At 33.1% G+C, this 57,671-nt stretch carries 53 protein-coding genes and 1 tRNA gene (2 of these 54 cut by a window edge); 21 read left to right on the top strand and 33 right to left on the bottom strand.

The window, feature by feature from the left end; all coding sequences use genetic code 11:
- The 8 genes from ACFSSE_RS03305 to dapA form a co-directional block, all read left to right on the top strand.
- A protein-coding gene (locus ACFSSE_RS03305) for a DUF3891 family protein (RefSeq protein ID WP_379040475.1) crosses the window boundary here: on the top strand, positions 1 to 52 show its 3' end. Its footprint begins 725 nt before the window's first position; the window shows 52 of its 777 coding nt (coding positions 726-777); the start codon falls outside the window, past its left edge; its stop codon occupies positions 50 to 52.
- A gap of 117 nt (positions 53 to 169) precedes the next feature.
- On the top strand, positions 170 to 976 hold the full coding sequence (locus tag ACFSSE_RS03300; RefSeq protein ID WP_379040476.1) for a LiaF transmembrane domain-containing protein: 807 nt from the start codon (positions 170 to 172) through the stop codon (positions 974 to 976).
- Between the two features lie 10 nt (positions 977 to 986).
- On the top strand, positions 987 to 1,331 hold the full coding sequence (locus ACFSSE_RS03295; RefSeq protein WP_379040478.1) for a DUF4288 domain-containing protein: 345 nt from the start codon (positions 987 to 989) through the stop codon (positions 1,329 to 1,331).
- 4 nt (positions 1,332 to 1,335) lie between these two features.
- Positions 1,336 to 2,370 (top strand): sensor histidine kinase, encoded by a 1,035-nt coding sequence (locus ACFSSE_RS03290; protein WP_379040479.1) that lies wholly within the window; start codon positions 1,336 to 1,338, stop codon positions 2,368 to 2,370.
- Complete coding sequence (locus ACFSSE_RS03285) at positions 2,367 to 3,110, top strand: LytR/AlgR family response regulator transcription factor (protein ID WP_379040480.1); 744 nt, start codon at positions 2,367 to 2,369, stop codon at positions 3,108 to 3,110. Before ACFSSE_RS03290 ends, ACFSSE_RS03285 begins: the two co-directional genes overlap by 4 nt.
- 26 nt (positions 3,111 to 3,136) lie before the next feature.
- Positions 3,137 to 5,149 (top strand): NAD-dependent DNA ligase LigA, encoded by a 2,013-nt coding sequence (ligA, locus tag ACFSSE_RS03280; protein ID WP_379040481.1) that lies wholly within the window; start codon positions 3,137 to 3,139, stop codon positions 5,147 to 5,149.
- Positions 5,146 to 5,682: a DUF6913 domain-containing protein gene (locus tag ACFSSE_RS03275; RefSeq protein ID WP_379040482.1), complete on the top strand. Its 537-nt coding sequence runs from the start codon at positions 5,146 to 5,148 to the stop codon at positions 5,680 to 5,682. Before ligA ends, ACFSSE_RS03275 begins: the two co-directional genes overlap by 4 nt.
- The gene (gene dapA, locus ACFSSE_RS03270) at positions 5,679 to 6,563 is read left to right on the top strand and encodes a 4-hydroxy-tetrahydrodipicolinate synthase (RefSeq protein WP_379040483.1); all 885 of its coding nucleotides are present in this window, start codon (positions 5,679 to 5,681) and stop codon (positions 6,561 to 6,563) included. The genes ACFSSE_RS03275 and dapA overlap by 4 nt, the downstream gene beginning before the upstream one ends.
- 206 nt (positions 6,564 to 6,769) lie before the next feature.
- Here the strand turns inward: dapA and ACFSSE_RS03265 are convergent, their stop codons facing one another.
- Entirely contained in the window at positions 6,770 to 9,799 is a 3,030-nt protein-coding gene (locus ACFSSE_RS03265; protein ID WP_379040484.1) for a glycosyltransferase family 117 protein, read from the bottom strand.
- Positions 9,800 to 10,010: 211 nt separating this feature from the next.
- On the opposite strand from ACFSSE_RS03265, the gene ACFSSE_RS03260 reads away from it, so the two are divergent.
- The 3 genes from ACFSSE_RS03260 (at position 10,011) to ACFSSE_RS03250 (ending at position 11,692) form a co-directional block, all read left to right on the top strand.
- Positions 10,011 to 10,081 (top strand) — tRNA-Gln (locus ACFSSE_RS03260).
- A 67-nt stretch (positions 10,082 to 10,148) separates the two neighbouring features.
- A complete protein-coding gene (locus ACFSSE_RS03255) occupies positions 10,149 to 11,093 on the top strand; it encodes a ribose-phosphate pyrophosphokinase (protein ID WP_379040485.1) in 945 nt (314 codons plus the stop codon).
- 11 nt (positions 11,094 to 11,104) lie between these two features.
- A complete protein-coding gene (locus tag ACFSSE_RS03250) occupies positions 11,105 to 11,692 on the top strand; it encodes a 50S ribosomal protein L25/general stress protein Ctc (RefSeq protein ID WP_379040486.1) in 588 nt (195 codons plus the stop codon).
- 171 nt (positions 11,693 to 11,863) lie between these two features.
- Here the strand turns inward: ACFSSE_RS03250 and recA are convergent, their stop codons facing one another.
- Both recA and nth read right to left on the bottom strand, forming a co-directional pair.
- Positions 11,864 to 12,880, bottom strand: coding sequence for a recombinase RecA (gene recA / locus ACFSSE_RS03245; protein WP_379040487.1), 1,017 nt, complete (start codon positions 12,878 to 12,880; stop codon positions 11,864 to 11,866).
- 175 nt (positions 12,881 to 13,055) lie between these two features.
- Complete coding sequence (nth, locus tag ACFSSE_RS03240; protein ID WP_379040488.1) at positions 13,056 to 13,808, bottom strand: endonuclease III; 753 nt, start codon at positions 13,806 to 13,808, stop codon at positions 13,056 to 13,058.
- Positions 13,809 to 14,069: 261 nt separating this feature from the next.
- Between nth and ACFSSE_RS03235 the strand changes: the two genes are divergently transcribed.
- Complete coding sequence (locus tag ACFSSE_RS03235; protein ID WP_379040489.1) at positions 14,070 to 15,131, top strand: isoaspartyl peptidase/L-asparaginase family protein; 1,062 nt, start codon at positions 14,070 to 14,072, stop codon at positions 15,129 to 15,131.
- Between the two features lie 242 nt (positions 15,132 to 15,373).
- On the opposite strand, the gene ACFSSE_RS03230 is transcribed toward ACFSSE_RS03235, so the two are convergent.
- Entirely contained in the window at positions 15,374 to 16,300 is a 927-nt protein-coding gene (locus tag ACFSSE_RS03230; RefSeq protein ID WP_379040491.1) for a cobalamin-binding protein, read from the bottom strand.
- Between the two features lie 39 nt (positions 16,301 to 16,339).
- Here ACFSSE_RS03230 and ACFSSE_RS03225 point away from each other — a divergent pair, with 39 nt between their 5' ends.
- Complete coding sequence (locus ACFSSE_RS03225) at positions 16,340 to 17,989, top strand: ABC transporter substrate-binding protein (RefSeq protein WP_379040492.1); 1,650 nt, start codon at positions 16,340 to 16,342, stop codon at positions 17,987 to 17,989.
- 42 nt (positions 17,990 to 18,031) lie between these two features.
- On the opposite strand, the gene ACFSSE_RS03220 is transcribed toward ACFSSE_RS03225, so the two are convergent.
- From ACFSSE_RS03220 to ACFSSE_RS03180, 9 genes are all read right to left on the bottom strand, one after another.
- Positions 18,032 to 18,940 (bottom strand): bestrophin family protein, encoded by a 909-nt coding sequence (locus tag ACFSSE_RS03220; RefSeq protein ID WP_379040493.1) that lies wholly within the window; start codon positions 18,938 to 18,940, stop codon positions 18,032 to 18,034.
- Between the two features lie 14 nt (positions 18,941 to 18,954).
- Positions 18,955 to 19,776, bottom strand: a complete 822-nt coding sequence (locus tag ACFSSE_RS03215) for a hypothetical protein (RefSeq protein WP_379040494.1) — start codon at positions 19,774 to 19,776, stop codon at positions 18,955 to 18,957.
- Positions 19,777 to 19,891: 115 nt separating this feature from the next.
- Positions 19,892 to 21,175 (bottom strand): sensor histidine kinase, encoded by a 1,284-nt coding sequence (locus ACFSSE_RS03210; protein WP_379040495.1) that lies wholly within the window; start codon positions 21,173 to 21,175, stop codon positions 19,892 to 19,894.
- Positions 21,176 to 21,236: 61 nt separating this feature from the next.
- On the bottom strand, positions 21,237 to 21,926 hold the full coding sequence (locus ACFSSE_RS03205) for a response regulator transcription factor (protein WP_379040497.1): 690 nt from the start codon (positions 21,924 to 21,926) through the stop codon (positions 21,237 to 21,239).
- 306 nt (positions 21,927 to 22,232) lie between these two features.
- On the bottom strand, positions 22,233 to 25,028 hold the full coding sequence (locus ACFSSE_RS03200; protein ID WP_379040499.1) for a DNA gyrase/topoisomerase IV subunit A: 2,796 nt from the start codon (positions 25,026 to 25,028) through the stop codon (positions 22,233 to 22,235).
- 322 nt (positions 25,029 to 25,350) lie between these two features.
- Positions 25,351 to 25,497 (bottom strand): hypothetical protein, encoded by a 147-nt coding sequence (locus ACFSSE_RS03195; RefSeq protein ID WP_379041000.1) that lies wholly within the window; start codon positions 25,495 to 25,497, stop codon positions 25,351 to 25,353.
- Between the two features lie 287 nt (positions 25,498 to 25,784).
- Positions 25,785 to 26,165, bottom strand: coding sequence for a GxxExxY protein (locus tag ACFSSE_RS03190; RefSeq protein ID WP_379040500.1), 381 nt, complete (start codon positions 26,163 to 26,165; stop codon positions 25,785 to 25,787).
- A gap of 147 nt (positions 26,166 to 26,312) precedes the next feature.
- On the bottom strand, positions 26,313 to 26,804 hold the full coding sequence (locus ACFSSE_RS03185; RefSeq protein WP_379040502.1) for a cytidine deaminase: 492 nt from the start codon (positions 26,802 to 26,804) through the stop codon (positions 26,313 to 26,315).
- Between the two features lie 47 nt (positions 26,805 to 26,851).
- Positions 26,852 to 28,756 carry a DNA topoisomerase IV subunit B gene (locus ACFSSE_RS03180; protein ID WP_379040504.1) on the bottom strand — a complete coding sequence of 635 codons (1,905 nt, stop codon included), beginning with the start codon at positions 28,754 to 28,756 and terminating at the stop codon, positions 26,852 to 26,854.
- Positions 28,757 to 28,967: 211 nt separating this feature from the next.
- Between ACFSSE_RS03180 and ACFSSE_RS03175 the strand changes: the two genes are divergently transcribed.
- Together ACFSSE_RS03175 and ACFSSE_RS03170 are read left to right on the top strand one after the other, a co-directional pair.
- Positions 28,968 to 29,132, top strand: coding sequence for a hypothetical protein (locus ACFSSE_RS03175; protein ID WP_379040505.1), 165 nt, complete (start codon positions 28,968 to 28,970; stop codon positions 29,130 to 29,132).
- A complete protein-coding gene (locus ACFSSE_RS03170; protein WP_379040507.1) occupies positions 29,119 to 29,502 on the top strand; it encodes a PIN domain-containing protein in 384 nt (127 codons plus the stop codon). The genes ACFSSE_RS03175 and ACFSSE_RS03170 overlap by 14 nt, the downstream gene beginning before the upstream one ends.
- 99 nt (positions 29,503 to 29,601) lie before the next feature.
- Here the strand turns inward: ACFSSE_RS03170 and ACFSSE_RS03165 are convergent, their stop codons facing one another.
- The 16 genes from ACFSSE_RS03165 to ACFSSE_RS03090 form a co-directional block, all read right to left on the bottom strand.
- Positions 29,602 to 31,395 (bottom strand): LamG-like jellyroll fold domain-containing protein, encoded by a 1,794-nt coding sequence (locus ACFSSE_RS03165; protein ID WP_379040508.1) that lies wholly within the window; start codon positions 31,393 to 31,395, stop codon positions 29,602 to 29,604.
- A gap of 254 nt (positions 31,396 to 31,649) precedes the next feature.
- Complete coding sequence (locus ACFSSE_RS03160; protein ID WP_379040509.1) at positions 31,650 to 32,744, bottom strand: Fic family protein; 1,095 nt, start codon at positions 32,742 to 32,744, stop codon at positions 31,650 to 31,652.
- 252 nt (positions 32,745 to 32,996) lie between these two features.
- The gene (locus ACFSSE_RS03155; protein WP_379040510.1) at positions 32,997 to 34,064 is read right to left on the bottom strand and encodes a M20 family metallo-hydrolase; all 1,068 of its coding nucleotides are present in this window, start codon (positions 34,062 to 34,064) and stop codon (positions 32,997 to 32,999) included.
- A 19-nt stretch (positions 34,065 to 34,083) separates the two neighbouring features.
- Complete coding sequence (gene proC, locus ACFSSE_RS03150; protein WP_379040511.1) at positions 34,084 to 34,896, bottom strand: pyrroline-5-carboxylate reductase; 813 nt, start codon at positions 34,894 to 34,896, stop codon at positions 34,084 to 34,086.
- Between the two features lie 473 nt (positions 34,897 to 35,369).
- On the bottom strand, positions 35,370 to 36,233 hold the full coding sequence (argB, locus tag ACFSSE_RS03145; protein WP_379040994.1) for an acetylglutamate kinase: 864 nt from the start codon (positions 36,231 to 36,233) through the stop codon (positions 35,370 to 35,372).
- A gap of 127 nt (positions 36,234 to 36,360) precedes the next feature.
- Positions 36,361 to 37,317, bottom strand: coding sequence for an acetylornithine carbamoyltransferase (locus tag ACFSSE_RS03140; protein ID WP_379040512.1), 957 nt, complete (start codon positions 37,315 to 37,317; stop codon positions 36,361 to 36,363).
- Positions 37,318 to 37,341: 24 nt separating this feature from the next.
- Entirely contained in the window at positions 37,342 to 37,683 is a 342-nt protein-coding gene (locus ACFSSE_RS03135) for a DUF5615 family PIN-like protein (RefSeq protein ID WP_379040513.1), read from the bottom strand.
- The gene (locus ACFSSE_RS03130; protein ID WP_379040514.1) at positions 37,684 to 37,905 is read right to left on the bottom strand and encodes a DUF433 domain-containing protein; all 222 of its coding nucleotides are present in this window, start codon (positions 37,903 to 37,905) and stop codon (positions 37,684 to 37,686) included.
- Positions 37,906 to 37,954: 49 nt separating this feature from the next.
- A complete protein-coding gene (locus tag ACFSSE_RS03125) occupies positions 37,955 to 39,091 on the bottom strand; it encodes an aspartate aminotransferase family protein (RefSeq protein ID WP_379040515.1) in 1,137 nt (378 codons plus the stop codon).
- Between the two features lie 120 nt (positions 39,092 to 39,211).
- On the bottom strand, positions 39,212 to 40,318 hold the full coding sequence (argC, locus tag ACFSSE_RS03120; RefSeq protein WP_379040516.1) for an N-acetyl-gamma-glutamyl-phosphate reductase: 1,107 nt from the start codon (positions 40,316 to 40,318) through the stop codon (positions 39,212 to 39,214).
- Positions 40,319 to 40,357: 39 nt separating this feature from the next.
- On the bottom strand, positions 40,358 to 41,554 hold the full coding sequence (argG, locus tag ACFSSE_RS03115; RefSeq protein ID WP_379040517.1) for an argininosuccinate synthase: 1,197 nt from the start codon (positions 41,552 to 41,554) through the stop codon (positions 40,358 to 40,360).
- A gap of 68 nt (positions 41,555 to 41,622) precedes the next feature.
- Positions 41,623 to 42,282 carry a GNAT family N-acetyltransferase gene (locus ACFSSE_RS03110; protein WP_379040519.1) on the bottom strand — a complete coding sequence of 220 codons (660 nt, stop codon included), beginning with the start codon at positions 42,280 to 42,282 and terminating at the stop codon, positions 41,623 to 41,625.
- Between the two features lie 112 nt (positions 42,283 to 42,394).
- Positions 42,395 to 42,529: a hypothetical protein gene (locus ACFSSE_RS03105; RefSeq protein ID WP_379040520.1), complete on the bottom strand. Its 135-nt coding sequence runs from the start codon at positions 42,527 to 42,529 to the stop codon at positions 42,395 to 42,397.
- Between the two features lie 202 nt (positions 42,530 to 42,731).
- Positions 42,732 to 43,460, bottom strand: coding sequence for an acyl-CoA desaturase (locus ACFSSE_RS03100; RefSeq protein ID WP_379040521.1), 729 nt, complete (start codon positions 43,458 to 43,460; stop codon positions 42,732 to 42,734).
- Positions 43,461 to 43,647: 187 nt separating this feature from the next.
- Positions 43,648 to 46,098, bottom strand: coding sequence for a DUF5686 and carboxypeptidase regulatory-like domain-containing protein (locus ACFSSE_RS03095; protein WP_379040522.1), 2,451 nt, complete (start codon positions 46,096 to 46,098; stop codon positions 43,648 to 43,650).
- Between the two features lie 55 nt (positions 46,099 to 46,153).
- Positions 46,154 to 48,301 (bottom strand): DUF5686 family protein, encoded by a 2,148-nt coding sequence (locus tag ACFSSE_RS03090; protein ID WP_379040523.1) that lies wholly within the window; start codon positions 48,299 to 48,301, stop codon positions 46,154 to 46,156.
- A 96-nt stretch (positions 48,302 to 48,397) separates the two neighbouring features.
- Here ACFSSE_RS03090 and kbl point away from each other — a divergent pair, with 96 nt between their 5' ends.
- The 4 genes from kbl to ACFSSE_RS03070 all read left to right on the top strand — a co-directional run bounded on the left by kbl (position 48,398) and on the right by ACFSSE_RS03070 (position 51,951).
- Positions 48,398 to 49,585, top strand: coding sequence for a glycine C-acetyltransferase (gene kbl / locus ACFSSE_RS03085; RefSeq protein ID WP_379040524.1), 1,188 nt, complete (start codon positions 48,398 to 48,400; stop codon positions 49,583 to 49,585).
- A gap of 217 nt (positions 49,586 to 49,802) precedes the next feature.
- Positions 49,803 to 50,951, top strand: coding sequence for a phenylalanine--tRNA ligase subunit alpha (gene pheS / locus ACFSSE_RS03080; RefSeq protein WP_379040525.1), 1,149 nt, complete (start codon positions 49,803 to 49,805; stop codon positions 50,949 to 50,951).
- Between the two features lie 6 nt (positions 50,952 to 50,957).
- On the top strand, positions 50,958 to 51,374 hold the full coding sequence (locus ACFSSE_RS03075; RefSeq protein ID WP_379040527.1) for a hypothetical protein: 417 nt from the start codon (positions 50,958 to 50,960) through the stop codon (positions 51,372 to 51,374).
- A 1-nt stretch (position 51,375) separates the two neighbouring features.
- Positions 51,376 to 51,951 carry a TetR/AcrR family transcriptional regulator gene (locus ACFSSE_RS03070; RefSeq protein WP_379040529.1) on the top strand — a complete coding sequence of 192 codons (576 nt, stop codon included), beginning with the start codon at positions 51,376 to 51,378 and terminating at the stop codon, positions 51,949 to 51,951.
- A gap of 64 nt (positions 51,952 to 52,015) precedes the next feature.
- On the opposite strand, the gene ACFSSE_RS03065 is transcribed toward ACFSSE_RS03070, so the two are convergent.
- The 3 genes from ACFSSE_RS03065 to ACFSSE_RS03055 are packed head-to-tail and all read right to left on the bottom strand — an operon-like array spanning position 52,016 to position 53,035.
- The gene (locus tag ACFSSE_RS03065) at positions 52,016 to 52,372 is read right to left on the bottom strand and encodes a DoxX family protein (RefSeq protein WP_379040530.1); all 357 of its coding nucleotides are present in this window, start codon (positions 52,370 to 52,372) and stop codon (positions 52,016 to 52,018) included.
- 26 nt (positions 52,373 to 52,398) lie between these two features.
- Positions 52,399 to 52,731 (bottom strand): HepT-like ribonuclease domain-containing protein, encoded by a 333-nt coding sequence (locus ACFSSE_RS03060; RefSeq protein ID WP_379040531.1) that lies wholly within the window; start codon positions 52,729 to 52,731, stop codon positions 52,399 to 52,401.
- Positions 52,700 to 53,035, bottom strand: coding sequence for a nucleotidyltransferase family protein (locus tag ACFSSE_RS03055; protein WP_379040532.1), 336 nt, complete (start codon positions 53,033 to 53,035; stop codon positions 52,700 to 52,702). The genes ACFSSE_RS03060 and ACFSSE_RS03055 overlap by 32 nt, the downstream gene beginning before the upstream one ends.
- A gap of 285 nt (positions 53,036 to 53,320) precedes the next feature.
- Between ACFSSE_RS03055 and lpdA the strand changes: the two genes are divergently transcribed.
- The gene (gene lpdA, locus ACFSSE_RS03050; protein ID WP_379040533.1) at positions 53,321 to 54,724 is read left to right on the top strand and encodes a dihydrolipoyl dehydrogenase; all 1,404 of its coding nucleotides are present in this window, start codon (positions 53,321 to 53,323) and stop codon (positions 54,722 to 54,724) included.
- Positions 54,725 to 54,938: 214 nt separating this feature from the next.
- Here the strand turns inward: lpdA and ahcY are convergent, their stop codons facing one another.
- Positions 54,939 to 56,255, bottom strand: a complete 1,317-nt coding sequence (gene ahcY, locus ACFSSE_RS03045; RefSeq protein WP_379040534.1) for an adenosylhomocysteinase — start codon at positions 56,253 to 56,255, stop codon at positions 54,939 to 54,941.
- A gap of 226 nt (positions 56,256 to 56,481) precedes the next feature.
- On the opposite strand from ahcY, the gene ACFSSE_RS03040 reads away from it, so the two are divergent.
- Positions 56,482 to 57,671, top strand: the 5' portion of a protein-coding gene (locus ACFSSE_RS03040) for a M48 family metalloprotease (RefSeq protein ID WP_379040535.1). 262 nt of this gene lie beyond the right edge of the window; the window shows 1,190 of its 1,452 coding nt (coding positions 1-1,190); the start codon lies at positions 56,482 to 56,484; its stop codon lies off the right edge, out of view.

Below are 57,671 nucleotides of genomic sequence, written 5' to 3'. Positions count from 1 at the left end.
CGAACCAACTACATTTTTTAGTATTTACTTAACATCTCAATGGGAAAAATAGCGGTTAAATTTTTCACCGACTATTTTGTATAGTTTACCGAATTTATAATTCATTCCGTCGGTATCTTGTTTTTTTTGATGTTTGTACACTCTACTTTTATAAATAAATTATAAAACAATGGAAAATATAGAAACTCAAAACAAAACTTCAAAAAACGGAAAAAAAGTTGTTGGTGCAGCAATTTTAATAATTGGTTTAGCATTATTAGCAAAACAATTAGGTGCAGATTTACCCCGTTGGCTATTTAGCTGGCCTATGCTTTTAATTGTTATTGGCATAGCTAACGGAATAAAGCATCAATTTAAAAATGCAACTTGGTTAATATTAATTTTAATTGGTAGCGTTTTCCTGGCCGAAAAAATAGTTCCTGAACTTTCTGTAGCAAAATTTACCTGGCCCATAATTTTAATTGGTTTAGGCGTGTTTTTTATTTTTGGCAGAGGCTTTAATAATGGTAATTGTAAAAAAAACAAAAAATGGCGCAATGAAAACAGCAATTACCAAAACAACCCTGCTTACAATTTTACCGAAACACCAAAAAATGAAGAGCCCATTGGTCAAGAAAATAGGTATTACGATATGGGTGATGAATATGTTGATAGTGTTTCTGTTTTTGGTGGGGCTAAAAAAAACATATTATCTAAAAACTTTAAAGGTGGCGAAGTAGTCAATATTTTTGGTGGCGCAGAACTTAACTTTTACCATTCAGATATTGATGGTTTGGTTATTTTAGAAGTGGTACAAGTATTTGGTGGAACAAAAATCGTAATTCCTCCAACTTGGGATGTAATTTCAGAAATGGCTGCTGTTTTTGGTGGAATTGATGATAATCGTTCTTTAACTCAAGTGTTGCCAGACAAAAGCAAAGTGCTATTAATTAGAGGGACTTCTATTTTTGGAGGTATTGAAATTAGAAACTTTTAAACTACCTAACATGAACTATTTTGTAGCAAAATTAGTATTCCAGCTTCAACCCAATGGAGCGCAAAGCAATCAGTTTGATGAGCAATTAAGGTTAATAGAAGCAGTAAATGAGCAATTAGCTTTAGAAATGGCTTATCAAATTGGTTTAATGAGCCAGGAAGACATCAATGACAAAAATAACCAGAAAATTTTATGGAAATTTATTGCTGTAACAGAAATACAACACATTGGCGAAATTAGTAATGGTAAAGAAATTCATTATAAAATAATTGAACCCGATGAAAGCAATGAATATTTAGCTCTAGTACATGAAAAAGCAAATCATTTAAAAACCCGAAAAACTATTTATCAATAATATTTTGGCAGCTTCTCCATTAAACAATGATATTTTTAAGTGGGCATTTCTTTTTTTGATTGCTGTTTTTACCGCTATTCAATACTATGCCCTCACATTATTTAATATTGATACTAACACAGCATTAAAAGACAGTATCATTTCAAATGTATTATTGGTATTAGGTTGCTGGCTAATTTCAAATAGTCTTTCATTTTATCAGCCAAAAGGCATAAAATATCTGTTTGTAATAATTTGGTGTAAAGTTTTAGCTTGCATTTATGTATATGTTTTAAAGTTGTTTTTTGATAATATAGGTCTTTACAACGGAGATGGTATTTACTTTTTTCATCTCTCTTTAGCTATCCGTTTTATGTTTGCTTTACTTTTAATAGGTAGTATGGCAGCTATAAGCATTCTTTGGTACAACCAAGAAGAGAACCAAGAAATTACAGCCCGAAAAAACGAAGCTGAAAAGCTGACCAAAGAAATAGAATTGGCCTCTTTAAGAGAAAAACTACAACCACATTTTTTATTTAACAGTTTAAATTCAATCAGTTCTTTAACCATTACACAGCCAAAAGAAGCTCGCAAAATGGTACATCAACTGTCAGATTTTTTAAGAGGAACTTTAAGAAAAGAAGATGGTTTATCGAGTTTACAAACAGAATTAGAACATTTAGAACTTTATTTAGCCATTGAAAAAGTAAGGTTTGGAAATCGTTTAAATACTAAAATTTTTACCACACCAGAAGTGTTAGACAAAAATTTACCAACAATGTTATTGCAGCCACTGGTAGAAAACGCTATAAAATTCGGCTTATACGACACGCTTGATGAAGTTACCATCACCCTAGAAGCATCATTTAATACACCTTATTTAGTTATAAAAATAACCAATCCGTTTGATGCAGAAACATCACACACCAATAAAGGAACAGGGTTTGGTTTAACAAGTATCATAAGAAGATTGCAATTATTATATAACCGTAGCGACTTAATTGAAACTCAACAACACCACAAACAATTCATCAGCATTTTAAAAATACCCCAAATATGATAAAAGCTTTAATTATAGATGATGAACCTTTAGCAAGAAATATTATTAAAGAATATCTTTTGGCTTACCCTCAAATAGAAGTGGTAGAAGAGTGCGGAAACGGTTTTGAAGGTTTAAAAGCAATTACTCAGCACCAACCACAATTGGTTTTTTTAGATATACAGATGCCCAAAATTACAGGTTTTGAGCTTTTAGAATTATTAGAAGAGTTGCCTGCAATAATTTTCACCACCGCATTTGATGAGTTTGCCCTAAAAGCTTTTGAGGCAAACGCGGTTGATTATTTATTAAAACCTTTTAGTGAAGAAAGATTTAACAAAGCTTTAGATAAATTCTTATCAAGCAATAAAGAGGATCAGAATAGTACTGTTCAAAACATTGCCCATAACATTGTACCGCAAAATCAAACTCAAAACGAGAGAATTGTTATAAAATTGGGTAATAAAATAAAGGTAATTTCTATTTATGATATTAGTTATTTAGCTGCCGATGATGATTATGTTAAAATACATACCGCAGAAGGCGAATATCTCAAAAACCAAACATTAGCTTTTTTTGAAAAAAATTTAAACCCAAATTTATTTGTGAGGGTTCATCGCTCGTTTATAGTAAAAATAGATCAAATTACTAAAATTGAAGCTTACGAAAAAGACACTCATATCTTGATTTTAAAAAGCGGAGAAAAAATACCAGTAAGCAAAACAGGTTACCCAAAATTAAAGGCTGTTTTAGGAATTTAATGTCCCAATAATGTATCTTCGCTTTTATGTCAGGTATCGATATAAAAGACCAAATAGATGCATTAGTGCAGGAGTTAAAACTACATAATTACAACTATTATGTGTTGGCTATGCCTACCATTTCTGATTATGATTTTGATCAGAAACTGAAACAATTAGAAGCTTTAGAAAAAGAATATCCAGCTTTTTTAAGCTCCGACTCTCCTACTCAAAAAGTTGGCGGAGAAATTACCAAAAACTTTACAACAATAACGCATAAGTGGCCTATGATGTCTTTAGGCAACACTTATAATGAGCAAGATTTAATTGATTTTGACCAACGCATAAAAAAAGCCATTGGCGATAATTTTGAATACGTTTGCGAGCTAAAGTTTGATGGTTTATCTATGAGTTTAACTTACGAGAATGGCAAATTAGCAAGAGCAGTTACTCGCGGAGATGGCACCAAAGGAGATGATGTTACTGCCAACGTTAAAACTATACGGAACATCCCAACAACAATATCTGGAGAAAAAATCCCTGATTACTTTGACATACGTGGCGAAGTATTTATGCACCATGCCGCATTTGAAAAACTAAATCAGGAAAGGATAGAAAACGGAGAAGCGGTTTTTGCTAACCCCAGAAACTTTGCTTCCGGTACAGTAAAAATGCAAGATTCGGCAGAAGTTGCAAAACGCCCTTTAGATTGTTTTTTATATTTCCTTTACAGCGATAATAATCCTTTTAAAACACATTGGGAAAGTTTACAAGCTGTAAAAAGTTGGGGATTTAAAATATCGGAAGAAAGTAAACTATGCCCAACTATTCAAGATGTTTTAAGTTTTATTAAAATTTGGGACGAAAAGCGTTTTGGTTTAAGCTATGATATTGATGGTATTGTAATTAAAGTAAATAGCTATGCACAACAACAAGAATTAGGCTTTACAGCAAAATCTCCACGTTGGGCAATCAGTTATAAATACAAAGCGCAAGAGGTAGAAACAGTTTTAGAAAAAGTGACTTATCAGGTTGGGCGTACTGGTGCAGTTACTCCGGTTGCTAATTTAAAACCTGTATTGTTAGCTGGCACAACCGTTAAAAGAGCTACTTTGCATAATGCCAACGAAATAGAACGTTTAGACTTACACGAAGGCGATACTGTTTTGGTAGAAAAAGGTGGAGAAATTATTCCAAAAGTTATTCAGGTAAATTTAGATAAAAGGTTGCCAAACGCTCAAAAAATAGCTTACATACACGATTGCCCAGAGTGTGATACGCCTTTGGTACGTACTGAAGGAGAAGCAGTACATTATTGCCCTAATGATGAAGGTTGTCCGCCACAAATAGTTGGTCGGATGCAACATTTTATCAGCCGAAAGGCGATGAATATTGAAGGCATTGGCTCAGAAACGGTTGAAGCTTTATACCAAAAAGGTTTATTAAAACATATTAGCGATATTTATACGCTAAAAAACCATGAAGAAGATTTAAAAAATTTAGAACGTTTTGGAGCAAAATCTATCACCAACTTAATTGAAGGTATAGAAAAATCTAAGCAAATGCCTTTTGAAAAAGTATTATTTGGCTTAGGAATACGTTATGTTGGGGCAACTGTTGCGCTTAAGCTTGCAAAACATTTTAAAACAATTGATCATATTAGTGTTGCAAATTTTGAAGAATTAATTGCAGCAGATGAAATTGGAGAACGTATAGCGCAAAGCGTTATAGAATACTTTACTAACCCTAAACATCAACAAGAAATAGCAAAATTAAAAGAAGCTGGTTTAAATTTTGAAATTGAAGAAAAGGAAGTAGTTTTGCAAAGCGAAAATTTAAGCGGTAAAACCTTTATTATTTCTGGCGTTTTTGAAAACTATAGCCGAGAGCAGCTAAAGGATATAATTGAAGCAAATGGCGGTAAAATTTTAAGCAGTATATCTGCCAAATTAAATTACCTTGTGGCCGGCGATAATATGGGCCCTGCTAAATTAGAAAAAGCAAATAAATTACAAATCCCAATTATTACAGAACAAGATTTGTTAACACTAATACAATGAGAGATTTAATTAGCAAATTCAGGATAAAATCTGGCTTTTATAAACTAAAGCAAGAGATTAAAAAGATAAGCAGAAAAAATAAATCTGTTTCTTTAAAAGCTGCTCAATACATTGGTATTTTAGTAACTGTTAAAGACCAGAAGCAATTAGATGAAGTAGAAGAAGTGGCATTGGAGTTAAAAAAGGCTAATAAAAAGGTAAGGTTACTTGCTTTTACATCAGATTTAACTTTAAAGTTAACATCTAACAACAATATTGAATTAATTTCTAATGAAGATGTTGATTGGAATTTTATCCCTAAAAGAGAGAAAATTATCAATTTTGTAAACAACGAATTTGATATTCTGATTAACTTGTGCACAGAAATTTGTTTCCCGTTGGTTTACATTACCGCACTTTCAAAATCATTATTTAAAGTAGGTGCATATCATAAAAAAAATTCAGCGATTTATGATTTTATGTTAGCCACCCAACAACAAAGTATCAGCGGTTTTAACACCGAATTAAAATACTATTTAGACAAAATAAAATGACCAGTTTTTACGGAACCGGAGTAGCTATGGTTACCCCCTTTCTTGAGGATGAAAGCATAGATTTTAATGCTTTAGAGAAAACCATTGAACACTTAATTAATGGTAAAGTAGAGTATATTGTTGTATTGGGCACCACCGCCGAGTCTGCAACATTAACAGCCGAAGAAAAGAAACAGGTTTTTGAGTTTGTTGCAAAAATAACCAATAAACGTATTCCTTTAATGGCAGGTATTGGCGGTAATAATACTGCCGAAATTGTTAAAGCCGTTAGCGAATTTGAGTTAGATGGCTATAAAGCTATACTTTCTGTAGTTCCATACTATAACAAGCCAAATCAAGAAGGAATTTATCAGCACTACAAAGCTGTTGCAGAAGCAAGCAAGCTTCCTATATTGTTGTATAATGTTCCCGGACGTACAGGAGTAACCATGTCGGCAGAAACAACTTTGCGCTTGGCAAATAATGTTAAAAACATATTAGGAACTAAAGAAGCTTCTGGCAGTTTTGATATTTTTAATGAGATAGCTGCCAAAAAACCAGAAGGTTTTCTTTTAATTTCTGGAGACGACCCAATAACGCTTCCTATGATTGCTATTGGCGCAGCAGGTATTATTTCTGTTATTGGAAACGCAATTCCACTACAACTGTCAAACATGGTGCGTTTATGCCTAAAAGGTGATTTTAAAGCTGCACAGCCTGCTCATTTTAGTTTTTTAGAATTTACCCGTTTGTGTTTTGCAGAGGGTAATCCTGCCGGCGTTAAAGCTGCTATGAAAGAAATTGGCTTACTGAAAGGCGTATTGCGTTTGCCTTTGGTTAAAGTTAGTGAAGAAACTCGCTCAAAAATTGCTACAGAAATTAAGAAGATAGTGTTAAGTTAGATGTAATTTGTCAGGCTGAGCATAGTCGAAGCCTTTGCGAATTACCCTTCGACTCCGCTCAGGGTAACAAGCGACACGAAACTTTACCCCTAACATAACAATAGTTTGTGAAAATTGATTAAGCTTTCCTGTAAATTATCTTATTCCATCCATAAAAAAAGGGTAACGAATTTTTCGCTACCCTTTAAAAATTGTGTTAAAAAATCTTAACGATTCATTCCAAATTTAGCTTCAAAAGTTCTCATTTTAGATTCCAACTCTTTATTTAAAGCTGGTTCCCCATATTGTTTGGTCATTTCTACAAATTGAGATAGCACAAATAAATTCAACTGAATTTCTCGACTTCCTAAATTCTCTTTTCCTTGTATTAAGCTATAATGGTAATTCAATTCCTGATTTACCAAACCTTCTGTTTGTTTCAATAAATCTGTAGCGTCAGCTTTCATCCCTAACTCGTACATTAAACTAACTAACTCATATTTACTTAATGCAAAATTTGGATCAAGTGTAGTTTTAATCGGCATCACCTTTAAACACTGTTTTACTACATTTCTTGCGCTATCAGGTTTACCTTCAAAAATCAAGTTTTTAGCTAATTCCGTAAATTTATTTACAGATAAAAACACCATTTTTTGAGATTCTGGATCTAAATAAGGAGATGATTTAATGGTACCCCAATCAAACTTAGTCATTATGTTGGTGTACATTTCTTTAGTATTTACTACCTCAGTTTCTCCAAGCGGACTATCAGAAGGAATTTTTCCTTTTGTTTTAGGTGCTAATCTTAATGCAAAACCTTCATTAAATAAATAATTATCTAAACCTAAGAAATTAGAGCTTGGTACTGTAAATGCAAAATAAATTGGACGCTCCCATTTGTTATGCACCAACATATCTAAAATAGCAAGCTGCCCTTTTGTTAAATAATTACCCCCAAAAGACCATTCCATTGCCGGCACTATTTTGTTAGCCTCATTTGCATTAACTGTTTTAGTTGCTAAAACTTGCTGTGGATTTATCGTTAATTTAAAGTTTTTAGTTGGCAAAAAGTTTTCGGACCTACCACTTTGGTAATCTACTTTAGCTTCAGGATTATCTGATGTTATAAATTCAAAAACATCTTTCAATTCTTGAGGACCTTCTAAATTAAAGTTTTGATAAAACAACACATCTCTAGTACCTGTTTTGTACATGCTAGCATTCATTGTAATTGGTAAAGGCTGAGATTCATTAAAAGGTCTTCTCAGTTGGTTAATGTACCAATCAGTATCAAACAAGCTTAAATTTACAATTCTTATATCGGGTCTAAAATTTTCTACTTCTTGTACATACCATAATGGGTAAGTATCATTATCTCCATAAGTAAATAATATAGCATTTGGCGCACAACTGCTTAAGTAATTACGAGCATAATCTCTGGCGGTTGTTTTGGTAGAACGATCATGATCATCCCATTCTTGGCTTGCCATTAAAATAGGAGCAGCTAATAAACAAACGGAAGTAGCAATAATTGCAGCAGTTTTAGGTGTTACTACTTTTCTTAACCACTGTGCAACGGCAAAAACTCCTAAACCTATCCAAACAGCAAAAGCATAAAACGAACCTACATAAGCATAATCACGTTCACGTGGTTGACTTGGGGTTTGGTTTAAATAAATTACAATTGCTAAACCTGTAAAGAAAAATAATAAAGCCACTATACCAGCATCTTTTTGACTGTATTTGAAGTGCCAAAATGCCCCTATTAATCCTAATATTAATGGCAGAAAGAATAACTGATTGTTAGATTTGTTTTTAGCAATACTATCTGGTAAAACCGATTGGTCTCCTAAACGCATTGCATCCAAAAATTTGATACCACTAATCCAGTTGCCATCGCTATAATTACCTATTCCTTGGTTATCATTTTGTCTTCCTGCAAAATTCCATAAGAAATAACGCATGTACATAAAACCAATTTGGTAAGTACCAAACCAGCCAATGTTTGTTGCAAAAGTTGGACTTTCTTGTTCGCCTAAATTCATCCAGTCTTTGTAAACAGCTGGATGGTTATTATCATCGCTATACATACGAGGGAATAAAGTATTTTTATCGTACTCATAAGATTGCTTTTGCCCAGCTATTTCGTATTTACTTTCTCCTTTTACATAAATGTTTCCAGCTTGTTTAGTATCAATAGGTTTAGAATCAAAATACTGGCCGTACATTAATGGTCTATCTCCGTATTGCTCTCTGTTTAAATAACTTAAAAACGAAAAAGCATCACTAGGATTACTGTTATTTAATGTTGGATTTGCTTTTGCTCTTATCACAATCATAGCAAAAGAGCTGTAACCAAATAAAATAAATATAAAAGATAGCATTGCTAAATTTAGCACAGGCTTTTGCTTTTTAATAGAATATAATGTTAACCAAATTGTAGTAGCTACTATTATAACACTAAAAAATATAACACCAGAACCAAAACCAAAACCTAACGTATTCACAAAAAACAAATCGAAATTTGCCCCAATTTTAATCATGTACTGGATAATACCGTATTGGATAAACCCTAAAATTATTACACCTACAAATAAAGCAACAAAAACACCGTTTGTTGTAGCAGTTTTAGTTCTTCTGAAATAATAAACCAACGCCATTGCTGGTATTACTAATAAGTTTAAAAGGTGAACCCCAATAGATAAACCCATTACATAGGCGATAAATATTAACCATTTATCTGCATAAGGCTCATCTGCATGTGCATCCCATTTTAAAATAGCCCAAAAAACTACAGCTGTAGATAAAGAAGACATGGCGTAAACTTCTGCTTCTACTGCCGAAAACCAAAAAGAATCTGAAAAAGCATAAGCTAATGCACCAACCAAACCAGCACCCATGATGCTAATTAACGAGGTACTGTTTACTTCTGTAGAAGTTTTTAAAGTAATTTTTCTACCTAAGGCAGTAATTGTCCAAAATAAAAACATGATGGTTGCACCACTAGAAATAGCTGAACTTACGTTTACACAATAAGCTACCATTTTTGGGTCACTGGCAAATAAGCTAAATATTTTGCCAACCATTAAAAACAAAGGTGCACCTGGTTGGTGTACTATTTGAAGCTTAAAAGCAGCTGATATAAATTCACCGCAATCCCAATAACTTGCCGAAGGCTCTAAGGTTAAAATGTAAACTGTTGTTGCTATTAGAAAAGAGAGCCAACCCAAGAGGTTGTTAATTTTAGTATAGGCCATTTTATAATTTATCTTTAAACCGCCGAAAATAACTATTTGAATTTAATTTATATGCAATTTAACATTAATTAACCCACAAGAAATAAAAATAGTTGAATTTGAAGATGTTAAAGCAGTTGATAATTTAATTTTAAAAAAAACTTGCATCATTTACTTAATGCACCTATATTTGCATTCCATTTCAGGAAAACATGTTTCTTGAAATAAAGATTGCCCGATAGTATAAAGGTAGTACAACGGTTTTTGGTACCGTTTGTCTAGGTTCGAATCCTGGTCGGGCAACAATTAAAATTCGGAAATTACATCAAATGATTTCCGAATTTTTCATTTTAAATCCATTCGAAAGCTCATGTCTTCCAAATCAAATAGCATTAAACTTTTCTCTGGCACAGGCAGTAAAGCTTTGTCCGAAAAAATCGCTAAATGTTACGGCAAAGAATTAGGTAAAGTGATTTTATCACGTTTTTCTGACGGAGAGTTTCAACCACATTATGATGAATCTATACGTGGTTGCGATGTTTTTTTAATTCAGTCAACCTGCCAGCCTAACGATAACCTGTTTGAATTACTAATGATGATAGATGCTGCTAAAAGAGCATCAGCACATTATATTACTGCCGTAATTCCTTATTTTGGTTTAGCTAGACAAGATAGAAAAGACAAACCCCGCGTTGCAATTGGGGCAAAATTAGTTGCAAACTTATTAACCGCGGCTGGTATTCACCGTATTATGACGATGGATTTACATGCGGCACAAATACAAGGTTTTTTTGATATTCCGGTTGATCATTTAGATGCATCTGTAATATTTGTACCTTATATTAAAAGCTTAGGTTTAGAAAAGTTAACTGTTGCTTCGCCAGATATGGGAGGTTCTTACAGAGCTCGTACATTTGCTAAGTTTTTTAATGCAGAGGTAGTAATTTGTGATAAAACCCGTAAAAGAGCAAACGAAATAGAATCAATGTCTATTATTGGAGATGTAACCGGTTTAGATATTATTTTAATTGATGATATTATTGACACTGGTGGCACTTTAGCTAAAGCAGCTAGTTTAATTATGGAAAAAGGAGCAAAAAGTGTAAGAGCAGTATGTACCCACGCGGTGTTATCTGGTAATGCTTATGCAACTTTAGAAAAATCAGCTTTAACAGAATTAATTGTTACAGATACTATTCCGTTAAAACACAGTAGCCCCAAAATTAGGGTATTATCAACCGCAGATTTCTTTGCAAAAGCTATTGCTAATGTAAATGAACATGCGTCTATAAGTGAATTATTTAAAATTAATTAATATATACAAACATGAAATCAATCGCTATTAGCGGTTCTCCAAGAGAGAACGTAGGGAAACGCGACGCAAAGGAATTGCGTTACGAAGGAAAAGTGCCAGCTGTAATTTACGGTGGTAAAGAGCAAGTTCATATTGCAATTGATGCACCAGAGTTAAAAAGCCTAGTTTATACTCCAGAAGTAAACTTTGCAGAAATTACCGTTGCAGGTAAAAAATACAATGCAGTAATGCAAGATATTCAGTTTCACCCATTAACTGAGAAAATTTTACATATTGATTTTCTTCAGTTATTTGATGATAAAAAAGTAACTATTGAAATCCCTGTTAAATTAACTGGAACTTCTCCGGGTGTTAAAGAAGGTGGTAAATTAGTTCAAAAATTACGTAAATTAAAAGTTAACGCTTTACCAAAAAATATGCCTCAAGAAGTAGAGGTTTCTATTGTTCCTTTAGAGGTTGGTAAATCTGTTAGAGTACGTGATTTAAAAGCTGATGGTTATACGATTACTAACGTAGGTGAAGACACTATCGTTTCTGTAATTATGTCTAGAGCATTAAAACAAGCAGAACAACAAGCTGCTCAAGGTGGTAAGAAATAAGTTTTCTTAACTTGAAAAAAGCCTCGTTGATTAGTTTCAACGAGGCTTTTTTGTGTTTTGTTGTTCAATTTAATAGGAATATTTGATTGAAAGAAATTCAAATAAGATGAGGTTAAACAAAAAAGCTGTCTAAAATAATTTAGACAGCTTTCCATATTAAAAACTAAAATTCTACTCAGGTTCAACAACTAAAGTTACGCCTGATACAGCATCTTTAATTTTACCTTCAATTTCCTCTGCAAGTTCTGGGTTGTCTAACAATATTTGTTTAACACCATCTCTACCTTGTCCTAATTTTGTATCGCCATAGCTAAACCAAGAGCCTGCTTTTTTAACAATACCATACTCAACACCTAAATCTATAATTTCTCCTACTTTAGATATTCCTTGTCCAAACATTACATCAAACTCGGCAATACGGAAAGGTGGAGCAACTTTATTTTTTACAATTTTAACTTTAACTCGGTTCCCTGCTACTTCGTCGCCATCTTTAATTTGTGCTATACGACGGATATCTAAACGAACAGAAGCATAAAACTTTAGGGCGTTACCACCAGTAGTAGTTTCTGGACTACCAAACATAACCCCAATTTTATCTCTTAATTGGTTAATGAAGATACAGCAGCAGTTTGTTTTACTAATGCTACCAGTTAATTTACGTAATGCTTGCGACATTAAACGAGCATGTAAACCCATTTTAGAATCGCCCATTTCTCCTTCAATCTCACTTTTTGGTACTAATGCAGCAACAGAGTCAATTACAATTACATCTATAGCTCCAGAACGGATTAAATTATCAGCAATTTCTAAAGCTTGCTCTCCGTTATCCGGTTGCGAGATTAATAAATTCTCTGTATCAACACCTAATTTTTTAGCATAAAACTGATCAAAAGCATGTTCAGCATCAATAAAAGCTGCAATTCCACCTTTTCTTTGTGCTTCGGCAATAATATGAGTTGCTAAAGTAGTTTTACCAGAAGACTCTGGTCCGTAAATCTCTATAACTCTACCTTTTGGTACACCGCCAATACCTAATGCAATATCTAAACCTAATGAACCTGTAGAAATAGCTTCCATCGCCTCAATTGGGGCATCTCCTAATTTCATAACCGAACCTTTACCATAAGATTTTTCTAATTTATCTAAGGTTAATTGTAGGGCCTTTAATTTATCGTTACTTACGCTCATGTATAATATTTTTAGTATTTGTCTTTTTTATGATGTTTGATAATGCAAAAATGCTAATTTTTTTGGTAATTCAAAATTTATATTTATAAACTTAGTTATTTGCTTTCAATTTTAAATAAATGTGAATAAATATATAAGGCTAAAAGCAAAATGAAAAAACTAATAAGACCTATGTTTATTTAACTGCTCTTTTCATTAGCTCACGAGCAATTTTATCTTTCTTTAATTTTTGTGCTTTTTGTTTGGCTTTTTTAGCATCAGCTTCTTCTTTACGTTTTAATGCTGCTGGTGTATTTTGAGCATCGTAATATTTACAAAAATGACTAATTGGGCAAATTTCACATTTCGGACTCCGAGCTAAACATATATAACGCCCATGTAATATTAACCAATGGTGCGCAACATGAATGGTTTCTTGTGGCAAATACTTCACCAATTGTTTTTCTACCGCCAAAGGTGTTTTTGCCGCAGTTGTTAATCCTAAACGGTTAGATACTCTAAAAACATGTGTATCAACAGCCATTGCAGGCGCATTATAAATAACAGACGCAATTACATTAGCTGTTTTGCGGCCAACACCTGGCATTTTTTGTAAATCGATTATTTCTTCTGGAACTATTCCTTTAAATTCATTTAAAAGTATTTTTGCCATCCCAACCAAATGCTTCGCTTTATTATTTGGATAACTTACCGAACGGATGTATGTAAAAACCTCATCAGAAGTGGATGCTGCAAGTGATTCTGGATTAGGAAAACGTTCAAACAATTTTGGTGTAATTTGATTGATACGCTTGTCTGTACATTGTGCAGATAATATTACAGCTACTAATAACTCGTACGGATTTGAATAATTTAATTCTGTTTCTGCTTGTGGTTGATTTTTGGAGAAATAACCTACAAAAGCTTCATAGCGTTCTTTTTTTAACATTTATTATAATAAGATAGCAAAAATATATGATGGGATGTGGTAATAATTATTAGTTATTGTAAACCAATACTGTTAACTCCATTTTGTATGTCATAAAGTTATACATCAAACCTAATTTAAAAAATAATTCTATCAAAAACATTACAATTTAAACGCTTAACTGATGAAAAGAAAACAATATTATCTTTTAACTTACCATAATGTAACAAATTAATTGAGCTAAGTGTTTTTTTATTATTTAGAAGAGTAAAAAATATTGAAATGAAAACAACAAATTATAGTTTTTTCGCAATCATCTTTCTTTTAATGGCAAGTTCTTGCAATCCTAAAAGCGCCAATTCTGAAAACAACCAAGAAGTTGAGGATAGCACAAAATATGTAATGGTTATACATGGTGGTGCAGGTACAATTCTAAAAAGCAATATGACTCCTGAAAAAGAAGCTGCCTACAAAAGTACTTTAAAAGAAGCCATTGAAGCTGGTTATAATGCTTTAAAAGCAGGTAAGTCGAGTTTAGATGCTGTTGAAACGACTATACATATCATGGAAAATTCTCCTTTGTTTAATGCGGGTAAAGGTGCTGTTTTTACACATGACGGTAAAAACGAAATGGATGCAGCTATAATGAACGGGGCGGATTTAAAAGCAGGTGCTATTGCTGGAGTAACCAATATTAAAAACCCAATTAGTGCTGCAAGGGCGGTAATGGAAAAATCTGAGCATGTAATGATGTCTGGCTTTGGGGCAGAACAATTTGCAAAACAAGTAGGTTTAGAAATTGTTGATCCATCTTATTTTTATACTAAAGAAAGATGGGATGGTTTGCAAAAAGCAATTAAAGAAGATGCGACGAAAAGCGTTTTAGACCACAATCAAAAAGTAACAAAATTAGGAACCATAAACCCAGATTATAAGTTTGGAACTGTTGGTTGTGTAGCTTTAGATAATAAAGGTAATTTAGCAGCTGGCACATCAACCGGTGGTATGACAAATAAAAAGTTTGGTAGAATTGGAGACGCTCCTATTATTGGTGCAGGCACTTATGCTAATAACCAAACTGTTGCAATTTCTTGTACTGGTTGGGGCGAGTTTTTTATTAGAAATGTTGTGGCTTATGATATTTCTGCTTTAATGGATTATAAAGGTTTATCTGTAAAAGATGCTACACAAACTGTAATTGATAAAGTTGGCAAAATGGGTGGTACTGGCGGATTAATTGCTTTGGATAAAAACGGTAAAATGGCCATGCCTTTTAATACTGCTGGCATGTACAGGGCGAACGTAACTAAAGATGGTAAAGTAGAAGTACTGATTTATAAGTAAGAGTTTCAATAACGCAGGGTTCTCGAAAAGAGAAACCCTGCTTGGAAGAAAACTCGTCATGTCTCCCCTTCGGTTGGAGGAGAGACGTATCACCAATGGGTAATCAGACTGAATGGCAACCTTAATGTGAGATTTCTCGTTCCTCGAAATGACGACGTGGAGATAAAAAAAGGCTTAACTTAATGACATTGATCGGGACACTTGTTTTATGGAAAATGCTTAAATCCACAAACATAAAAAAATTAACTTTCAAACTTAATCCAACCTTCCCCTTCGTAACCAAAAGCAAAATATTTTGGGGTAATCATTTCGGCAAGCATTTCTATGGTATCTACTATTCTTGGACCACTCCTATTAAAATACGCATTACCATCAGCAATATAAACACGGTTATTTTTAACAGCATTTAAATCTCTCCATCCCGGCAAATTCAAAATTAAATCTATTTCTTGTAAAGTTCTGTTAATAGAAAAACCGCATGGTGCAATAATAAGCACCTCTGGGTTTTCATCATAAATTTGTTGCCATTCTACAAACGGAGAGTGCTTCCCATTTTCTGCCAAAATAGAATCCCCCCCTGCTATTTGTACCAACTCCGGAATCCAATTACCTGCAACCATCAGTGGCGATAACCACTCTATGATAGCAACTGTAGGTTTATCAGGAAAAAACTTAAGCTTATGTTTTACAATATCTATACGTTCTTCTAAATCTTCTATTAAAGTATTTCCTTTTTCCTCAACACCTAAAGTAACAGCAACTTCCTTAATTTCACGCAAAATATCATTTAAAGTATTTGGCTGTAAAGATATTAACTGAGTTTGCTGTACAATTAAATCAGCCAAAGCCAATTCTACATCTTTTTCTGAAACTGCACAAACTTCGCATTGAGATTGCGTGATGACTACATCAGGTTTTAAAGATTGTATTTTTTCCTTATCAATGGTATAAATAGACAAAGCATCGGTTAAAATTTCCTTTACTTGTGCATCAATTTTTGCACTATCAGAACCGGAAATGAATTTAGCTTCTGAACAAATGGGTAAGTTTTGTATTTCAGCCGGGAAATCGCACTCGTGAGATCTGCCTACTAAATCATCTGCCAAACCTAAAGCACAAATTATTTCTGTTGCAGCTGGTAATAAGGAAATGATTCTTTTGTTATGCATTTTGAGTATTTTGCCAAAGATAAAAATTTGATTGTTTCTATGCGATTTACTTCTAATAATAGTATCATACTTTTTTTAATTGCTGGATTTTTTGTAATTGGTTTTAGTGCTTGTAATATTGAGGATAAGTTTAACGAAAAAAAGGTATTTCATATAAATTTAGACCAAGGCTTAACTTCTTTAGATCCTGCTTTTGCCCGAAATCAGAATGTTTTATGGATGACCAACCAAATTTTTAATGGCTTGGTACAAATTGATGATAGCTTAAATATTAAACCTTGCGTGGCTAAAAGTTGGGAAATATCTGCCGATGGGAGTATTTACACTTTCCATTTAAGGGATGATGTTTACTTTCATGATGATGAATTATTCGCTAATGGGAAAGGCAGAAAAACCATTGCAAGCGATTTTAAGTATAGCTTTTCGAGAATTATTGACCCTAAAACAGCTTCTTCTGGCGCTTGGATTTTTAATGATAAAGTTAGCGGAAGTAATGCTTTTATGGCTCCAAACGATTCTACTTTTGTGATAAAATTAAACAAAGCATTTCCTCCCTTTTTAGCCATGTTAACCGGGCAATACTGTTCTGTTATTCCATTTGAGGTTGCCGAAAAATATGGGAAAGAATTTAGAACTCACCCAATTGGTACTGGTCCGTTTAAATTTAAATATTGGAAAGAGGGTGAAGTTTTGGTATTTCTAAAAAACGAAAATTATTTTGAGAAAGATAGCTTAGGCGTACGTTTACCTTATTTAGATGCTGTTAAAGCAACTTTTATCCCAGATAAGCAAACTGCTTTTATGGAGTTTGTTAAAAAAAAACTTGATTATTTTAATAGTATTGATGGCAGCTACCGAGATGATATTTTAACCAAAAGCGGAAAAATGACACCAAAATATATTGGTAAGTTTAACTTGCGAAAAGGTCCGTATTTAAATACCGAGTATTTAGGAATATTGGTTGATAGCAGTTTAGCAATTGTTAAAAACTCTCCATTAAAACACAAAAAAATACGCCAAGCAATTAGCTATGCCATTAACAGAGAACGGTTGGTTAAATATTTAAGAAATAGTATTGGGATACCGGGTACGGCTGGTTTTATTCCGGCTGGGATGCCTGGTTTTAATGCCATTGCTGTAAAAGGCTACAGCTACGACCCAGAAAAAGCAAGACAATTATTAAAAGAAGCTGGCTTTGCCAACGGAAAAGGTATGCCCACAATTACTTTGAGCACCACAACAACTTACAAAGATTTAATTGAATTTATACAGGGCGAATTAAATAATGTTGGCATAAAATCTATAATTGAAGTTAACCAAAGTGCTTCTTTAAGAGAGGTAATTGCTAAAAGGCAGGTAAACTTTTTTAGAGGTAGCTGGATTGCTGATTATGCTGATGGTGAAATCTATTTATCGATGTTTTACTCTAAAAACTTTGTCCCCATTGGACCTAATTATACTAGTTTTAATAATAAGGAATTTGATAAACTTTACGAAAGTTTATACAAATACAGAGACGACCTAGAGCGTTTTAAATTATATCAAAAAATGGATCAGATTGTGATGGATGAGGCGCCTGTTGTTGTTTTATTTTACGATGAGTCTGTTAATTTATATCAGAACAATATTAGTGGCTTAAGTGGTAATGCGCAGAACTTATTGATTTTAAAACATGTTGTGAAAAATTAAAAAAAGCCGGTAAAATAAAATACCGGCTCAAACCACATTTGTTTACAATTGGTAAAAATGAGTTTGTGATGCTTTATATTCTGGAATTTCTTTATCATCCAACATTTGCCTTAAATTTACTTCTATCGTTCTGGCTATACTGGTTACAGGTGTATCTGTTGGTTTATTTTCAAAAGGATCTTGTAAATGTACTGCCATTTTATCAATCAAGAAAAAAGCTGCTGCTATGGCAATAGTGAAAGGAATTTGGAAAACCCCAAAATATTGTAATAAACAAAATGGCAATTGCAGCATAAAGAAATAAATAGAAAAATGGATATACATGGTATAAGTAGTGGGGAAAACAGTTTTCTTAATACGCTCACATTTACCCATAGAGTCACACAATCTGGTGATGATAGAATCCATCTTTACTTGTTGGTATTCATTAATCCAACCTCTTTCTAGTGCATACTTTAAATCTAAAGCATGTAATTGTAATAGGGCATTTGGCTTATTATCATGATGATTGATGAAAACCATATCATGTTTTGTGAGGTATTTATTTAATCCTTCATCTGGGTCTTTGTCTCTTAAGGATTGCCCTAAGCAATAATTCCAACCCATTTGCCTTTTTATCCATTTTTCCTGAAAAATATTAATTTCTACTGAATACTCTGGATCTTTAATAAAAGTTAAAATTTGCCTACTAAATGTTCTTGAATCATTCACTATTGCACCCCAAATGATACGAGCCTCCCACCATCTATCGTAAGCTTGGTTTGATCTAAACCCTAAAAGTAAAGATATAGCCGTACCAACAATCATAGGTACAGCAATAGGAATGCCTATCTGTAAATCATAATTATCATGAATAATACTTATTGATGAAGCGTAAAGCGCAACAAATAATAATTCGAATTTTATTTTCCCAAAAACATAGCTTACTGGAATATTATTTTTTAGTAACATAAATATACATTATACTAACCTATTGTGAATAAAGGAACTTTTGATTTTTCTAATGTTTGATGAAGGATGTGTTTATTAATACTGTATTTCTTCAAAAAATTCTTCTTCTTTAATAAAAACACCATATCAACATCGTATTGCTGGGTAAAATCTACGATAGATTCTTCATAGCTTTCGCCTTGTAAAAAGTGTAAAGAAAACTTATACTTTCCGTAAAGCTTACCTCCTTTTGTACAATTTTTAAATTTAGATATGATATTAACCGCTTTATCTATTGGTGCCGCACTCACTAATTTTACTTCAGTTTGTAAATCAATGTGCAATTGCTGTAACATCTCTTCTAAAAGCTCCACATTACTTGCATTTTCGTCTAAAACAAAACTTATTTTTCTTGGCGTTTTGTTGGTGATGATTTCAGGAATATAAACTACGGGGTGCTCACTTTCATCAAGTATCTTCCAAACTTCACCTTTTTGATTTGAGTTAAAAGTAAATGAGGGTTTACTAAAAAGTATAAGGTCAATTTTTTTATGTTCTATTATTTGGTTCAAAATAGAAACCGATAAGCCATATTGATGCTCCACATTAATATTTTCTATTCTTATCGGAAATAAATTAATTAGCCTATTTATAGCAGCATTAAAATCATTAGGTACTTCTACATCTTCTTTCCTAGAGAGCAATAATAAATCCGAAATTGAATCGGGCAGAGGCAAAACGTTTAACAAAGTAATGTTAAAAGCATACCCTTGGAATTGATGCAGTGCGTATTGTATTACATTTAATGAACTTAATGTTAAGTTAGTTGGAACTAAAATATTTTTTATGGCTTTCATCTAATTTTATTTTAAATCAAAGATGAGAGGCAAGCGTTAAAATGGTATAACAATAGAATTAGAATGATGTTAAAGAGATTAAATTAAGATTAGAATTTCTTTATTTACGCAATGCTTATGCGTAAAAATTATTAAAATAGACATAAACATCAGTCCCTTTGCTTTCCTCAGATACAATTTCTAAAGTTGCCTGATGTACTTTCAAAATACGGTAAGAAAGCGGTAAACCTAAGCCAAAACCCATTCTGTCACCATGATTAGATGCTCTAAAAAACAATTCAAAAATATGTTCCAAATCTTTTTTAGGTATTCCAATTCCTTTATCTGATGTTTTTAAACATATCTTACCATTAATTAGAAATAGTTTTACATTAACAATTTGGTTATCAGAATATTTACATGCATTTTGAATAATATTATTGATGGCCAATCTTAATAATGGCTCTGTACCCATAATTGTCAAATAATCAGCTTTTTCCGGTAAATCAGAAAAATCTAAATGTATTTTACTTTCTGGGTTAGTTAATTTTAAATCATCTAAAATTGATAAAACTAATTCATCTATTCTAATGCTATCATTAAGTTGCTTTTTTGAATTGTAACCAGATTGAGCTAGTTTTAATAAACCGTTTATTATATTATTTAACCTTGAAGCTTGTTTATTAATAATTTCTAACGACTCTACATTTTCTTGATTAGGCTTTAAAAGTGCAAGTTCTGTAACTCCTAAAATTGCTGTTAAAGGAGTTCTAAGCTCATGAGATGCATTACTTACAAAATTATTTTGAATTTGAAATGCAGTTTCTAAACGGTCTAACATGTTGTTAAATGTTTTTGCTAAATCTGCTAATTCGCCTTTTCCCTTTTTTTGTGGGTCTAACCTTAAATCAAGATTATATGCACTAATGTTTTGAACCTTAGCAATCATGTTTGTTATTGGTTTCACAAACTGATTAGAAAACCAATTCCCTATTATTAATGATAAAACACTTGTAATTAAAAAAGAAAACAATAAAATAGTTCTCAATCTTATTAAATCTTGCTTACCAACCGGGTCTGTAGCGCTAATAGCTACAATATAATTTTTGTTTTGGTGAGTGTATAAAATTCCAACGTAATAAACGCCTTGCTCTACGTATTCGGCATATTTATTTTTAAAAATACTTTTAATTAGTTTTGGAGGTAAACTTTGAGTTAACAGCCTGCCATTATCTGTAATTTCTATTATATATTCCTTTTCATCTGGCAATACTTTAAGGTGTTGTGTCCTTAAATCTTGATATACCCTATTATCGTTATTATTAACCTCAAATTTTGCTTTGGCTGTAACTTCTGTGCGTAATTTTAAGCGGGTATAGTACTCTTGCCGCGTTAAGCTTTCTGTTAAAAAATACATCATCAAGCCAATCATTAAAAAAATTAAGGCTGTTAGCAATGTAAAAATTAAAGCTATACGCTGTCTAAACCGCATGTTCATCGTTAAAATAGTAACCCATACCCACTTTTGTATGTATTAGTTTATTTGAAGTATTTTTATCTATTTTTTTTCTCAAATAGTTAACATAAACATCAACAACGTTGGTTCCCATATCATAATTAACATCCCAAACATTCTCTAAAATATCCATACGGCTTAAAACGCGACGTCTGTTTTTAATGAAATATGATAATAATCTATATTCTGTTGCCGTTAAATTAATGCTTTGCCCAGCCCTTTTAACACTTTTAGCTTCATTATCTACTTCTAAATCTCCAAATTTTAATATCTCACTTTTTTTGATGTTATCATTAGGTCTTCTTCTTAGTAAAGCTTTAACTCTTGCCTGCAGTTCTACTATTTTAAAAGGTTTTGCCAAATAATCATCAGCTCCTGCATCTAAACCTGTTACAATGTTTTCTGTAGAATCTAAAGCAGTAAGCATTAAAATAGGTGTACATATATTATTTGCTCTTAAATTTCTACAAACTTCTATTCCATTTTTCTCAGGAAGCATAATATCTAAAATTAATAAATCAAATTTATGCTGCTTAGCCATTTTTAAGCCCGTATCACCATCCATAGCCATACTTACGGTATAACCTTCCTGTTCAATAGCTTTTTTCAAAACTTTCAAAACATCAAACTCATCTTCAACAATTAAAATATTCATATTTTATAAATAGTAAAAATGGCATTCAAACATTAGAATGAAATTAGAAAATAGCTATATTTTGATTGATAATTATATTTTTACAATAAACGAACATATATACCTAGTTTATTGTTCGTTTTGTTTTGCAAAAACTGACTATTAAAATTTAATATACAGAGAAATCAAAAAAAAGAAGCTATATAAATATTATTTAAAAAAAATTTATATGGCTTCTTTTAACGTGGGAAGTAATGTTTGAGATTAATTTAGATTTTAAAAGAAAATCTAAAGGTTGGGTTTGTATTTAAATAATATTACGTTTTATTAAAACAAACCCAATTGCCCTTTATCATCCAGCTTAATATCATCTGGATTGGTAATTTCGAAATCTATCTTCTTAACCGGTTTTGGTGTTGATGTAAAAGTTGGTTTTTTATCCTCTTCTTTAGGCGGATTTTCAACTTCTTCTTTTGGTTTAGTTTCTTCTATGGTTTCTGAAAGTTTAGCTTTAAAAACTGGTTTCTCAACTGCCTCATTTAGCTCTTCTTGATCTTCTACGCTACCGTTATTATCATCATCTTCTTTGTGTTCGTCAATTTCTACAGCATCTTCCTCTTCTTCCACATCATTGTTTTCTGAAATTAGTTCTACTTTTTGCACATCATTAGGACTTAATTTATTGCCTTGCGCTTTTATACCTTTTACTTCAATAGCTTCAGATAAATCTATTTCCTGCTCATCAAAAAATTGAGATTTCCCTTTAAGCGACTCAATTTTAACAATTGGATGGTCAGCTTTGCTTAATAAAACCATTTTAGAACCTGGCTCTTCACTTATAAAACCACTTCTTTTCCCAATGGCTAAATCTTCAAACACAAAACGTTTGATATAATAGTTTTTAGATTTACCATCTAAATGGATACAAGCAAAAACCCTTTCCGGCTCCAGCTTTTCAATCCTAATCATTTTGTCATCAAAATGGTTTGTTAAATCGAAACTAGAAAGCTCGTAACTGCCATCGTTAAAAACACAAAGAATTTTATCTTCTGCTTGAAACTCTCCTAAATAACGACCGTGACCATTTTCATTTAAGCGTTTCACAATAGGGTCGTACCAAATTTTACGTCCTGCCAGGGTAGAAACCCCTTTTGATTTTAAAGTGATTTTTTTGATGGCATATTTTGTCATTATATTCCCTTGCGACGCTCTTCCTTTTATGGCAATTTCAGCAAAATCTTGATCAAAAGAGAGCTTTCTCAGTTTCGACATCGGCTTTAAAGCAACATTTAAAACTTCTGCCTCACCATTAGGGTTGGCTGTAAAATAAATTACTTTACTTCCTTTTGTGCCCTTTGTTAAATCGTAATCTTTATCTCGCGTTGCGCCACCAAAAGCAAAACGTTTAATGTAAGCTGTTCCGGTTTTACCATCTTTATAAACCATGTTATAAATGGTACGGTCGTCGTTTTTCTTAAATACGCCAACATGCAAAATATTTTTGCCAACAAAAGTTTTGTCTTGTACTTTGGTTACTACAGAAACGCCATCCTCTCTAAAAACAACAATATCATCTAAATCAGAACAGTCAAATAAATATTCATCCTTTTTTAAGCCTGTGCCAACAAAACCGTCGGCTCTGTTTACGTAAAACTTGGTATTTGCTAATGCAACTTGAGAAGCTTCTACCCTATCAAAAGTTCTAATTTCTGTTTTGCGCTCTCTTCCTTTGCCAAATTTTTCTTTCAATCGCTCAAAATAAGCGATTGCAAAATCTGTTAAATGTCTTAAATCGTGTTTAACGCCTTTAATTTCTTTTTCGAGATTAGCCATTTGCTCGTCGGCTTTTTTCACATCAAAACGGGTGATGCTACTCATTGGCTTATCAATTAATCGTTTGAAATCTTCTGGCTCAATCTCTCTGTATAAACTTGGTTTAAAAGGTTCAAATAATCGGTGTAAAACAATTAAAACTTCTTCAAAATTTGTTGAATTTTCATAATCGGAATGTTTGTACATCCCTTCCTGAATAAATATTTTCAGTAAAGAACTAAAGAAAATTTTCTCTTGTAAATCGTGAAGTTTTATTTCTAATTCTCTTTTTAATAGCTGCTTGGTATAAACTGTACTTTCTGCTAAAATATCGTTTACACTCATAAAATGAGGTCTATCTCCTTTTATGATGCAGGTATTTGGAGAAATAGAAACTTCGCAACTTGTAAATGCATAAAGCGCATCAATGGTAACATCTGGAGAGATACCGGGTGCTAAATGAACAACAATTTCTACGTTTTTGGCTGTATTATCTTCAATTTTTTTGATTTTGATTTTTCCTTTATCATTTGCAGAAATGATACTATCAATTAAGCCGATAGTTGTGGTAGAAAAAGGAATTTCAGTAATCACCAAAGTCTTTTTATCTAGCTCTGATATTTTGGCTCTAACTCTAATTTTACCGCCACGTTGACCTTCATTGTAGTTAGAAAAATCGGCCATTCCCCCCGTTAAAAAATCGGGAATAATATCTGATTTGTTGCCTTTTAATAATTCTATTGAAGCATCAATCAATTCTATAAAATTATGAGGCATAACTTTGGTAGCTAAACCTACTGCAATACCTTCTGCACCTTGTGCTAATAAAAGTGGGAATTTTACTGGTAAGGTAACTGGTTCTTTATTTCTACCGTCGTAACTTGATTGCCATTCTGTGGTATCTGGATTGAAAACAACTTCTAGCGCAAATTTTGATAAACGAGCTTCAATATAACGTGGTGCTGCAGCAGAATCTCCGGTAACGGGATCTCCCCAGTTTCCTTGGGTATCTATCAGTAAGTTTTTTTGACCAATTTGCACCATGGCATCACCAATAGAAGCATCCCCGTGTGGGTGATATTTCATGGTGTTACCAATTACGTTAGCCGCTTTGTTAAAACGTCCATCATCCATTTCCTTTAGAGAATGGAGAATACGACGCTGCACAGGCTTTAAACCGTCATGTATATGCGGAACTGCCCTATCCAATATTACATAAGATGCGTAATCTAAAAACCAGTTTTCGTATAAACCGCTAAGTGGCGTTACGTTGTGTAAGGTTTCTTCGTTTTCGTAATTGTTTTCGTCCATATTTTTTTCTTACCACAGATATTTTGTTTTTTTACCACAGAGGACTCAGAGGTCACGGAGCTATGTGGTAAAAATATTTTATTAATTATTTATTACTCTTTTAATCCCATCTTTTCATTTTCACCACAGAGACGTCGGAGGTCACGGAGCTATGGGGTAAAAAATATTATATTATTTGTAATATCGCTGTTTTAAATCTGCGTCCAACTCTGTGAACTCTGCGCCCTCCGTGATTATTAATTTATTTATATTAGCCTCTGAATATTTATTCTGAGCAATTATTATTTTTAATAATCATTTATAACTCTCTTAACCCCATCTTTCAATGCTTTAATCCGTCATGTATATGCGGAACTGCCCTATCCAATATTACATAAGATGCGTAATCTAAAAACCAATTTTCGTATAAACCGCTAAGTGGCGTTACGTTGTGTAAGGTTTCTTCGTTTTCGTAATTGTTTTCGTCCATATTTTTTTCTTACCACAGATATTTTGTTTTTTTACCACAGAGGACCCAGAGGTCGCGGAGCTATGTGGTAAAAATATTTTATTAATTATTTATTACTCTTTTAATCCCATCTTTTCATTTTCACCACAGAGACGTCGGAGGTCACGGAGCTATGGGGTAAAAAATATTATATTATTTGTAATATCGCTGTTTTAAATCTGCGTCCAACTCTGTGAACTCTGCGCCCTCCGTGATTATTAATTTATTTATATTAGCCTCTGAATATTTATTCTGAGCAATTATTATTTTTAATAATCATTTATAACTCTCTTAACCCCATCTTTTAATAATAAAACATTGAAATTTATTAAAAGCCCTAATTTACAATCAGATAGTTTTAGATAAGTTAAAAGTTGAGCGAGGTAAATATCATTCATTTCTTTTACAGATTTAACTTCAACTATAACTCTGTTGCCTACAAATAAATCTAACCTATAACCACACTCTAATTCAATTCCATCATAAAAAACGGGTACAGATTTTTCTTTTTCAACAAATACCTCACTTTTCTTTAATTCGTAAAAAAGACATTCTTTATAAACCGACTCTAACAAACCGGGACCAAGTTCTTTATGAACTTTTATAGCCATGCCAATTATTTTTGTCGCTAAAGAATTTTCTAACTCCATTTATTAAAAATTTAAATCTATACCCAGCTCAATGAACTCTAGGTTCTCTGCGGTTAAAAATTATCTAACAATAAATATAATCACCAAGCTTATTTACAAAATCTACATCTATCTTTGCTTGAGTTGTTATAGCAAAAAATTCTGTGGCTACCCAATCCCTAACCTATCCTCCACAAACATGAACGGCAAGAAACTCTTCACACCCTTTGTTTTCCAAATAGCCCCATCAATACAATATAATAAAACCTCTACTTCGTCTTTTTGCTTTTGTTCGTACTCTGCAATTACCTGCAAACAAGCCCCACAAGGAGTAACTGGTTTTAGTAACTCGAATTGCTCAGTTTTAGCAGTTATGGCGATAGAAATAATTTTATCATCTGGATAATTTGCTCCAACCGTAAAGAGTGCAACACGTTCTGCGCATAAACCTGAAGGATAAGCCACATTTTCTTGATTACTGCCGTAAACAATTTTGCCACTGGCTAACTTTACAACAACGCCAACTTTAAATTTGGAATATGGCGAATGCGAGTTCTCCATAGCTTTCACAGCTTCTAAACATAAGTTTTTATCAGATTGGTTTAACTCTTCTATGCTTCCAAAATCTTCAAAAGCAATATTTATTTCCTTTTTTATCAATCTTATTTTTTCTAAAATTCAATTTATCGCTTTAAGCTTTTAACCTTTTATGCGGCCGTTTCTTCTAATGCTTCTGCTGCCGCTTTCGCATCAGCTATAATATCGGCATCATCTTTTTCTATTCTTAAATTCTGAATAATATGTTGTTGCCTATCCATTGTGTTTTTCCCCATGTAGTATTCTAACAAGTTTTTAATCTTTGTTTCTCCTTGTAAAATAACGGGGTCTAACCTAATATCTTCACCAATAAAATTCTCAAACTCATCTGGCGAAATCTCACCCAAACCTTTAAATCGGGTAATTTCTGGTTTACCTCCTAATTTATCAATCGCTAAAACACGTTCTTCATCGCTATAACAATAAATGGTTTCTTTTTTATTTCTCACCCTAAACAAAGGCGTTTGTAAAATAAAAACATGACCGGTTTTAACCAAATCAGGGAAAAACTGTAAAAAGAAAGTCATTAGTAATAATCTGATGTGCATACCATCCACATCGGCATCGGTTGCAACCACAATATTGTTGTAACGCAAACCTTCTAAACCATCTTCAATATTTAAAGCGTGTTGTAAAAGGTTAAATTCTTCATTCTCGTAAACTACTTTTTTGGTTAAACCATAAGCATTTAAAGGTTTTCCTTTCAAAGAAAAAACCGCTTGTGTTTTTACCTCACGAGCTTTAGTGATAGAACCAGAAGCAGAATCTCCCTCTGTAATAAACAAAGTTGTCTTTTTACGATCTTCTTCCGTTAGTTTTTCATCATCTAAATGCCACTTGCAATCTCGCAATTTACGATTGTGTAAGCTTGCTTTCTTAGCTCTATCATTCGCTAATTTTTTAATACCAGCAATGTCTTTACGCTCTCTTTCGGATTGTAAAATACGCTTTGATAGTGCATCAGCAGTTTCAGGATTTTTATGTAAATAATTATCTAACTCTTTTTTTACAAAATCATTAACAAAAGTACGTACAGTTGGCCCATCTGGACCTACGTTTAACGAACCTAACTTGGTTTTTGTTTGCGATTCGAAAACAGGTTCTTGCACCCTTACAGAAATTGCAGCAACTATTGAAGCTCTAATATCAGAGGCATCAAACTCTTTTTTATAAAACTCTCTGATTGTTTTTACAACAGCTTCTCTAAAAGCTTGTTGGTGCGTACCGCCTTGTGTAGTGTGCTGTCCGTTTACAAAAGAATAATACTCCTCACCGTATTGTTGACCATGAGTCATTGAAATTTCAATATCCTCTCCTTTTAAATGGATAATTGGGTAACGATTAGCTTCAGCATCGGTATTTCGAGCTAATAAATCGTATAATCCACGTTCCGAGAAAAATTTTTGTCCGTTAAAGTTGATGGTTAAGCCGGCATTTAAGAAAACATAATTCCATATCATGTTTTCAATAAACTCTGGTATATAGCGGTAATTTCTAAAAATCCCTTCGTCTGGGATAAAAACTATTGCCGTCCCGTTTCTTTGTGTAGTTTCTATTTCAGGATTATCTGCTATAATTTCCCCTTTAGAAAATTCGGCTTTTTTTGTTTTCCCATCTCTGTAAGATTGTACTGTAAAACTTCCCGAAAGGGCATTTACAGCTTTTGTACCCACGCCATTTAAACCTACAGATTTTTGGAAAGCTTTAGAATCATACTTTCCACCGGTATTTATTTTAGAAACGCAATCAATCACTTTACCTAACGGAATTCCACGACCGTAATCTCTGATAGACACTTTATGATCACTTACTGTAATGTCAATAGTTCGCCCTGCGCCCATCACAAACTCATCAATAGAGTTATCAACTATTTCTTTTAAAAGTACGTAAACACCATCATCATAAGCCGAGCCATCGCCTAGCTTACCAATATACATCCCCGGACGAAGCCTAATATGCTCTTTCCAATCTAATGAGCGGATGCTATCTTCACTATAATTTACTTGTTCTGCCATATATTATGATATGAGATGTGAGACATCAGATATGAGAATCTGCAAATTTCAACTAACCTTTACAAAGCTAAAATTTTGTGCAATTTGGGCAAGTAAAATTATCAACATATTATCAGATTGGTGAATTAATAGAAGATTCAATTAAGATTAGAAGGGATATATGAACAATAAAACACAAAAAATATCATTACATTTATATTAAAGAAAAATTATGGTAACTATAATCAAATCAAATAGTAAGGTTAAGGATATTGAAAAGTCAATAAACAAAACCGAACCGTCTAAAAAATTGGATGCAAAGAAATTTTCAGGAATATTAAAAATAGATGAGGACGCTTTGCAAATTCAAAAGAGACTAAGAAATGAATGGAAATAATATTTTTGTAGACACAAATATTTTACTCTATTTACTATCTGGAGACGAAACTATTACCGAGATTTTACATAAAAAATCAATCTTTATTTCTTTTGTTACAGAATTAGAATTACTTGGATTTTCCAAATTAACATTTGATGAGGAAAGTCAAATAAAGGAGTTGTTGAATCAACTCACAATCATTGACATTAATAATGAAATTAAAAAACATACTATAAAATTCAGAAAATCTTATATACTTAAACTCCCTGATTTAATAATAGCTTCTACAGCATATTTCCTGAATCAACCCTTATTTAAAGCAGACCATCAATTTACTCAAATAAGTGAAGCAAATATTCTAATCTATCAACCTAAAATAAATGATTAGGAAATCATAAATTCTATTTAAACAAGTGCCTTTCCTAAACAAAAAACCCAACCCTTACTTTACGCAAAGATTGGGATAGTAAAATAAAACAATCAAGACTTACCTTTTGATCACTTTTTTTACTGTTTTACTGTTTGTACCAATTAATTGCACAAAATAGTTTCCTGGGTTTACATTGCTTAAATCCATAGCAACTGTGTTTTGAACTTTTGCAATTGATACTGTATTTAATACTTTTCCATTAATATCTACCAAAACTGCTGTTGAGTAATTACCAGCTTCAAAACTTAAGTTAACAAAATCTGTTGCTGGGTTAGGGTAAATCTGAACATTAGCTTCTGTAATAGACATTTTAACTGCCTTAACACCTAAATTTGTGGTTTTACCGTCTAAATCAACTTGAGTTAAACGGTAGTAATTTGTTTCACTTATGGTGTTATAGTCTGTATAAACATATTCTGCACCTTGGGTACTTTTAGCATTTACTGTAGCTAATTGGCTAAAATTTACACCATCTGTACTTTTGGCAACCACAAAATGGCTGTTGTTATTTTCTGATGATGTTTTCCAGTTTAATACCGCATTGTTATTTTGTGATTTTGCAGTGTAAGAAACTAGGGTTACTGGTAAAGTAGACAGTGTACTTGTATATAAATCACTTATTTCTGTTGCTGTGAAAACTCTGTTGTAAATAAGTAAATCATCAACCGCACCGGTAAAACTACTTCCACCATAAGAGCTTCCTCCCACATAAAAATTGTTGCCATTTGTATTGATACCTACTGTGGTACTACCTATTAATACACCATCAACGTAAATTTTCGCTGTGGTACCGTCGTAAGATGTAACATAATTATGCCATACACTAACATCAAAAGGATTAGGCGTTGTGCCTGTTACATTAACGCCGAAAAGGTCAATTAATATTGAATGGTTTGACATAGCATCTTTAAATATTGCAAGGTTATAAGCAGTGCCGTTCATACCTGCCCCATAACCATAAATATAGCTGTAACTATTGGGTAAAGCGCTGTCAAGCTTAGCCCAAATTGAGATTGTTCTATTTGTTGCTGCAGTGGGCAGTCCAGGAATAGCAATATTAACTCTATCGTTAGCAAATTGCAATGCTTTATTAGAAACCAAATTTCTATCATTAACAAAAGTATTTGCTCCCGCACCAAATGTTATAGCACCATCAATACTTGTTTTATTATTATCAAATTTAAATGAAGCTACTAAATTAGGCGTAAGTGTAAAAAAACTTAATTCAGCAGATCTTTCAGTACTCACATTGTTTGTTACCTCTACTTGGTAATAATAGCGTGTTCCATTGGCTAGACCTGTTATAGTTGCATTTGTACTTAAGGGTGCTGTTCCACTTGTAGCGTTAATTGAACTAGTTAAAGCTCCAGATGTTGTACCATACCATATTTTTGAAGTAAAAGGCCCGTTAGCTACCTGATAAAGAATATTTGCGCCAGTTGTAGTAACGCTGGTAGAACTTACATTACTAATTATGGGTGCTAAATCATTTGGTAAAGTGTTAAAAGAGATTATCTGTGACCTAACTGCTGCTCCACCACCATATACATAAACTCTCCAGTAATAAGTTGTCCCAATAGACAATGATGTTACATCAACCGCCCTTTGGGAAAACCCAGTGGTTGACGATTGTGAAAATATTGATGTGAAAGTTGTCATGTTTGGGTCTGTACTTAATTCAAATACAACTGTTCTTGCCGAACCATCACCATTGATAGTTGCTAGTAATCTTGCGCTAGTTTTAGTAATAGATTGAGTTTCTTCGCCACTAACCCCAGGTATTGCAAAGCTGGCACTTGCGTAAAGTAAGAAGATAAGCGTGTAGCTTATTTTTGTAAGTCTTTTTATCATAACGTTTTATTTTTATGATAAATGTATTTATAGCGTTAGCGCAATTTTTGTTATTTTCACGAAACGCTTATTTTACTTCATGAAACGTTGGAAATATTTCATAAAGCAAAAAGCGGATTTATTAAATTTTGGTGTAAAGCAACTATTTTTTTATGGCTATTAAATTGATATGAAAAATTAACGCGTCGAAGAAACGGGAGAAAATCGACATGTTCTAAATACATGTCGATACAATCGACATGTTGTTTTGCGAATTATTTTGATAAAATAGCCATTAATGCCTTATTAATGTAATAAGTTTCTTTTCCTATTTTAACCGCGTCTAAAAATCCAATTTTTTCCAGCTTTTTTAAGTATTCAGAAGCTGTTTGCCTTTTAGCGATATTATTTTCTTCTAAAATTTTTATTTTAATGTAAGGATAGCTATATAACAAATCACAAAGTTCTCTAGAGTAAGATGCTTTTAAGGCTTCTTTTATTTTTTCTTCTGAATCTGTTTTCAACTGTAAAATAGCATTGATTTTTCGCAAAGTTAAGGCGGCAGTTTCTCCCACCCCCTTAACAATAAACAATACCCACTCTACCCAATTCTGTTTTTCAGTAACTTCTCTTAATAAACGGTAATAGTCAGATTTGTTTTGAATAATATAATAACTCAGATACAAAACAGGCAAACCAATTAGGTTTTGATTAATGAGATACAAAATATTTAAAATTCTGCCTGTTCTGCCATTGCCATCAGAAAAAGGATGAATTGCTTCAAACTGATAATGAATTAAAGCCATTTTTACCAAATCATCTAAATCTGAAAATTCACCATCATTCATAAATTGTTCTAACTCTTTTAGCTTTTCGCGAATGATTTGATCACCTTCTGGAGGGGTATAAACAATTTGTTGGTTTGTGGGATTTGCTAATTTTGTACCGGGTGTATTTCTTATATTTTCATTTGTATTTCTCAACCTCTGCATAATTCCAACTAATAAATTAGTGGTAATTAAACCTTTTTTCTGCATTTCATTTAAACCCCAATACATGGCTTCTCTATATTGGATTACCTCTTTAGCTGCAGCATTTTTAATGCTATCAGAAATTCTTAAAGTTTCTTGATAAAGTTCATCTTGTGTGGTAACAATATTTTCAATAGCGCTTGATTCTTTACTTTCTTGCAAGACAATGGTATTCAGCAATAAATGAGGATTTGGTAGCGTTTGGCAATAACCTTTAAGTTCGGCTAACAATTTATTAGCTTCTATACTTGCTTTTAATATTTCTACACTTTCTAAATTTACTTTAGGTGGTAAATTAGGTAAAGAGTTGTACGGTTTACTTTTATCAAAGGTCTTCATTTTTCTTCATTTTTATATGTCGATTGAATCGACATGATAAAATAACATGTCGAAAATAATTAAAAAAATCGACATGATGAAATAATATGTCGATTGAATCGACATGTTGTTTTTATATAAAGTTGTTGATTATAAGTTAATCAGCTTTTGCAATAGGGATTGGTACGGAAATCCTTTTTCCCGAATTTTCTTCGGGAAAAAGATTGGAGAGAAAGCCCGACCCTGATTTTTCATCAGGGTATTGCCAAAATATTATAAAACTACCTTTTCTATCATTTCGATATAACCAGCAATTCCTTCTTCAATTTCTTGTAAATAAATAAATTCGTCTGCTGTATGCGACCTAGCAGAATCTCCAGGACCACATTTTAAAGACGGAATATCTAATAAGGATTGATCTGAAGTGGTTGGAGAGCCATAAGTTTGTTTACCTAAAACAATGCCGGCTTGCACAATTGGATGTTCTTTTGGGATAGAAGATGGTTTTAACCTTACCGACCGTGGTACAACTTCACAACTAACAGAAGATTGAATAATTTTAAGCACCTCAATATTAGTATAAGAATCAGTAACCCTTACATCAACAGTAAAAGTGCAATTATCTGGCACTACGTTATGCAAAGTACCTGCATTAATAATAGTAACTGTCATTTTAATAGGACCTAAACTGTCAGAAACTTTCGGAAACTGGTAATTTTGAAACCACTCTATATCCTTTAAAGCTTTGTAAATAGCGTTATCACCTTCGTTACGAGCAGCATGGCCAGATTTACCTTTGGCATGGCAATCTAAAACCATTAAACCTTTTTCGGCAATGGCTAAATCCATTAAAGTAGGTTCGCCAATAATAGCGAAATCTAATTTCCCTAGTTCAGGAATGATAGATTCTAAACCGCCTTTACCAGAATTTTCTTCTTCGGCGGTGGTTGCAATACAAAGGTTATATTTTAAATTTTGTTGCTGGTAAAAGTATAAGAAAACTGAAATTAAGGAAACCAAACAACCTCCAGCATCATTACTACCTAAACCAAAAAGTTTCCCATCTTCCACATCCGGCGAAAAAGGATTGCGGGTATAACTTTTATTAGGTTTAACAGTATCATGGTGCGAGTTTAATAAGATAGTAGGTTTATGGGCATCAAAATGATGATTGTAAGCCCAAATATTGAAACCTTTGGTTTGTATTTTAACCCCTTTTTCGGTAAAAAAATCAGACAAAATTTTAAAAGTATCTGCTTCTTCTTTACTTAAAGAAGGTGTAGCAATTAGCTTTTTTAACAGTTCAACTGCATTATTATATAATACTTTTGTGTCTTGCATCTTGATCCTTAAAATCTTACTACTCTTTAGTGTACAATTCACCAGCAATTTTCGCCGATGTTTTGATGCCTTTTATCATGGCAGAACTAAATCCGTTATGTTCCATTTCATTTAAACCGGCAATGGTACAACCTTTTGGCGAGGTAACTTTGTCAATTTCATGTTCTGGGTGCGATGCCAATTGCAATAACAAATCGGCAGCTCCTTTTGCAGTTTGAGCTGCCATTTTAAGTGCGTCGTGAGCATGAAAACCAACTTCAACCCCACCTTGCGATGCCGCTCTGATAGAACGTAAAAAGAAAGCAATTCCGCAAGCGCATAAAGCAGTTGCTGATGTCATTAATTCTTCCTGAATTTGAATGGTAATTCCTACAGTATCAAAAATTTGTTTTACTTTTTCTAAGCTTTCTGCGGATGCATTATCGGTAGCAAAACAAGTCATAGATTGTTGAATGGCAATTGCCGTATTAGGCATTACGCGAACTACTTCTAAATCATCGTACAATTTTTCTTTGATATTTTTGCAAGTTACGCCAGAAACAACGGAAGTAAACAATTGTGTTTTCGGATTGATTGACGATTTTATCTCGTCTAAAACTTTATTTACCTGCTGAGGTAGAACTGCCAAAACTATAATATCCGCATTTTTTACAGCTTCCGCATTGTCTATAGAAGTCTGGAAACCCTGAGCTGCAAATTCTTTTAAACCGCCTAAACTTCTTCTGGTCAAAGTGATGGCATCTGCAGTATATAAACCACTTTTAACTAATCCCTTTGCTAAGGATAAGCCCATGTTTCCGCTACCAATTATCGTGATGTTGTTTGCTTTCATATCTTTTTTTGTTTCCCCATTGTCTGTGTCCTCACAAACCGAGATTGTTATTTTTCAATTTTGGCGTTTCAACAAGCTTTCTGCTATATCTTTTTTGTCTTATTCTTCGACTCCGCTCAGAATGACAAAAAAGGGATGCCGCTTCAGTCGTTAACGCAGCATACCTCTACTTTTTTCATATTATCCATCCTCTGTGATGACACATTGAATTATTTGTAAATTTTGTCATGTTAAACGCTAGTTAAAAATCTCACAAATAGGTTTAAATTCTACAGCCAAATCTTGCTTGTGAGATTTCTCGTACCTCGAAATGACGAAAAGCAGAGAAAAATCTTTTAATAATAGCATTCATAAGCGTAAGAACAAGGTTGATAATAAATAAACCCAGCTCTGTGAACTCAGCGTCCTCCGTGGTTTAAACCATAAAACTCCGTTCTCTCCGTGTAAAACTTCCTTAACTCTTTGCTTAAAAACTACCTAACCAACTTAGTTCCGAATTCCAACCCAGCTCCCAAATCCTCCAAATCATCAGCTTTACCAATATATACCGCAGATACGCCTTTCTTTATCGCATCAAAAGCATTATGCAATTTCGGTAACATTCCATCAGCAACAATGCCTTTTACTTTTAAATCTTCGTATTTAACTGGGTTAATCTCTCTAATTACAGAATCATCATCATCTACATCAACTAGAACTCCTTTTTTCTCGAAACAATAAACCAAAGATGTTTCATAAGTTTTAGCCATCGCAACTGCCAAAACAGAAGCCACAGTATCAGCATTGGTGTTTAATAACTGACTTTCGCCATCATGCGTAATAGCAGAAAAAACTGGAATAAAACCATTATCAATTAATTTAGCCAAATTTACAGTCCCGATAGAATTTTCATCTAAATCCCCAACAAAACCAAAATCAATTTCTTTTATAGTTCCATCAATTTTGGATGTCAATTTCTGAATAGGACGTTTTTTAGCAGAAATTAAATTACCATCTGCACCGCTTAAACCTAAAGCATTGCAGCCAAACATTTGTAACTGTGCCACTAAATTTTTACTAATTAAACCAGCGTAAACCATGGTTACAATTCGTAGCGTTTCAATATCAGTAATTCTACGTCCATCAATCATTTCTGCTTCAATATTCATTTCTGCAGCTAATTTAGTGGCCATTTTACCACCACCATGAACCAGAATTTTATTCCCTTTTAAATCAGCAAAAGCCTTTAAAAATTTTTGGAGTTTTTCAGAATTGTCTATAACATTTCCTCCAATTTTAATGATGTAAAGAGCCTCACCCCGACCCTCTCCAAAGGAGAGGGAGGTAGCGTCTGACATGCTTTGTGGATTATTAGATTCCATATTTAATAATGTATAGTATCTGTTTTTATCAAAAACATGAAAAATTTATTTTCATCAATTAAGATTTCCATTCTATAAGTAAGTCCTCTCCTTCGGAGAGGATTTAGGTGAGGCTTAGGCTCTCCAATATATTTTTCAGCACTGCTTGTGCTGCCCAAACTCTATTATTTGCTTGGTTTAAAACTAAAGAATTTGGACCGTCTAAAATTTCGTGAGATAATTCTAAACCTCTTCTTACCGGCAAACAATGCATTACACCTGCATTATTAGTCAATTTTAGTTTTTCATTCGTCATCATCCAGCCTTCACCATCTGTTAATATTTTCCCGTAATCGTTATAAGACGACCAATTTTTCACATAAACAAAATCGGCACCAGCTAAAGCTTCATCTTGGTTCGTGGTTACCATTGCTTGACCAACAAACTCAGGAGCTAAATCATAACCTTCTGGGTGTGTAATCACGAAATCGTAATCTGCCTTATTCATCCATTCGGCAAAAGAATTGGCTACTGCTTGTGGCAAAGGTTTTACATGAGGTGCCCAAGTTAAAACTACTTTCGGTTTTTCTGTTTTTTTAAGCTCTTCTATTGTAATTAAATCTGCCAAGCTCTGTAAAGGATGGCGAGTTGCCGATTCTAAGCTAACAACAGGAACCCCACAATATTTAACAAATTTATTGAAAATGTCTTCTGAATAATCTTCGTCACGGTTCACTAATCCTGGGAAAGACCTGAAACCAATAATGTCACAATATTCTCCCATTACACCAGCAGCTTCACGAATATGCTCTACAGTTGTGCCATTCATGATAATTCCGTCTTGGGTTTCTAAAGCCCAACCTTCTTTATCTAAATTCATTACCATTACCTGCATTCCCAAGTTTAAAGCAGCTTTTTGAGTGCTTAAACGGGTACGTAAGCTTGGATTTAAAAATATTAAGCCTAATGTTTTATGTTTTCCTAATTGCTCGTTTACAAAAGGTTTTTTCTTTAAAGAAATTGCTTCTGAAACTAATTTTTGGATGTCGGTTACGTCGTTAACTGAAGAGAATAATTTCATTTATCTTTGTTTCAATATTATATTTTAATCAATTTCTAAACAGGCTAGTTCGCTATATTCTTGATTTTCAATAAAATCTTTTATAAATTGATATTTATCTAAAAGCACTTTTGCGACATTTACAGTTGTGGTGTTTCCAAATCTTAGCCAAATAATCTTTGGTGGATGTCCTTTAAGATTTGAAATTTCAAAAAAATCTGCATCAAAAGTTACAATTGTAAATTGTTCGCTTTTCGCAAAATTCCATATTTCTACATCCAATTTGTTCTCAAGCTGAAGTTCTCTTACTTGATGTGCATTAGGATAAAATGTTTGAATTTTATTCAAAATCCTAAATGATATATTTTGGTCAAAGAGTAGTTTCACTTAGGCTACTCTTATTTTATGCTCCCTATCTGCTGCATAAGCTAAACAAGCGTTAATTTGTTCCGTGGATAATTCAGGGAAATCATCTATAATTTGATCCGCCGTAAGTCCGTTTGCTAACCAGCTTAAAATATCGTAAACAGAAATTCTTGTTCCAGTAATACATGGTTTTCCAAACCTTTTTCCGGGTTCAATAGATATATAATGTTTATATGTTACCATTTGCGAAATTATTTTGAATTAAAACAAATATAACCATTATTAAAAGAGTTTAATTGTGCATTAATAACCTTTTAAAAGATTCCAAAAACCTATCAGCATGTGCCATACTCAAATTTAAAGCAGGCAATAATCTAATTACATTCGGACTAGCTGCTCCTGTAAAAATATGATGTTTAAAAAGTAAATCATTTTTTACATGACTTAATTCTTGTGGTAAATCTATCCCAATCATCAACCCTCTACCTCTTACCTCAGTAATTTTATCAAATTTCTTTAATTCTGAAATCAAATAACCGCCAACTTTTGCAGCATTTTCAATTAGATTATCTTGTTCTATTACTTCTAAAACTGCCAAAGCAGCTGCACAAGCTAAATGATTTCCCCCAAAAGTTGTACCTAACATTCCATGCCACGGCTTTAAATTCGGACTGATACTAATTGCTCCGATAGGGAAACCATTTCCCATTCCTTTAGCCATGCAATAAATATCCGCATCTACTCCTGCAAAATCATGCGCATAAAATTTTCCGCTTCTTCCGTAACCACATTGTACAGAATCGGCAATAAAATAAGCCCCGTTTTCGTCACAAAGAGAACGTATAGTTTGTAAGAATTCATCACTTGCAACTCTAATTCCACCTACACCTTGAATTCCTTCTATAATTACTGCACAAATTTCTTCTCCTTCATCTTCAAAAACACTTTTTAGTGCTGCTACATCGTTAAAAGGTAAAAAAATTACATTCGAGTTTTGGTTAACAGGAGCAACAATTTTAGGATTGTCTGTTACTGAAACTGCTAAAGATGTTCTGCCATGAAAAGCTTTTGTAAAAGCAATAATTTTCTTTCTACCATTGGCAAATGAAGCCAGTTTTAGTGCATTTTCATTAGCCTCAGCTCCAGAATTACATAAGAAAAGCTGATAATCCTCTTTACCTGAAACATGACCTAATTTTTCAGCCAACTCTGCTTGAATAGGGATCTCAATAGAGTTAGAGTAAAAACCCAACTGATTAAGTTGGTCAGTCATTCGAATTACATAATGTGGATGCGTATGCCCGATAGAAATCACAGCATGGCCACCGTATAAATCTAAATATTCTTGTCCTTTATTATCCCAAACCAGGCTCCCTTCGCCTTTTACAATGTTTATATTGTTGATTGGATATACGTCGAATAGTTTCATGCTGCCTCACCCCGACCCTCTCCAAAGGAGAGGGAGCTATTTTGTGTTAAAAATTAATAATTATCATTGTTAAATTTGCCATCCTTAATTCCCTCTCCTTTGGAGAGGGTTAGGGTGAGGCTAAAAACATGAAGCTTTCAACCTTAATCCCGCTTTCTCGTCTAATCCAAACATCAAATTCATATTTTGCACTGCTTGGCCTGATGCGCCTTTTAATAAATTATCAATGATGGATAAAATCATCAATTTATTGCCGTGTTTCTCTAAATGGATTAAGCATTTATTGGTATTTACCACTTGTTTTAAATCGATGTTTGTTTTACTGATATGTGTAAACGGAGCATCGGCATAAAAATCTTGATATAGTTTTTCTGCTTCTTCTAAACTTAAATCACATTCAATATATGCTGAAGCCATAATTCCGCGAGAAAAAGCACCTCGGTAAGGCACAAAGTTGATGTCATGAGCAAAATCTTCTTGTAACTGAATTAAGCTTTCGCCAATTTCGTTTAAATGCTGATGCTCGAAAGCTTTATAAACAGAAAGGTTATTATTTCTCCAACTAAAATGGGTAGTTGAACCTGGTTTTTGACCTGCCCCAGTTGAACCTGTGGTTGCAGAAATATGCACTTCCGATTTCAATAAGCCAGCTTTTGCCAAAGGCAATAAAGCCAATTGTAAACAAGTTGCAAAACAACCAGGATTAGCAATATTTTGAGCGGTTTTTATGGCTTCTTTATTTAATTCAGGCAAACCATAGATAAAAGCAGAAGGCTCATGGCTGAAGGCTGAAGGCTGATTTTCTGATTCATTCAACTGCTTTTGGCTTTCAGCTTTTGGCTTTTCGCTTATAAAAGGCTTTTGGCTGCTTTCTTTTAGTCTAAAATCCTGAGATAAATCAATAATCTTAATATTGTCGCTAATTGGATTAGCCTCTAAAAACTTTCTAGCATCGCCATGTCCAACACAAAGAAAAAGGACATCAATATTTTGAGATAGTTGGTCGGTGAATTTTAAATCTGTATCGCCTAATAAATCAGTGTGAACGTCAGAAATTAAATTTCCAGCATTACTATTGCTATGAATAAAATCAATCTCAACATTAGGATGGTTAACTAAAATTCTTAATAATTCGCCACCAGTATATCCGGCACCACCAATAATTCCGACCCCCAACCCCCTTAAGGGGGCATTGCTTTGCAATTCTTTATTTAAACTATTACTCATAATTTCAATTTTTTTATTCCTACTTGTAGGAAAGCCCCTTTAGGGATTTGGGGCATTTACTTTATGCCAAATACTTACTTGATTTCCAAAAATCTTAGAAAATCCTTTCACATCATCTCCGGTATAACCTTCGTTCATTTCTCCGTAGCTTCCAAATTTGCTGCTCATTAAATCATTGTCAGATTCAATTCCGATTACTAAGAAACGGTATGGTAATAATTGGATAAACACTTTTCCGTTCACAGTTTTTTGAGTGTTTTGTAAAAAAGCTTCAACATCTCTCATGATAGGATCGTGAAACTGCCCTTCATGCATCCAATTTCCATAAAACATTGCCAATTGGTCTTTCCAGCTTAACTGCCATTTGGTAAGCGTGTGTTTTTCTAAAGCGTGGTGTGCTTTAATAATTACCATTGGTGCTGCAGCTTCAAAACCTACTCTTCCTTTAATACCGATGATGGTATCACCAACGTGAATATCTCTACCAATACCAAAAGGAGCAGCTATTTCTTGCAAAGCCTGAATTGCCTGTACAGGATGGTTATATTTTGTGCCATTTACAGCTACTAATTCGCCTTTTACAAATTCTAATTCTAAATCTTCTGCTTCGGTTTTTGTGACTTGAGTTGGCCAAGCAGATTCTGGCAACATTCCTTTAGAAGTTAAAGTTTCTTTACCTCCTACAGATGTTCCCCAAATTCCTTTATTAATAGAATACGCCGCTTTTTCTGCATTAATTTCTACACCATGTTTGTGTAAATACTCAATTTCGGCTTCTCTGCTTAGTTTCAAATCTCTAATAGGGGTAATGATACCAACTTTTGGAACCACGATATTAAAAATCATATCAAAACGAACTTGGTCGTTTCCTGCTCCTGTACTACCGTGAGCAACAAAATCGGCACCAATTTCTTTTGCGTAGTTTGCAATTGCTGTAGCTTGCGTTACCCTTTCGGCACTTACAGATAAGGGATAAGTATTATTTTTTAATACGTTTCCAAAAACTAGATATTTTAAGCAAGAATCATAATAACCTTTAACAGCATCAACCGCATGATGAGAAGTTACCCCTAAACTATAAGCTCGTTCTTCAATTTGCTTTAATTCTTCCTTAGAAAAACCTCCGGTATTTACAATTACCGAGTGTACTTCTAAGTCTAAATCTTTAGTTAAGTAAATGCAACAAAATGAGGTGTCTAATCCTCCGCTAAATGCTAAAACAACTTTCTTTTTCATATATGAGTATTGAGATTTGAGTATAGCGTAGTGAGACTCTATACTCATTACGCCATACTCACTATTTATTAATTTATTAAACCGACAGCAACTATTTTTGTGAAACTTTTCAATTTCTTTTCTATCCTTTCAAGTAGTGATGCCTTGTGAGTGATGTTTTTTAACCTTTCTTCTTCTTGTGATTTTTTCTCAACAGGATCGTACAACATTGCGGTACACATGCAATTTTGACGACCTTTACTCATCAAAATATCATAGTTTACACAACTTTTACAGCCAGCCCAAAAGTTCTCGTCTTGAGTTAATTCAGAATATGTTACTGGTTCATATCCTAAATCTGAGTTGATTTTCATTACGGCTAAACCAGTTGTTAAACCAAATATTTTTGAATCGGGATATTTTTCTCGAGAAAGCGCAAAAATTCTGTTTTTGATTGATTTTGCTAAGCCAGCTTTTCTATAAACAGGATTTACGATTAGACCAGAATTTGCCACAAAATCTCCATGTCCCCAAGTTTCTATATAACAAAAACCGGCCCAAGTACCGTCTTTATGTAAAGCAATTACAGCCTTACCTTCCAACATTTTATTAGAAATATATTCTGGAGAACGTTTTGCAATGCCAGTTCCCCTAGCTTTTGCAGATTCTGCCATTTCATCGCAGATGGTTTCTGCAAAACCTACGTGTTGCAAACCGGCAACTATTATATTAAAATCGGAATTATGCATTTATTTAAGGTGGTAATTCGAAACCACATTTTCAGTTAAAACGACCATGAATTTTGATGAAACTATCCACAATAGATAGCTAAAAAGGGGGTTATTTCTGTTCTCAGACCAATCAAAATCTGAAAGCAGATAGCGGTCTTCGTCGCAAAGAGATTGTTCTGAAAGAAGGTAAACAAATAAACATAGCAGCAGCATGTCCGTTGTTTAACGGTTTACTGTTGTTTGTATTTAAAATGTTTTGTTTCATCTTTTTTAAATATCAGGCTTTAACCTGTTTTCCAACGCAAAAGAGCGTATAATTTTTTTTAAATACAACATTAAATACAATTATTAATATTTAATTAACAAGCTTTTAACTTAACATATATAAAACCAAAATAGTTTATCAAAAAAAATAGCCCTTAAACCTAATTAAGAGCTATAATCTTGAAATTAATATTACTATATTTTTAAACTTTTCTCAGTTTAATGATGCGACACCAATGTAATACTTTAAGAATTGGATAAACAGGATCAATCTCGAACCATTTTTTAGCAAAATTTGGGCTATTAGGGAATTTATGATGGTTATTTTGAAAGAGCTCGCCTAACATTAAGAAATCAATTGGAGTTGTGTTTTTGGATTTATCCTGATTATCAAAATTAGAATAACCGTATTTGTGACCGCACCAATTTACAATAGCGCCATGTAATGGACCCATAATAAAATGTATAGGCAACAATAAAAACATCCACCATGATGTAGCAAAAAATATATAGAAAGTAATATATCCTAAACCAAACAATACGCGAGTTATAAAAGAAGAAGCTATTTTATTAACCAAAGGCCATTCTGGATAGTTACCAGTAAACTCCTTATCAGCCTGTAAGGTACCAACCGCAAAACCATTGTACATACCACGAGTATTCCACATCATCTGAAATACATCTTCAAAAAAATGAGGAGAATGAGGGTCTTTTTCTGTATCGGAGAAAGCGTGGTGCATGCGGTGCATTATTGCATAAGCCTTTGGATTTAAATAGGATGACCCCTGACTAAACCAAGTAAATATATAAAATGCTTTTTCCCAAAATTTGTTTAGAGTAAACATTTTATGAGAAGCATAACGGTGTAAATAAAAGGTTTGCGCAAAAAGAGATGAAAACCAATGCGCTAAAAAGAAAATAAGAATATACATGCTTTCGCTTTTTTATAAGGGATTTAATTTTTAGCAAATTTAACTAATGATTGCTAATTAATTATGATAAATGTCAATTCTTGACAATTTATCGAGATTAATGATTTGCTCTATTTTTTTATAAACGGTTATTATGGTGTTTTGTTTTCAGAAAATAATATGTTAAAATATTAAGACCTATTAATTGTTAAAATCCGTAAGCAATCCTAAATCCCGAGTCTATCTTCTCTTTTCTATTGTAAACAAAACCGTAATAAACTTTTAAACCAGTAAACGCCAGACCAACATAAAGTTCTCGGTAATTGGTTAATTCATTACTGGCTAAATAATTTATACCTACAAGTTCTTGAAGTTTAAGCTTTCTAACTAGTGGTATTTTATTAGAAAAAAAGCCAGAAAAATTATGTTCTAAATGAGCCTCAAAATATTTGTTTGCTGTATTAAATTTATAAAAATCTAAAAATAAAAACTGGTTATCAGCAGGTGTAAAAGCCAAAGCTTTATTACCTGTAAAATGTTTAAAATCTGGATAAAAGATATTATTTGTGTTTATGAAAGCTCCAGCTTCTGTAGCAAAACTAAATTTACCATAAAAACCAAATTTAATATTTGGCTTAGAAATTCTTAAACTGAGCTGGTCAAAATCTGTATCAGAACCAAAAATATTAGGAATGGCTTTAATGTAATTGAAATTTAAAACTGGCCATTTAGATGGTAAATAAAATCTACCGGTGGGGTATGTTACATATTTATTACTAAAATTGTATCTTAAACTAATTTTGGCTTTAAAGGTTTGGTGCTGGACAAATAAAGGTTGACTGCTTAATGGTTGAAAAGGGTTGTTTGATGTAAACTCAATTTCTTTATCGTCTATAAATTTATATGTTGTAGTATTGGCTAGCCAATTATTATCATTATAAAATAATGTTAAACTACCATTTAAACCACCAGCTATTTGCGAGTTAAAACCTACCTGTACTAACTGTTTACGGTAAAGTTTCATGTAGTTTTTTTCAAAAAACAAAGAGTTAAAAGTGTTTCCTAAGATATTTATAGAACCGTTATTGTTTAAATCAACAACATCAGACCCTAGTAAAAAACTTAAGCTTTGCTTTTTTAAAATTGGTATAGTAAAACCTGTATTTGCACTAAATAGTTTGTTAGAAAAACCATAACGTAAATGCCCGTTCCAAGTAAAATTTCTATTATTGATAGTATCTATTCTTTTGCTATAACTTGCTCCGTAATTTATCGCAAAACCTTCAACAGTGTTGAAATGAACACTACTTAATAAGCCATCGAAATTATAATATTCTTTTTTAAACCTATTACGTGGCTGATAACCCCCTAAAAATATTTTAGAAAACTTTAATTTATTATTTACCTTATCTAAACTATCTAAATAAGGTTTAGATTCTCTTTTTTTTGCAATACTGTCTTTTTTTACATAGTTAACCTTCTCTTCCTTAGTTAAGGGAATAGGCCTTTCATTGCTCCAATATTCATCATCCTTTTTATTAACATCTTTGGTTATTTTTAAAACCTCTTTAAAGTTTTTAATTGGTTTTGTTGGTTTAAAATCATAATCGGTGTATATTCCCAAAAAATACCCGCCAAACTTAAAGCTAAAAAGGCCTCCTTTAAATTCAAAAGCAACGCTTGCAGGCATCCAATTTTGCTTTATAGGAATAAATTTTTGGTTAATTTTAAGAGAATCAATTAAAGTGATGTTAGATTCTTTAGTCATTAAAAAATCAGTGCTATGTATGCGCCAGCTATTTTCAACAATATAAATATATCCGCGATAAGCTGGGTCGTATTTACGTTTAGGAATTAGCTGTATTTTATTAATAAGTTCGCCGTTTTCTAACGTTGAGCCAATCAGCTTATAATCGTAATAAAAAAGTGCATTATCCGCAATTGGAGATACAAATGGCCTATTACTAATACCATCCCAATTTTGATAGTTCTCGTAAAAATTCAGCAATAATTCTGTTGCCCTGTTAAAGCTAAAAGCCCTATTGCTTCCTGCAACTTTAGAAGAAATCATTTCTTCTTGGTAATTATTTGGCGGCAAATAATTTAAAATAGATTGCGACTCCGATTGGTAAACAATACCAGTTCTGTTACTATCCAAACCTGCTTGTTTAGCAACTTCACCAATATCTCTTCCTAAAAATTTTTCTGGAGCCTTCAATAATTTTTGCACTCCTTTAATATAAACTTTACAAGTGTAAGCTGGTGTTTCTGTTAAATGCCCTTTACGCTTATTTATAGCTTTTTTGATAATTGCATAAGCGGGGTCTTTACCTGTTGCGTTAACAATTACATCTTTTAATTCATATAATTCTGGCTCTAATTGAAAATTTAAAACCATATTATTGGCATTAACAATAATAGACTTTATGGCTTGTTTATAACCCACTGCGCTAATAATAACTTCATAATTTCCATTAGCAAGTTTCAAAAAATAATTACCCTCGTTATTTGCAGATGTGCCTATATTGCTACCTTTAACAGCAACTGTAGCAAAGGGTATAGGTTCTTTTTCTTTATTAGCAACATTACCAATAATAGACTGTGCATTTATATCAAAAGAAAAAATAATTAATATTAAAACAAGATAGCGTTTATACATTCCATAAAAATTTCTTTAAAGATGTAAATTTTCACAGGCACTTTAATTAAAATAGCTAAAAACCGTAAGATATTTTAAACCCTTTATTCAGAACTCCTTTACCGCTAAAAGAAACTGCAAAATCTGCTCTAAATGTTAATCTCCTTACACCAGCATAAGCTTCAAAATAATCTCCTTTATTTGGCTGGTATAGGTATGCACCCCCAATTAACTCTTGTAATTTCAGCTTTCTTAATAAAGGAACTCTGTTAGAAAAATATTGATTAAAATTATGCTCAATATGGCCCTCTAAAAAATATTCATTTGTACTATAGGTATAAAAATCTAAAAGGTGAAAACTACGTAAACCTGGGTTAAAAATTAACGCCAAATTACCACTAAAATGCCTCCACTCTGGAAAGAAAACACTCTTAGCATTAAAAAAACCACCACCAGCAACAGAGTAAGAGCCATATCCCCACAAACCCATGTCTAATTTTTCATGTTGTATTTCTGCTTCAAGATATTGATAATCAGATTCTGAATTCACAAAATTTGGGATTCCTTTTTTGTAATTAATTATAAACCTAGGACCTAATGGTAACTTATAAATTTTTACATTATCTTTTGTAATGTAAGGCTGCTTTAATGTATAAATTAAAGAAGAATTTATAAAAAATGAACTGTATTGAGGAAATAACTCATTCTCTAATGCGGGAGATATTGGATTGTTTGAACTGAAATTTCTTTCCTTAATATCTCTAAAAACAAAATCTTGTGTATTAGTAACAGAATAATTTCTAGCCATTTCTGTCCCTACAGATAGGTAAAGATTCCCTACCAATTCTCTTCCAATACCTAAACTTACATACTCTTTTCTGTAAAGTTTCATGAAATTTTGTTCAAAAAACAAGGTATTTAATGTGTTTTGTAAAGACCCAATACTGCCATTTGGGTTTAAATCTAAATAGGTACTTCCTATACTAAAATTAAGTGTGCCTCTTTTCTTAGGCTTATAAAACCAAGAAAAAGAAACATCAGAATTTAGCTCTTTATTACTAAAACCATATCGCATACGAGGTGTAATTGCCCAATTACTTTTGTTCTTAGCGTACTCTATAAACGTTACGCCATAACTTATTCCAAAACCCTCTACTGTGTTAAAAAATAAAGAAGGCACAATCGGATCAAAAATAATTGCTCTTCTTTTATTTTTACTTGCCCAAACTTTGTCGGAAAATAGAAGCGGTAAAATTTTTATTCTTGAGCCAAAATTTGCTAAAGAATCTATAATTATTTCATCTTTTCTTATATTTCTTGAATCCTGAACTTCATAAGATAAGCGTTCTTGTAGAGTAAGTGGTATTTGCCTATTCTCTTTAAGAATATTTCCGTTAAATGCAGAGAAATTATCCTTAACCTCTTCATTTTTACTGAATTTATCGAAAATGCTAAAATCAGCTGAATCTTTAGCTGTAAAAATAGAATGACTGGTACCAGAAAAAGCAAACTTAAAAACCTGACCTTTATATTTTAATAAAGTATAAAGAGGGTGTGCAATACTTGCATTGTAACTTTGCACTATTTGTAAGGTATCAATAAAATTTATTCCCTTGTCTCCGGTTATTTTTAGGTTAAGATGTTTTAAATCATACGTTTTAGGATTAAAGGTTAATTCACCAACAAAAGTAGCAGAGAATTTTTTCTTAGGAATTACAGCTAAAACCAAATCAGTTTCTGTTAAACTAATAATATCATAATTATAATGAGCAAATGCATTTTTAGCCAACGGTGAAACAAAATTTTTATCACTTAAAGCCTCTATTTTTATATAATTAGTACTAAAGTTAACGCTTAGTTGTGATGCACTTTTAAACTCCCACGACGGGTATTTGCCATAACTTTTAGTTGCTTCAATAAATTCTTTGTAGCCAAGTTCTGGCTTAAAAAACAACTGAGAATAAGACTCATTTAACCAAACCAATTGTTTTTTTTTAACATCAATATATTTAATATTTCTTCCTAAAACCTTATCGGGCCCGTCATCTAAAATTAATTCGTTCTTAATATATGCACCAGCCTCATAAGCTTTTCGTTCCCTTTCTTTCTGATTTTCAATAACCTGTAGCATAAACTTATTAACCCAATTGGCAGAGTCTAGCGTCCCAGAAGCCTTGGCGTTAAAAGAATATAAAACACAACAAATAATTAAAAATTTTTTCATAAATCTGCCTCTCAATGTAATAAAATTATACATTACTCGCTTGTAATTCTTTCATCCAAAAATGATTTCTTAGTTTTAACATTAAAAATATTGATTATGTATAAAACTTTAAAACCTGTTCTTGCAAAAGAAATTAACGACATTAAACTTGCCGGATTATATAAGAAAGAAAGAATTATAGTTACACCACAAGGTGCAGATATTAAAGTAAACAACAACCAAGAAGTTATTAATTTCTGTGCCAATAATTATTTAGGCTTATCATCGCACCCAAAAGTAATTGAAGCTGCTAAAAATGCAATTGATAGCCACGGCTTCGGATTATCATCTGTAAGGTTTATTTGTGGCACACAAGATATTCACAAAGAATTAGAGAAAAAAATATCTGAATTTTTAGGCACAGAAGATACAATTTTATATGCTGCAGCTTTTGATGCAAACGGAGGAGTTTTTGAACCTTTGTTTGATGCGCAAGACGCAATCATATCCGACGAGCTAAACCATGCTTCAATAATTGATGGTGTACGCTTATGTAAAGCACAACGCTATCGCTATAAGCATGATAATATGGAAGATTTGGAAAAACAATTACAAGAAACTCAAAATCTACGTCACCGTATTATTGTTACAGATGGCGCTTTTTCTATGGACGGCACCATTGCGCAATTAGACAAAATTTGCGATTTGGCTGATAAATACAATGCTTTAGTAATGATTGACGAATGCCATTGCAGTGGTTTTATGGGAAAAACAGGCAGAGGAACTCATGAACACCATAACGTTATGGGCAGAGTTGATATCATTACTGGTACTTTAGGTAAAGCTTTAGGTGGCGCATCTGGTGGTTTTACATCTGGTCCAAAAGAGGTGATTGAAATTTTACGCCAACGTTCTCGTCCTTATTTATTTTCAAACACCTTAGCTCCAGCAATTGTTGGTGCATCTATTGCAGTTTTAGATATGCTAACAGAAACAACCGAGTTAAGAGATAAATTAGAAAGTAACACCACTTATTTTAGAGAAAAAATGACGGAGGCTGGTTTTGATATTAAACCAGGTGTACACCCAATTGTGCCAGTAATGTTATACGATGCGCAATTATCTCAAGATTTTGCTGCAAAAATGTTAGAAGAAGGCATTTATGTTATTGGTTTTTATTACCCAGTTGTACCAAAAGATAAAGCTCGTATAAGGGTTCAAATGTCTGCGGCACATCATAAACATCATCTTGATAAAGCTATTGCTGCATTTATTAAAGTAGGGAAAGAGTTAAAAGTAATTTAGGTAGAAGGCGAAAGGCTGAAAGCCATAGGCAGAAAGGAAGAGGCTGGAAGTTTTATTTGACCGATAAAATACGTTTTTAGCTTTAAGCTTTGTGCCTTTTGCTTTAAGCATTAAAACTTAACGCAAAAAAATAAAACCAGCTAATTGCTATTATAATATTACGATTAAGAATTAAAGTCTCTGTTAAACGAGACTTTTTTTATTAAATTTGCACCCTATGCAGTCTAAAATCACTCAATACAGTACCGAAATAGCAGCTTTTGAACCCAAAACAGCAGAACAATTAGAGAGCTTCCGCATAAAATTTTTAGGTACTAAAGGTATTATCAAAGATTTATTTGATGAATTTAAAGCTGTTTCGCCAGAAGAGAAACGCATTTTAGGTAAAGTTTTAAATCAATTTAAACAATTAGCAGAAGCTAAGTTTAACGATTATAAAGACAATTTTGCTGCAAATAATGCTGAAAGTAATAAGGAAGATTTAACGCTTCCCGGCGAAGGTTTTGAATTAGGAGGCCGTCATCCGTTATCTTTAGTAAGAAAAGAGATAGTAGAAATTTTTAAAAGATTGGGTTTTGTTTTAGCCGAAGGGCCAGAAATTGAAGACGATTGGCATAATTTCTCTGCATTAAACTTCCCTGAAGAACACCCAGCAAGAGATATGCAAGACACTTTTTTTGTTGCCTCACCCTCGGTCCCTCTCCAAGAGGAGAGGGAAGCTCAAGATGGCTCTTCAAACGATAAAGATGCTAACCTAATAAATAAAGCAGAGACTCAAAGTGCTCCTCTCCAATTAGGGGGAGAGGTTGGGAGTGGGGCTGCTTTTGCTCTCCGCACCCACACATCATCTGTTCAAGTCCGCTTAATGGAGGCAGGTAAACCACCTTTTAGAGCATTAATGCCTGGTCGTGTTTACCGGAATGAAGCTATTTCTGCCAGAGCGCATTGCTTTTTTCATCAAGTAGAAGGTTTATATGTTGATGAAAACGTTTCATTTGCCGACTTAAAACAAACCTTATACTACTTTGTTCAGGAATTATATGGTGAAGGCACAAAAGTACGCTTCCGTCCATCCTATTTCCCGTTTACAGAACCATCTGCAGAAATGGATATTTCTTGTACCATTTGTAAAGGTAATGGTTGCCAAATGTGTAAACAAAGTGGTTGGGTAGAAATTTTAGGTTGCGGCATGATAGACCCTAATGTTTTAGATAATGTAAATATTGATTCTAAAAAATATACTGGTTTCGCTTTTGGAATGGGTATAGAAAGAATTACCAATTTAAAATATCAGATCAAAGATTTGCGTTTGTTTTCTGAGAACGACGTACGTTTCTTAAAACAATTTCAATCTGAGGTGATTTAAAATAGTATGAAAAAACTAGCAATCTGTCTTTTTTTGTTTGCAGCCTTCATTACAACGTCATGTAATAAAGACAACATTTTTATTGCAGATGTTCCTGTAGATATTCGTATTCCTGCTAATGATTTTCGTTTTTCTATTTTAACAAGCGCTGGCGGAGCGGTAACAATACCAGGCGGTGTTGCAGGAATAATTTTATACAAAAAAAACAACGGGCAAATTGTTGCCTATGATAGGTGCAGTAGCTTTAACCCAGAAAGTAAATGTGCTGTAAATTTAAATGACCCAACAATTACCGCTACCGACCCATGTTCTGGTTCAATATTTTTAATGGAAGACGGTTCTTCCATTAAGGCACCAGCTACTAGGCCATTAAAACAATATTTGGTTAATGTAACCAGCTCTCAAATTACCGTGATAAACTAATATGGAAATAGATAAGATAAAAGAAAGTATAAAAAAGGCAGCACAAGATCTTTTCCGTAAATATGGCTATCACAAAACCAGCGTAAACGAAATTGCTAAAAAAGCTAAAATAGCTAAAGCTACTATTTACAAATATTTTGAAAGTAAAGAGCTTGTTTTACATGCCATTTTAATGGATTACTTAAGGGTAAGCATTAATGAGTTGGTACATAAAGACAGCAAAAGCATTAATAAAGAAGAACACCTTACCATTTTAATTTTGAAAGTAAGTAAGCTTTCTTATACTGTTTGTAACGAGTTTATTGGTTGGGATTTTATTAGAGAATCAACCAATGCACAAGAATTTTTAAAAAACTTATCAGATGAATTAGAGCGTTTGCTTTACGCCGAGTTTTTAAGCATTGAAGAATTAAATAACGACCCAACTTACCCAGAAAGGTTACGTTTTTTGATTAAAGCCAGTAAAAGCATCATTTTCTCTTTTGCTTTCACCTCTGTAAGTGATGCCGATGTTCGTAAGAATTTTATCTCTTTCCAAAAAGAAATTTTACCCTATTTGGTAAAGGCAGCTTTATAGGTTTGATATTCTTCGGTCTAATTCCTAGGGCTGTGTCTTCACAGACCGAAACTAATGCCTAATATTAATCCTGTAAAATATACGCCCAATACATCAGTAAAAACTGAAAAGGCAATCTTATTAAAGAAATATAAAACATAAATCCTCCTTCTGCATATTCATTTATAGCCATTTGAATATTTGCAGGAAAAACCGCAATTAAGAGTACAATTATACCCCAAGCTCCAAGTTTTCTAGTCTTTTTTGGGATTAATAAACCCCCTGCAATAATTTCTGCCAAGCCACTTAGGTAAACCAATTCTAAATGATTTGGTAAATATTTGGGCATTATTTGCAAATAAAAACTGGGATTAATAAAATGGTAGGTGCCGGCTAATACATAAACGGAACCCATTAAAACGGCATAGTGACTTTTTTTCATAGGGAATTTAGGATTAAGCTTTTGTTTTATTCCAACAATAACACAATTTGTTTTTTCAACGGCAGCAAATGTCTAGTTAAAACTGCCCAAATTATGGCATCATCAATATTATCATAAGAATGAATTATTCTATTTCTTAAACTTATAATTTCCGATGTGTTTTCAATTTGCGTATGAGCGGAAATTTTCAAAAACTTATTTAGTGCTTCTCCAACAATTGCTAAATGCCTTTCTACGGCACTTTTGGTTTTATAATCGTTGATATAATTATCAAAAGAAACAATATCCTTTGTAAAATCTTCTATTAATTCTATTGAAAAGCAAATATCAGTTAAAAACTTTTTCTCCTCTTCGGTCATAAATTAGCTTTTTTGTTTGGTCGATATTCTTTTTGAGGTAGGGGTTTTTTATAGCGTCATCTGTTAATAAATCAACTTTTCTTTTAAACAATTCCTCTAATTTATTCCAAAAAGAAAGAAGTGCATCGCCCCTATCAGCTGGATTTTGGATATCGATTTTAACAATAATATCTATATCGCTTGTCTCAGGATTAAAATTGGAAGTAATAGACGAACCAAAGGCATATATTTTCTCGACCTGATATTTTTGACACAGATTGATAAACGCTTGATGATGTTGGCTGATGATGCTTTTCAAATCCATAATCAAATATAAGCTTTTATTTATCCGAAAATATAATCCTTTAATCAGTTAGTTTTATAGCCAACCCTCACTTTTAAATAGCCCCGATTGCAGTGTAAATCCTTTTTGCTACTATTCCATTATGCAAATATGCAAAAAGATTGTAACGTAAAGCGGGACTGTCCTAACCTATAAAAAGCGAACCTTTGTTGCTCATCATAATAATAAATATGTAATTAAATTGAAAAGAACGTTTTATTGCTTAGATAGTTTCTTAATTTAGCGCAAACAAAAAAATAAATCAAAATGCAATACGACGTTATCGTTATAGGTTCAGGTCCGGGCGGATATGTTGCAGCAATTCGCTGTGCACAATTAGGTTTAAAAACCGCAATGGTTGAAAAATATCCCACTTTTGGTGGTACTTGTTTAAATGTGGGTTGTATCCCATCAAAAGCACTTTTAGACTCTTCAGAACATTACCATAATGCCACGCATACTTTTGCTGAGCATGGTATTGATGTGAAAGATGTAAAAGTGAACATCAAACAAATGATAAAAAGAAAGAACGAAGTGGTTGAACAAACTACTGGCGGTATTACTTTTTTGATGAAGAAAAACAAAGTAGATACTTTTGAAGGATTAGGTTCTTTTAAGGATAAAAACACTGTTAAAATAGCCTTAACAAAAGGTGGTGAGCAGGAAATTACTGGTAAAAATGTGATTATTGCTACTGGTAGTAAACCTACTGAATTGCCTTTTTTGAAAACTGATGGTAAAAGAATTATCACTTCTACTGAGGCTTTAAATTTAACCGAAGTGCCAACGCACATGGTATTAATTGGAGGTGGAGTTATTGGTTTAGAGTTAGGTTCGGTTTATGCTCGTTTAGGAGCGGAAGTTACTGTGGTTGAGTTTATGGATGCCATTATCCCAACTATGGATAAAACTTTAGGTAAAGAATTGCAAAAGTCTTTATCAAAATTGGGTATGAAATTTTTGTTGAGCCACAAAGTAACTGGTGCAACGGTTAAAGGTAAAACAGTAACCGTAACTGCGGATTCTCCAAAAGGAGAAAAAGTAGTTTTAGAAGGTGATTATTGCTTAGTCGCTGTTGGCCGTACCGCTTATACAGATGGTTTAGGTTTAGAAAACCTTGGTATTACTGTTGAAGAACGTGGTAAAAAAATTACCGTTAATGAGCATTTAGAAACTTCTGTTAAAGGAATTTATGCTATTGGTGATGTGATTAAAGGTGCAATGCTTGCTCATAAAGCCGAAGAGGAAGGAACTTTTGTAGCTGAAATTATTGCGGGACAAAAACCACATATCAATTACAATTTAATTCCGGGTGTGGTTTACACTTGGCCAGAAGTTGCTTCTGTAGGCTATACCGAAGAGCAATTGAAAGAAAAAGGAACGAAATACAAAACAGGTTCTTTCCCATTTAAAGCAAGCGGAAGAGCTAGAGCAAGTATGGATACTGACGGTTTAGTGAAAGTTTTAGCTGATGCTACTACTGACGAGATTTTAGGTGTTCATATGATTGGTCCGCGTACTGCAGATATGATTGCAGAAGCAGTTGTAGCCATGGAGTTTAGAGCAAGTGCAGAAGATATTGGTAGAATAAGCCATGCACACCCAACTTTTACCGAAGCGTTTAAAGAAGCCGCTTTAGCCGCAACTGGAAATAGAGCAATACATATTTAATTTTTTCAGCTAAAAGCTTTATGCTGAAAGCAAAAAGCATCTTGTAAAAAAGTTTAAATGCATTACTTGAATTTTAAAGCAAAAGCCCCGATTTTAAGATTGGGGCTTTTGCTTTTTATAAAAAGTTCTAAACTCATTTCCATTTACTAAAACATAAAAAAGACCGCCCTGAATTTCAGAGCGGTCTTGATACTTGATACTATAATCTTACTACCTAGTAACGGTAAGAGTCAGACTTAAAAGGACCTTCAACAGTTACACCAATGTATTCTGCTTGGTCTGTTCTTAATTCTTCTAATTCAACACCAATTTTAGCTAGGTGTAAACGAGCAACTTTCTCATCTAAAGTTTTAGGTAATACATAAACCTTATTTTCGTAAGCAGCAGCATTAGTCCAAAGTTCTAGTTGAGCTAAAGTTTGATTAGTAAAAGAGTTAGACATTACAAACGATGGGTGACCAGTTGCACAACCTAAATTTACTAAGCGACCTTCTGCTAAAACGATAACATCTTTACCGTTAATAGTGTATTTATCTACTTGTGGTTTAATTTCTACTTTAGATGCACCATGGTTTTTATTTAACCAAGCCATATCAATTTCGTTATCAAAGTGGCCAATGTTACAAACAATGGCTTTGTCTTTTAAAGCTTCAAAATGTTCGCCTCTAACAATGTCTTTATTACCTGTTGCAGTAACAACAATGTCAGCTTCTTTAATTGCAGTAGCTAATTTTTTAACTTCATAACCTTCCATTGCAGCTTGTAAAGCACAAATTGGGTCAATTTCTGTTACAATAACACGTACACCTGCTTTAGATAAAGATTCTGCAGAACCTTTACCAACATCTCCATAACCACAAACAACACCTACTTTACCCGCCATCATTACATCAGTTGCTCTACGTATAGCATCCACTAAAGACTCTCTACATCCGTATTTGTTGTCAAATTTAGATTTAGTTACAGAATCGTTAATATTGATTGCAGGCATTGGTAACGTTCCTTTTTTCACACGATCGTGTAAACGTAAAACACCTGTAGTAGTTTCTTCAGAAATTCCTTTAATTCCAGCGGCTAACTCTGGGTATCTATCCAATACCATATTGGTTAAATCGCCACCATCATCTAAAATCATATTTAATGGCTCACGGTTTTCACCAAAAAATAAAGTTTGCTCAATACACCAATCAAATTCTTCTTCGTTTAAGCCTTTCCAAGCATAAACAGGAATACCAGCTGCTGCAATAGCTGCTGCTGCGTGATCTTGTGTTGAGAAAATGTTACATGAAGACCAAGTAACATCAGCACCTAATGCTACTAAAGTTTCAATTAAAACCGCGGTTTGGATTGTCATGTGTAAGCAACCTGCAATTCTAGCACCTTTAAGCGGCTGACTTGCGCCAAACTCTTCTCTAAGTGCCATTAAGCCCGGCATTTCTGCTTCTGCTAATCCAATTTCTTTTCTTCCCCAATCTGCTAGGGAAATGTCCTTTACTTTAAAAGGTACGTAAGTTGTCTCTACTGATGACATAGTTAATTATTTATGTGAGCTGCAAAGGTAAGTATTAGCTATATGAAATTCAAACGGTTGAGGTAATGCAATTGTTAAAATTAATGTCCTAAAATTTAAAATTCTTCAGAGTATTTGTTCCATTTCAAAAAAAAATACTACTTCAATCACCTATAGATGTCATTTTCATATATCTTTGAAAAACGGTATCAGTTTTGTCTTATTGGTAACGACTAAAAAAATTATCATGAAAAAATTAATTACACCCATTTGCATTTTATTAACTTTTGGTTTACTACACAGTTGTGCTGTAAATCCAGTTACTGGTAAAAGAGAATTATCTTTTATGAGCGAAGCCCAAGAAATACAAATGGGCAAGGATGCTGACCCACAAATAATTGCAGAATACGGGCTATATGAAAATAAAATACTTCAAGATTTTATAAACGCCAAAGGAAAGCAAATGGGCGCAATATCTGACCGCCCAAATTTAGCCTATAATTTTAGAATTGTTGATTCTGACGTAGTAAATGCCTTTGCTGTACCCGGTGGATATGTTTATTTTACAAGAGGGATAATGGCTCATTTTAATAATGAAGCAGAATTTGCAGGAGTGTTGGGTCACGAAATTGGTCATGTTACCGCAAAACATTCTGTTAGCCAACAGGCAAAATCAACTTTAGGGCAAATTGGATTGTTAGCGGGTATGGTTTTATCTCCAACTGTTGCCCAGTACGGCCAACAACTATCAGAAGGATTAGGTGTTCTATTCTTGAAATTTGGAAGAGATGATGAACGTCAAGCCGATGAGTTAGGTGTGAAATATTCCAGCAAAATTAGATATGACGCTCGCGAAATGGCTGGTTTTTTTGGAACGCTACAAAATCTATCAGCTGGAAATGAGAATGGCTTACCTAATTTTTTATCTACACACCCAAATCCTGGTGAAAGAATGACCACTGTTGAAAAATTAGCAACAGAATATCAGCGAAAAGAAAATTTAACAAACCCAATTGTAAACAGAAACAGTTATTTAAAAATGATAGACGGTTTAATTTATGGTAAAGATCCTAAACAAGGGTTTGTAGAAAACAATACCTTTTATCATCCCGAATTAAAATTTCAGTTTCCTATACCTAACGGTTGGAACTCTAATAACAGTCCGCAATCTTTCCAAATGGGAGAACCAAATGGAAAAGCCATAATGAGACTTACCCTTGCACCTGGTACAAACTTACAAGAAACAGCAAGTTCTACAATTCAAAAATACGGTTTAACCGTTATTAGAAGCGAACAAACAACAGCAAATGGACTAAACGCAATAAGGGTAATTGCTGACCAAGCAGAAAATCAGGAACAACAATCAGCAGCTTTAAGAACCCTTTCTTATTTTATTGCAGATGGCGATAAAATTTATCACATTATAGGAATTACCGC

Origin of the sequence: Pedobacter alpinus (assembly GCF_042684645.1) — a bacterium.
GTDB classification, from domain to species: Bacteria; Bacteroidota; Bacteroidia; order Sphingobacteriales; family Sphingobacteriaceae; genus Pseudopedobacter; species Pseudopedobacter alpinus.
Note: the sequence above shows the minus strand (reverse complement) of the source record. Positions and strands in the feature narration are given on the sequence as shown.

What these genes read in the sequence shown, in the direction of transcription:
- ACFSSE_RS03300 (WP_379040476.1), top strand. Translation starts at nt 170, where the DNA reads ATGGAAAATATAGAAACTCAAAACAAAACTTCAAAAAACGGAAAAAAA.
- ACFSSE_RS03295 (WP_379040478.1), top strand. Translation starts at nt 987, where the DNA reads ATGAACTATTTTGTAGCAAAATTAGTATTCCAGCTTCAACCCAATGGA.
- ACFSSE_RS03285 (WP_379040480.1), top strand. Translation starts at nt 2,367, where the DNA reads ATGATAAAAGCTTTAATTATAGATGATGAACCTTTAGCAAGAAATATT.
- ligA (WP_379040481.1), top strand. Translation starts at nt 3,137, where the DNA reads ATGTCAGGTATCGATATAAAAGACCAAATAGATGCATTAGTGCAGGAG.
- ACFSSE_RS03275 (WP_379040482.1), top strand. Translation starts at nt 5,146, where the DNA reads ATGAGAGATTTAATTAGCAAATTCAGGATAAAATCTGGCTTTTATAAA.
- dapA (WP_379040483.1), top strand. Translation starts at nt 5,679, where the DNA reads ATGACCAGTTTTTACGGAACCGGAGTAGCTATGGTTACCCCCTTTCTT.
- ACFSSE_RS03265 (WP_379040484.1), bottom strand. Translation starts at nt 9,799, where the DNA reads ATGGCCTATACTAAAATTAACAACCTCTTGGGTTGGCTCTCTTTTCTA.
- ACFSSE_RS03255 (WP_379040485.1), top strand. Translation starts at nt 10,149, where the DNA reads ATGTCTTCCAAATCAAATAGCATTAAACTTTTCTCTGGCACAGGCAGT.
- ACFSSE_RS03250 (WP_379040486.1), top strand. Translation starts at nt 11,105, where the DNA reads ATGAAATCAATCGCTATTAGCGGTTCTCCAAGAGAGAACGTAGGGAAA.
- recA (WP_379040487.1), bottom strand. Translation starts at nt 12,880, where the DNA reads ATGAGCGTAAGTAACGATAAATTAAAGGCCCTACAATTAACCTTAGAT.
- nth (WP_379040488.1), bottom strand. Translation starts at nt 13,808, where the DNA reads ATGTTAAAAAAAGAACGCTATGAAGCTTTTGTAGGTTATTTCTCCAAA.
- ACFSSE_RS03235 (WP_379040489.1), top strand. Translation starts at nt 14,070, where the DNA reads ATGAAAACAACAAATTATAGTTTTTTCGCAATCATCTTTCTTTTAATG.
- ACFSSE_RS03230 (WP_379040491.1), bottom strand. Translation starts at nt 16,300, where the DNA reads ATGCATAACAAAAGAATCATTTCCTTATTACCAGCTGCAACAGAAATA.
- ACFSSE_RS03225 (WP_379040492.1), top strand. Translation starts at nt 16,340, where the DNA reads ATGCGATTTACTTCTAATAATAGTATCATACTTTTTTTAATTGCTGGA.
- ACFSSE_RS03220 (WP_379040493.1), bottom strand. Translation starts at nt 18,940, where the DNA reads ATGTTACTAAAAAATAATATTCCAGTAAGCTATGTTTTTGGGAAAATA.
- ACFSSE_RS03215 (WP_379040494.1), bottom strand. Translation starts at nt 19,776, where the DNA reads ATGAAAGCCATAAAAAATATTTTAGTTCCAACTAACTTAACATTAAGT.
- ACFSSE_RS03210 (WP_379040495.1), bottom strand. Translation starts at nt 21,175, where the DNA reads ATGATGTATTTTTTAACAGAAAGCTTAACGCGGCAAGAGTACTATACC.
- ACFSSE_RS03205 (WP_379040497.1), bottom strand. Translation starts at nt 21,926, where the DNA reads ATGAATATTTTAATTGTTGAAGATGAGTTTGATGTTTTGAAAGTTTTG.
- ACFSSE_RS03200 (WP_379040499.1), bottom strand. Translation starts at nt 25,028, where the DNA reads ATGGACGAAAACAATTACGAAAACGAAGAAACCTTACACAACGTAACG.
- ACFSSE_RS03195 (WP_379041000.1), bottom strand. Translation starts at nt 25,497, where the DNA reads ATGGACGAAAACAATTACGAAAACGAAGAAACCTTACACAACGTAACG.
- ACFSSE_RS03190 (WP_379040500.1), bottom strand. Translation starts at nt 26,165, where the DNA reads ATGGAGTTAGAAAATTCTTTAGCGACAAAAATAATTGGCATGGCTATA.
- ACFSSE_RS03180 (WP_379040504.1), bottom strand. Translation starts at nt 28,756, where the DNA reads ATGGCAGAACAAGTAAATTATAGTGAAGATAGCATCCGCTCATTAGAT.
- ACFSSE_RS03175 (WP_379040505.1), top strand. Translation starts at nt 28,968, where the DNA reads ATGGTAACTATAATCAAATCAAATAGTAAGGTTAAGGATATTGAAAAG.
- ACFSSE_RS03170 (WP_379040507.1), top strand. Translation starts at nt 29,119, where the DNA reads ATGAATGGAAATAATATTTTTGTAGACACAAATATTTTACTCTATTTA.
- ACFSSE_RS03165 (WP_379040508.1), bottom strand. Translation starts at nt 31,395, where the DNA reads ATGATAAAAAGACTTACAAAAATAAGCTACACGCTTATCTTCTTACTT.
- ACFSSE_RS03160 (WP_379040509.1), bottom strand. Translation starts at nt 32,744, where the DNA reads ATGAAGACCTTTGATAAAAGTAAACCGTACAACTCTTTACCTAATTTA.
- ACFSSE_RS03155 (WP_379040510.1), bottom strand. Translation starts at nt 34,064, where the DNA reads ATGCAAGACACAAAAGTATTATATAATAATGCAGTTGAACTGTTAAAA.
- proC (WP_379040511.1), bottom strand. Translation starts at nt 34,896, where the DNA reads ATGAAAGCAAACAACATCACGATAATTGGTAGCGGAAACATGGGCTTA.
- argB (WP_379040994.1), bottom strand. Translation starts at nt 36,233, where the DNA reads ATGTCAGACGCTACCTCCCTCTCCTTTGGAGAGGGTCGGGGTGAGGCT.
- ACFSSE_RS03140 (WP_379040512.1), bottom strand. Translation starts at nt 37,317, where the DNA reads ATGAAATTATTCTCTTCAGTTAACGACGTAACCGACATCCAAAAATTA.
- ACFSSE_RS03130 (WP_379040514.1), bottom strand. Translation starts at nt 37,905, where the DNA reads ATGGTAACATATAAACATTATATATCTATTGAACCCGGAAAAAGGTTT.
- ACFSSE_RS03125 (WP_379040515.1), bottom strand. Translation starts at nt 39,091, where the DNA reads ATGAAACTATTCGACGTATATCCAATCAACAATATAAACATTGTAAAA.
- argC (WP_379040516.1), bottom strand. Translation starts at nt 40,318, where the DNA reads ATGAGTAATAGTTTAAATAAAGAATTGCAAAGCAATGCCCCCTTAAGG.
- argG (WP_379040517.1), bottom strand. Translation starts at nt 41,554, where the DNA reads ATGAAAAAGAAAGTTGTTTTAGCATTTAGCGGAGGATTAGACACCTCA.
- ACFSSE_RS03110 (WP_379040519.1), bottom strand. Translation starts at nt 42,282, where the DNA reads ATGCATAATTCCGATTTTAATATAATAGTTGCCGGTTTGCAACACGTA.
- ACFSSE_RS03105 (WP_379040520.1), bottom strand. Translation starts at nt 42,529, where the DNA reads ATGAAACAAAACATTTTAAATACAAACAACAGTAAACCGTTAAACAAC.
- ACFSSE_RS03100 (WP_379040521.1), bottom strand. Translation starts at nt 43,460, where the DNA reads ATGTATATTCTTATTTTCTTTTTAGCGCATTGGTTTTCATCTCTTTTT.
- ACFSSE_RS03095 (WP_379040522.1), bottom strand. Translation starts at nt 46,098, where the DNA reads ATGTATAAACGCTATCTTGTTTTAATATTAATTATTTTTTCTTTTGAT.
- ACFSSE_RS03090 (WP_379040523.1), bottom strand. Translation starts at nt 48,301, where the DNA reads ATGAAAAAATTTTTAATTATTTGTTGTGTTTTATATTCTTTTAACGCC.
- kbl (WP_379040524.1), top strand. Translation starts at nt 48,398, where the DNA reads ATGTATAAAACTTTAAAACCTGTTCTTGCAAAAGAAATTAACGACATT.
- pheS (WP_379040525.1), top strand. Translation starts at nt 49,803, where the DNA reads ATGCAGTCTAAAATCACTCAATACAGTACCGAAATAGCAGCTTTTGAA.
- ACFSSE_RS03075 (WP_379040527.1), top strand. Translation starts at nt 50,958, where the DNA reads ATGAAAAAACTAGCAATCTGTCTTTTTTTGTTTGCAGCCTTCATTACA.
- ACFSSE_RS03070 (WP_379040529.1), top strand. Translation starts at nt 51,376, where the DNA reads ATGGAAATAGATAAGATAAAAGAAAGTATAAAAAAGGCAGCACAAGAT.
- ACFSSE_RS03065 (WP_379040530.1), bottom strand. Translation starts at nt 52,372, where the DNA reads ATGAAAAAAAGTCACTATGCCGTTTTAATGGGTTCCGTTTATGTATTA.
- ACFSSE_RS03060 (WP_379040531.1), bottom strand. Translation starts at nt 52,731, where the DNA reads ATGACCGAAGAGGAGAAAAAGTTTTTAACTGATATTTGCTTTTCAATA.
- ACFSSE_RS03055 (WP_379040532.1), bottom strand. Translation starts at nt 53,035, where the DNA reads ATGGATTTGAAAAGCATCATCAGCCAACATCATCAAGCGTTTATCAAT.
- lpdA (WP_379040533.1), top strand. Translation starts at nt 53,321, where the DNA reads ATGCAATACGACGTTATCGTTATAGGTTCAGGTCCGGGCGGATATGTT.
- ahcY (WP_379040534.1), bottom strand. Translation starts at nt 56,255, where the DNA reads ATGTCATCAGTAGAGACAACTTACGTACCTTTTAAAGTAAAGGACATT.